Annotated in this window: 54 protein-coding genes and 2 pseudogenes (1 of these 56 cut by a window edge); 32 read left to right on the top strand and 24 right to left on the bottom strand. The window is 73.6% G+C overall.

Annotated elements, in window-relative coordinates:
- The 5 genes from ACH4SL_RS36720 to ACH4SL_RS36700 all read left to right on the top strand — a co-directional run.
- On the top strand, positions 1–741 hold the 3' portion of the coding sequence (locus ACH4SL_RS36720) for a type III pantothenate kinase (RefSeq protein ID WP_398454535.1). 54 nt of this gene lie to the left of the window's left edge; 741 of the gene's 795 nt are visible here — the last part of the coding sequence; its start codon lies off the left edge, out of view; the stop codon is at positions 739–741.
- A 493-nt stretch (positions 742–1234) separates the two neighbouring features.
- Positions 1235–1411, top strand: coding sequence for a hypothetical protein (locus ACH4SL_RS36715; protein WP_398454533.1), 177 nt, complete (start codon positions 1235–1237; stop codon positions 1409–1411).
- A 78-nt stretch (positions 1412–1489) separates the two neighbouring features.
- Positions 1490–1885, top strand: a complete 396-nt coding sequence (locus ACH4SL_RS36710; RefSeq protein ID WP_078862728.1) for a BlaI/MecI/CopY family transcriptional regulator — start codon at positions 1490–1492, stop codon at positions 1883–1885.
- 9 nt (positions 1886–1894) lie between these two features.
- Positions 1895–2413, top strand: coding sequence for an amino-acid N-acetyltransferase (locus ACH4SL_RS36705; RefSeq protein WP_398454529.1), 519 nt, complete (start codon positions 1895–1897; stop codon positions 2411–2413).
- 120 nt (positions 2414–2533) lie between these two features.
- Positions 2534–2872, top strand: a complete 339-nt coding sequence (locus tag ACH4SL_RS36700; protein WP_031524250.1) for an Lsr2 family protein — start codon at positions 2534–2536, stop codon at positions 2870–2872.
- Here ACH4SL_RS36700 and ACH4SL_RS36695 read toward each other — a convergent pair.
- The gene (locus ACH4SL_RS36695) at positions 2803–3438 is read right to left on the bottom strand and encodes an SCO3374 family protein (RefSeq protein ID WP_398454526.1); all 636 of its coding nucleotides are present in this window, start codon (positions 3436–3438) and stop codon (positions 2803–2805) included. The genes ACH4SL_RS36700 and ACH4SL_RS36695 overlap by 70 nt on opposite strands.
- 440 nt (positions 3439–3878) lie before the next feature.
- On the opposite strand from ACH4SL_RS36695, the gene ACH4SL_RS36690 reads away from it, so the two are divergent.
- Positions 3879–6389: an ATP-dependent Clp protease ATP-binding subunit gene (locus ACH4SL_RS36690; RefSeq protein ID WP_398454524.1), complete on the top strand. Its 2511-nt coding sequence runs from the start codon at positions 3879–3881 to the stop codon at positions 6387–6389.
- A gap of 326 nt (positions 6390–6715) precedes the next feature.
- On the top strand, positions 6716–7426 hold the full coding sequence (locus ACH4SL_RS36685; RefSeq protein WP_398454522.1) for a M23 family metallopeptidase: 711 nt from the start codon (positions 6716–6718) through the stop codon (positions 7424–7426).
- 60 nt (positions 7427–7486) lie between these two features.
- Here the strand turns inward: ACH4SL_RS36685 and ACH4SL_RS36680 are convergent, their stop codons facing one another.
- On the bottom strand, positions 7487–8134 hold the full coding sequence (locus tag ACH4SL_RS36680) for a TetR/AcrR family transcriptional regulator (RefSeq protein ID WP_398454520.1): 648 nt from the start codon (positions 8132–8134) through the stop codon (positions 7487–7489).
- Between the two features lie 208 nt (positions 8135–8342).
- On the opposite strand from ACH4SL_RS36680, the gene ACH4SL_RS36675 reads away from it, so the two are divergent.
- Positions 8343–9959 carry an MDR family MFS transporter gene (locus ACH4SL_RS36675; protein WP_398454517.1) on the top strand — a complete coding sequence of 539 codons (1617 nt, stop codon included), beginning with the start codon at positions 8343–8345 and terminating at the stop codon, positions 9957–9959.
- A gap of 71 nt (positions 9960–10030) precedes the next feature.
- On the opposite strand, the gene ACH4SL_RS36670 is transcribed toward ACH4SL_RS36675, so the two are convergent.
- Positions 10031–10747: an SDR family NAD(P)-dependent oxidoreductase gene (locus tag ACH4SL_RS36670; RefSeq protein ID WP_398454514.1), complete on the bottom strand. Its 717-nt coding sequence runs from the start codon at positions 10745–10747 to the stop codon at positions 10031–10033.
- Between the two features lie 64 nt (positions 10748–10811).
- On the opposite strand from ACH4SL_RS36670, the gene ACH4SL_RS36665 reads away from it, so the two are divergent.
- The gene (locus ACH4SL_RS36665) at positions 10812–11429 is read left to right on the top strand and encodes a MarR family winged helix-turn-helix transcriptional regulator (protein ID WP_398454512.1); all 618 of its coding nucleotides are present in this window, start codon (positions 10812–10814) and stop codon (positions 11427–11429) included.
- 8 nt (positions 11430–11437) lie between these two features.
- Here the strand turns inward: ACH4SL_RS36665 and ACH4SL_RS36660 are convergent, their stop codons facing one another.
- Positions 11438–12208: an alpha/beta fold hydrolase gene (locus ACH4SL_RS36660; RefSeq protein WP_398454510.1), complete on the bottom strand. Its 771-nt coding sequence runs from the start codon at positions 12206–12208 to the stop codon at positions 11438–11440.
- A gap of 96 nt (positions 12209–12304) precedes the next feature.
- Between ACH4SL_RS36660 and ACH4SL_RS36655 the strand changes: the two genes are divergently transcribed.
- Together ACH4SL_RS36655 and ACH4SL_RS36650 are read left to right on the top strand one after the other, a co-directional pair.
- A complete protein-coding gene (locus ACH4SL_RS36655; protein WP_398454507.1) occupies positions 12305–12844 on the top strand; it encodes a PadR family transcriptional regulator in 540 nt (179 codons plus the stop codon).
- A gap of 68 nt (positions 12845–12912) precedes the next feature.
- Positions 12913–13251, top strand: coding sequence for a hypothetical protein (locus ACH4SL_RS36650; RefSeq protein WP_398454505.1), 339 nt, complete (start codon positions 12913–12915; stop codon positions 13249–13251).
- Between the two features lie 31 nt (positions 13252–13282).
- On the opposite strand, the gene ACH4SL_RS36645 is transcribed toward ACH4SL_RS36650, so the two are convergent.
- Complete coding sequence (locus tag ACH4SL_RS36645) at positions 13283–13753, bottom strand: winged helix-turn-helix transcriptional regulator (RefSeq protein WP_398454502.1); 471 nt, start codon at positions 13751–13753, stop codon at positions 13283–13285.
- An 85-nt stretch (positions 13754–13838) separates the two neighbouring features.
- Here ACH4SL_RS36645 and ACH4SL_RS36640 point away from each other — a divergent pair, with 85 nt between their 5' ends.
- Entirely contained in the window at positions 13839–15014 is a 1176-nt protein-coding gene (locus ACH4SL_RS36640) for an MFS transporter (RefSeq protein ID WP_398454499.1), read from the top strand.
- 81 nt (positions 15015–15095) lie between these two features.
- Here ACH4SL_RS36640 and ACH4SL_RS36635 read toward each other — a convergent pair whose 3' ends face one another.
- From ACH4SL_RS36635 to ACH4SL_RS36625, 3 genes are read right to left on the bottom strand one after another with little or no spacing between them, the layout of a single operon-like run.
- Positions 15096–15632 carry a GNAT family N-acetyltransferase gene (locus ACH4SL_RS36635; protein ID WP_398454497.1) on the bottom strand — a complete coding sequence of 179 codons (537 nt, stop codon included), beginning with the start codon at positions 15630–15632 and terminating at the stop codon, positions 15096–15098.
- Positions 15629–15988 carry a hypothetical protein gene (locus ACH4SL_RS36630; RefSeq protein WP_398454494.1) on the bottom strand — a complete coding sequence of 120 codons (360 nt, stop codon included), beginning with the start codon at positions 15986–15988 and terminating at the stop codon, positions 15629–15631. Before ACH4SL_RS36630 ends, ACH4SL_RS36635 begins: the two co-directional genes overlap by 4 nt.
- Positions 15989–15990: 2 nt before the next feature.
- Positions 15991–17349: a transcriptional regulator gene (locus tag ACH4SL_RS36625; RefSeq protein ID WP_398454492.1), complete on the bottom strand. Its 1359-nt coding sequence runs from the start codon at positions 17347–17349 to the stop codon at positions 15991–15993.
- Between the two features lie 204 nt (positions 17350–17553).
- Here ACH4SL_RS36625 and ACH4SL_RS36620 point away from each other — a divergent pair, with 204 nt between their 5' ends.
- Genes ACH4SL_RS36620 through ACH4SL_RS36610 form a run of 3 tightly spaced genes read left to right on the top strand, consistent with a single transcriptional unit; the run spans position 17554 to position 19728 of the window.
- A complete protein-coding gene (locus tag ACH4SL_RS36620) occupies positions 17554–18336 on the top strand; it encodes an ATP-binding protein (RefSeq protein ID WP_398454490.1) in 783 nt (260 codons plus the stop codon).
- 9 nt (positions 18337–18345) lie between these two features.
- Complete coding sequence (locus tag ACH4SL_RS36615) at positions 18346–19296, top strand: radical SAM/SPASM domain-containing protein (protein WP_398454487.1); 951 nt, start codon at positions 18346–18348, stop codon at positions 19294–19296.
- A gap of 33 nt (positions 19297–19329) precedes the next feature.
- Positions 19330–19728 carry a hypothetical protein gene (locus ACH4SL_RS36610; protein ID WP_398454485.1) on the top strand — a complete coding sequence of 133 codons (399 nt, stop codon included), beginning with the start codon at positions 19330–19332 and terminating at the stop codon, positions 19726–19728.
- Here ACH4SL_RS36610 and ACH4SL_RS36605 read toward each other — a convergent pair.
- The 4 genes from ACH4SL_RS36605 to ACH4SL_RS36590 all read right to left on the bottom strand — a co-directional run bounded on the left by ACH4SL_RS36605 (position 19680) and on the right by ACH4SL_RS36590 (position 24536).
- Positions 19680–20126, bottom strand: a complete 447-nt coding sequence (locus tag ACH4SL_RS36605) for an NUDIX domain-containing protein (protein WP_398454574.1) — start codon at positions 20124–20126, stop codon at positions 19680–19682. The two genes, ACH4SL_RS36610 and ACH4SL_RS36605, sit on opposite strands and share 49 nt — an antisense overlap.
- A gap of 324 nt (positions 20127–20450) precedes the next feature.
- A complete protein-coding gene (locus ACH4SL_RS36600) occupies positions 20451–20798 on the bottom strand; it encodes a S26 family signal peptidase (RefSeq protein ID WP_398454483.1) in 348 nt (115 codons plus the stop codon).
- Between the two features lie 74 nt (positions 20799–20872).
- Positions 20873–23734, bottom strand: coding sequence for an FtsX-like permease family protein (locus ACH4SL_RS36595; RefSeq protein WP_398454571.1), 2862 nt, complete (start codon positions 23732–23734; stop codon positions 20873–20875).
- Positions 23735–23834: 100 nt separating this feature from the next.
- Positions 23835–24536 (bottom strand): ABC transporter ATP-binding protein, encoded by a 702-nt coding sequence (locus tag ACH4SL_RS36590; protein WP_398454480.1) that lies wholly within the window; start codon positions 24534–24536, stop codon positions 23835–23837.
- A gap of 280 nt (positions 24537–24816) precedes the next feature.
- On the opposite strand from ACH4SL_RS36590, the gene ACH4SL_RS36585 reads away from it, so the two are divergent.
- From ACH4SL_RS36585 to ACH4SL_RS36570, 4 genes are all read left to right on the top strand, one after another.
- Positions 24817–25029: a hypothetical protein gene (locus ACH4SL_RS36585; RefSeq protein WP_398454477.1), complete on the top strand. Its 213-nt coding sequence runs from the start codon at positions 24817–24819 to the stop codon at positions 25027–25029.
- A 115-nt stretch (positions 25030–25144) separates the two neighbouring features.
- Positions 25145–25675, top strand: a complete 531-nt coding sequence (locus ACH4SL_RS36580) for a MauE/DoxX family redox-associated membrane protein (RefSeq protein ID WP_398454475.1) — start codon at positions 25145–25147, stop codon at positions 25673–25675.
- 119 nt (positions 25676–25794) lie between these two features.
- Positions 25795–26448: a TlpA family protein disulfide reductase gene (locus tag ACH4SL_RS36575; protein ID WP_398454473.1), complete on the top strand. Its 654-nt coding sequence runs from the start codon at positions 25795–25797 to the stop codon at positions 26446–26448.
- The gene (locus tag ACH4SL_RS36570; RefSeq protein ID WP_398454470.1) at positions 26441–28315 is read left to right on the top strand and encodes an ABC transporter ATP-binding protein; all 1875 of its coding nucleotides are present in this window, start codon (positions 26441–26443) and stop codon (positions 28313–28315) included. The genes ACH4SL_RS36575 and ACH4SL_RS36570 overlap by 8 nt, the downstream gene beginning before the upstream one ends.
- Positions 28316–28348: 33 nt before the next feature.
- Here the strand turns inward: ACH4SL_RS36570 and ACH4SL_RS36565 are convergent, their stop codons facing one another.
- The 5 genes from ACH4SL_RS36565 to ACH4SL_RS36545 form a co-directional block, all read right to left on the bottom strand.
- Positions 28349–29566, bottom strand: coding sequence for a sensor histidine kinase (locus ACH4SL_RS36565; RefSeq protein WP_398454568.1), 1218 nt, complete (start codon positions 29564–29566; stop codon positions 28349–28351).
- A gap of 96 nt (positions 29567–29662) precedes the next feature.
- On the bottom strand, positions 29663–30358 hold the full coding sequence (gene cseB, locus ACH4SL_RS36560; protein ID WP_398454467.1) for a two-component system response regulator CseB: 696 nt from the start codon (positions 30356–30358) through the stop codon (positions 29663–29665).
- A 4-nt stretch (positions 30359–30362) separates the two neighbouring features.
- A complete protein-coding gene (locus ACH4SL_RS36555; protein ID WP_398454465.1) occupies positions 30363–31292 on the bottom strand; it encodes a hypothetical protein in 930 nt (309 codons plus the stop codon).
- Entirely contained in the window at positions 31289–31900 is a 612-nt protein-coding gene (locus ACH4SL_RS36550) for a SigE family RNA polymerase sigma factor (protein WP_398454463.1), read from the bottom strand. Before ACH4SL_RS36550 ends, ACH4SL_RS36555 begins: the two co-directional genes overlap by 4 nt.
- Positions 31901–32109: 209 nt before the next feature.
- A complete protein-coding gene (locus ACH4SL_RS36545) occupies positions 32110–33084 on the bottom strand; it encodes an A/G-specific adenine glycosylase (protein WP_398454461.1) in 975 nt (324 codons plus the stop codon).
- A 196-nt stretch (positions 33085–33280) separates the two neighbouring features.
- Here ACH4SL_RS36545 and ACH4SL_RS36540 point away from each other — a divergent pair, with 196 nt between their 5' ends.
- On the top strand, positions 33281–34072 hold the full coding sequence (locus tag ACH4SL_RS36540) for a hypothetical protein (protein WP_398454458.1): 792 nt from the start codon (positions 33281–33283) through the stop codon (positions 34070–34072).
- A gap of 86 nt (positions 34073–34158) precedes the next feature.
- Here the strand turns inward: ACH4SL_RS36540 and disA are convergent, their stop codons facing one another.
- Positions 34159–35313: a DNA integrity scanning diadenylate cyclase DisA gene (gene disA, locus ACH4SL_RS36535; RefSeq protein WP_398454456.1), complete on the bottom strand. Its 1155-nt coding sequence runs from the start codon at positions 35311–35313 to the stop codon at positions 34159–34161.
- 173 nt (positions 35314–35486) lie between these two features.
- The gene (gene radA, locus ACH4SL_RS36530; RefSeq protein ID WP_398454453.1) at positions 35487–36890 is read right to left on the bottom strand and encodes a DNA repair protein RadA; all 1404 of its coding nucleotides are present in this window, start codon (positions 36888–36890) and stop codon (positions 35487–35489) included.
- Between the two features lie 369 nt (positions 36891–37259).
- On the opposite strand from radA, the gene ACH4SL_RS36525 reads away from it, so the two are divergent.
- Together ACH4SL_RS36525 and ACH4SL_RS36520 are read left to right on the top strand one after the other, a co-directional pair.
- Complete coding sequence (locus tag ACH4SL_RS36525; RefSeq protein WP_398454451.1) at positions 37260–38759, top strand: hypothetical protein; 1500 nt, start codon at positions 37260–37262, stop codon at positions 38757–38759.
- Positions 38760–38794: 35 nt separating this feature from the next.
- Positions 38795–39445 carry a class I SAM-dependent DNA methyltransferase gene (locus ACH4SL_RS36520; RefSeq protein ID WP_398454448.1) on the top strand — a complete coding sequence of 217 codons (651 nt, stop codon included), beginning with the start codon at positions 38795–38797 and terminating at the stop codon, positions 39443–39445.
- A gap of 2 nt (positions 39446–39447) precedes the next feature.
- Here the strand turns inward: ACH4SL_RS36520 and map are convergent, their stop codons facing one another.
- Positions 39448–40215, bottom strand: a complete 768-nt coding sequence (map, locus tag ACH4SL_RS36515; protein WP_398454445.1) for a type I methionyl aminopeptidase — start codon at positions 40213–40215, stop codon at positions 39448–39450.
- Positions 40216–40273: 58 nt separating this feature from the next.
- On the opposite strand from map, the gene ACH4SL_RS36510 reads away from it, so the two are divergent.
- Positions 40274–40552, top strand: coding sequence for a helix-turn-helix domain-containing protein (locus ACH4SL_RS36510; RefSeq protein ID WP_398454443.1), 279 nt, complete (start codon positions 40274–40276; stop codon positions 40550–40552).
- A gap of 511 nt (positions 40553–41063) precedes the next feature.
- On the opposite strand, the gene ACH4SL_RS36505 is transcribed toward ACH4SL_RS36510, so the two are convergent.
- Entirely contained in the window at positions 41064–41873 is an 810-nt protein-coding gene (locus ACH4SL_RS36505) for a hypothetical protein (protein WP_398454440.1), read from the bottom strand.
- 124 nt (positions 41874–41997) lie between these two features.
- On the opposite strand from ACH4SL_RS36505, the pseudogene ACH4SL_RS36500 reads away from it, so the two are divergent.
- The 3 genes and pseudogenes from ACH4SL_RS36500 to ilvD form a co-directional block, all read left to right on the top strand.
- Positions 41998–42924 (top strand): annotated as a pseudogene (locus ACH4SL_RS36500) (Ppx/GppA family phosphatase); the annotation flags it as partial.
- Between the two features lie 564 nt (positions 42925–43488).
- Positions 43489–44286 (top strand): annotated as a pseudogene (locus tag ACH4SL_RS36495) (sugar phosphate isomerase/epimerase family protein); the annotation flags it as partial.
- A 142-nt stretch (positions 44287–44428) separates the two neighbouring features.
- Positions 44429–46285, top strand: coding sequence for a dihydroxy-acid dehydratase (ilvD, locus tag ACH4SL_RS36490; protein WP_398454438.1), 1857 nt, complete (start codon positions 44429–44431; stop codon positions 46283–46285).
- A gap of 76 nt (positions 46286–46361) precedes the next feature.
- Here ilvD and ACH4SL_RS36485 read toward each other — a convergent pair whose 3' ends face one another.
- Positions 46362–47273 carry an SGNH/GDSL hydrolase family protein gene (locus tag ACH4SL_RS36485; RefSeq protein WP_398454435.1) on the bottom strand — a complete coding sequence of 304 codons (912 nt, stop codon included), beginning with the start codon at positions 47271–47273 and terminating at the stop codon, positions 46362–46364.
- A 245-nt stretch (positions 47274–47518) separates the two neighbouring features.
- On the opposite strand from ACH4SL_RS36485, the gene ACH4SL_RS36480 reads away from it, so the two are divergent.
- The 5 genes from ACH4SL_RS36480 to ACH4SL_RS36460 all read left to right on the top strand — a co-directional run bounded on the left by ACH4SL_RS36480 (position 47519) and on the right by ACH4SL_RS36460 (position 51894).
- Entirely contained in the window at positions 47519–48592 is a 1074-nt protein-coding gene (locus ACH4SL_RS36480; protein WP_398454433.1) for a hypothetical protein, read from the top strand.
- A gap of 315 nt (positions 48593–48907) precedes the next feature.
- Positions 48908–49441: a hypothetical protein gene (locus ACH4SL_RS36475; protein WP_398454431.1), complete on the top strand. Its 534-nt coding sequence runs from the start codon at positions 48908–48910 to the stop codon at positions 49439–49441.
- A 126-nt stretch (positions 49442–49567) separates the two neighbouring features.
- The gene (locus ACH4SL_RS36470) at positions 49568–50524 is read left to right on the top strand and encodes an SDR family NAD(P)-dependent oxidoreductase (protein ID WP_398454429.1); all 957 of its coding nucleotides are present in this window, start codon (positions 49568–49570) and stop codon (positions 50522–50524) included.
- 31 nt (positions 50525–50555) lie between these two features.
- On the top strand, positions 50556–50954 hold the full coding sequence (locus ACH4SL_RS36465) for a PPOX class F420-dependent oxidoreductase (protein ID WP_398454426.1): 399 nt from the start codon (positions 50556–50558) through the stop codon (positions 50952–50954).
- A 37-nt stretch (positions 50955–50991) separates the two neighbouring features.
- A complete protein-coding gene (locus ACH4SL_RS36460) occupies positions 50992–51894 on the top strand; it encodes a helix-turn-helix domain-containing protein (protein WP_398454422.1) in 903 nt (300 codons plus the stop codon).
- 93 nt (positions 51895–51987) lie between these two features.
- Here the strand turns inward: ACH4SL_RS36460 and ACH4SL_RS36455 are convergent, their stop codons facing one another.
- A complete protein-coding gene (locus ACH4SL_RS36455; protein ID WP_398454420.1) occupies positions 51988–52458 on the bottom strand; it encodes a hypothetical protein in 471 nt (156 codons plus the stop codon).
- Between the two features lie 180 nt (positions 52459–52638).
- Here ACH4SL_RS36455 and proC point away from each other — a divergent pair, with 180 nt between their 5' ends.
- A complete protein-coding gene (gene proC / locus ACH4SL_RS36450; RefSeq protein WP_398454418.1) occupies positions 52639–53448 on the top strand; it encodes a pyrroline-5-carboxylate reductase in 810 nt (269 codons plus the stop codon).
- 103 nt (positions 53449–53551) lie between these two features.
- Here the strand turns inward: proC and trpS are convergent, their stop codons facing one another.
- On the bottom strand, positions 53552–54562 hold the full coding sequence (trpS, locus tag ACH4SL_RS36445; RefSeq protein WP_398454415.1) for a tryptophan--tRNA ligase: 1011 nt from the start codon (positions 54560–54562) through the stop codon (positions 53552–53554).
- Between the last annotated feature and the right edge of the window lie 531 nt (positions 54563–55093).

Raw genomic sequence — 55093 nt, 5'->3', positions numbered from 1 at the left:
GGTGAGGAGATCGTCGAGCACTGGCGCATCTCCACCGACGCCCGCCGCACCGCCGACGAGCTGGCGGTGCTGCTCCAGGGCCTCATGGGCATGCACCCGCTGCTCGGCGACCTCGGCGACGGCATCGACGGCATCGCCATCTGCTCCACGGTGCCCTCGGTGCTGCACGAGCTGCGCGAGGTCACCCGCCGCTACTACGGGGACGTCCCCGCCGTCCTCGTCGAGCCCGGCGTCAAGACGGGCGTGCCCATCCTCGTCGACCACCCCAAGGAGGTCGGCTCGGACCGCATCATCAACTCGCTGGCGGCCGTCCACCTCTACGGCGGCCCCTGCATCGTCGTCGACTTCGGCACCGCCACGACCTTCGACGCGGTGTCCTCGCGGGGCGAGTACGTGGGCGGCGCGATCGCCCCCGGCATCGAGATCTCCGTCGACGCCCTCGGCGTGCGCGGCGCCCAGCTCCGCAAGATCGAGCTGGCCCGGCCGCGCAGCGTCATCGGCAAGAACACCATCGAGGCGATGCAGTCCGGCATCCTCTACGGCTTCGCCGGGCAGGCGGACGGCATCGCCGAGCGCATGGCCCGCGAGCTCGCCGCCGACCCCGACGACGTCACGGTCATCGCCACCGGCGGGCTCGCGCCGCTGGTGCTGAACGAGGCGTCGATCATCGACACGCACGAGCCGTGGCTGACCCTGATCGGCCTGCGCCTGGTGTACGAGCGCAACGTTCCGGCGACGTAGCGGGAGGTGCGGGGCGACGCACCCGGCGGCAGGGGATGCGGGCATTTTGTGCGCTTAGCACTTAAAGTCCAGGCAATCGACGACGTACGACAGCGTCTGGAGGCCCCTATGCCCGCGCCGCGCCGCTTGCTCACCCTCCCCGGTCCGTCCGCCGCCGACCAGCCCAAGCCCGCTCCGAGGCCGGCCCCGGGCGCCCCCCGGCCCACCGGGCCGCAGCAGCCCGCCCCCGAGCCCGGCCGCCGCACCCCCACGCCCGCGGAGATCTGGCCGCCGCGGCCGCCCTCCCGCCCCGAGCCCCCGGCGAAGGACGCCGCCGCCCCGCCCTGCCCGCCCTCCGCGCGCTGAACCGTCCGCCCCGCGCCCGCGGCTTTCCCCGGGTATTGGCCCCGCATTCACCGTGCGGGGTGCGGGGCGGCGGGCTTTTCCCGGCCCCTCCGGCGGGTTTTGCGTACCCGTATGCAGGACGCGCGGGAGGCGTGGCTACTCTGGCGGTATGGACTACGTTTCCGCGATCGTGCCCCCGCTGGTGATGGCGATCCTCTTCACGTGCGTGATCGTCACCATCGTCAAGCACCAGGGCGGTGCCCAGGCCAGGGAGGACGCCGCGGTCGACGCGGCCTTCAGCAAGGCCGAGGCCACCCGCCAGGCCGCCGGCGACGGGGACCGCTGACCCGCGCAATCCGCTACCCGGCCCCCGGCAACTCCGCATTCCGGGCATTCGGACGTACCACCGCTTAGTATTCCGAGTGTGCCCCGGCCATTGGGAGACCTCGAAGACGCGGTCATGACCCGGGTGTGGGAGTGGAACCGTCCGGTCACCGTTCGTGAGGTTCTTGAGGACCTCGCGCGTGACCGCACGATCGCCTACACCACGGTGATGACCGTAATGGACAACCTGCGCCAGAAGGGCTGGCTGCGCAGGGAGGCCGATGGCCGCGCTTATCGCTATGAGGCGGTATCGACGAGAGCCGCATACTCGGCCGCACTGATGAACGAGGCGTGGTCCGCGAGCGACAACCCGGCCGAGGCGCTGGTCCACTTCTTCGGCATGATGTCCCCGGAACAGCGCGAAGCGGTGCGGGACGCAATGCGCATCATCCAGTCCGTCGACCCCTCGGGTCCGCCCGATGCGGAAGGGCGATAGCGTCCGTCCATGCCCCTCGTGTCGAATGACGTGACCATCCGCCGTGCCCGCACCTCGGATGTCCCCGCCGTGCGGCGGTTGCTGGACGGCTATGTGCGCGACGGCATCCTGCTGGACAAGGCGACGGTGACCCTATTCGAGGACATCCAGGAGTTCTGGGTCGCCGAACGCGACGAGGACGCCTCCGTGGTGGCGTGCGGCGCACTGCACGTCATGTGGGAGGACCTGGCCGAGGTCAGAACGCTGGCCGTGGATCCGGCGCTGCGCGGCGCGGGGGTCGGCCACCAGCTGCTGGTGAAGTTGCTGCAGACCGCCCGCTGGCTGGGAGTCCGCCGCATTTTCTGCCTCACGTTCGAAGTGGACTTCTTCGCGAAGCACGGCTTCCGGGAGACCGGGGACACCCCGGTCGACCGCGATGTGTTCGGGGAGCTGCTCCGTTCCAATGACGAGGGCGTCGCCGAGTTCCTGGACCTGGAGCGAGTGAAACCGAACACCTTGGGCAACAGCCGCATGCTGCTGCAACTGTGACGTTCCGGTTTGTCCGGATCGCACTGTCTCGGGCGTCCGTCTTCGTGCAAGGGGTTTGTGTTTTCCCGGGAAAGGCGCTTTGCTTTTACCGTTAATCCGTTTTCGATGAAAGGGAAGCCGGTGGCACAGAAGGTTCAGGTCCTTCTCGTTGACGACCTCGACGGTGGTGAGGCGGACGAGACAGTGACGTTCGCACTCGACGGCGTGACGTACGAGATCGACCTCACCACGGCGAATGCCGACAAGCTGCGCGGGCTGCTCAACCCGTACACGGACAGTGGTCGCCGTACCGGTGGCCGTGCCGGGCGCGGGCGTACCAAGGCGGCGCGCGGGGCGGGCGCCTCGGGGCCCGACACCGCGAAGATCCGCGCGTGGGCGAAGGAGAAGGGCTACGAGGTCAACGACCGTGGCCGGGTGCCGGCCACGATCCGCGAGGCGTACGAGAAGGCCCACGGCTGATCCTGCGCACGCGCCCGCAGCGCGATCCGGTGGCAGGCCGTCGCCGCGGCGGCGACGAGGGCCGGAAGGCCGATGGGAACCCCCGATCCATCGGCCCCGCCGGAATCCCCGGCGACATGCAGTGCGGGGAGCGCGGCCTCGATGTCGACGCCCGGCCGGGGGGGCCGCAGCCACACCGGTGCCGACCGGTCGTATGCGGCCTCCCGGCGGCCCCACTCGGGGTGCGCCGGCGCCCGCATCAGCCGGCCCGAGCCGAGCGCGGACAGATCCAGCGGGATACCGCCCCAGTCCAGCCATTCCAGCAGGCCGGGCAGCTCCTCCGCGGAGCCCGCCGCGACGAGCAGCCGCACCCGGCGCCCGTCGAGCGCCACGGGCCCCAGCGCGCCGGGCCGCGGGAAGCGCCCGAGCAGCGCGTACCCGGCCTCCGCGGGCACGTCCAGCGCGTCGAAGCGCACGCCGGTGACCAGCCCCGGCACCCCGCCCGCCGGGCCCGCGCCGGCCGCGGCCCCGGCCGCCCCGGACGTCTCGGCCACCGGCCAGCCCAGCTCATCCTCGTACCAGCCCATGCCCGAGCAACTTCCCGGACGCGCCGGAGTTACGCGCCGTGTACGTACGAACACATGCCGTAGGCGAACGGCGGGCGGTACGGCGGCGTGAAGTGTTCGCCCGGGCGCAAGGCTGTTCGCCCGTAGCGCACACCTGACCGACATCCGGTGTGGAGTGTCGGTCGCGCAGGGTAAGAAGTACCTAGTGGGAAGGGATGGTGCCGCGACCGGCGGGGCAGGCGTTCGCCACGGGCGTATTAGAGAAAGAGGTATTCGCCTGGCCTGCGGGAACATCGTCTCTCACCATCGAGGTTGTGGGAGTGACGTCAGCCGGTAGCGCAGCTTTCCCCGTCGCAGCGGGGGTCGATACGTGAGCGGCGCCGCTGTGCGGGACTAGCATGCGGAAGGACAGGGAGGGGACCGACCCCTCACTGCCCTACCGCTCTGAGGAGCGATTAACGATGTTCGAGAGGTTCACCGACCGCGCGCGGCGGGTTGTCGTCCTGGCTCAGGAAGAAGCCCGGATGCTCAACCACAACTACATCGGCACCGAGCACATCCTCCTGGGCCTGATCCATGAGGGTGAGGGTGTCGCCGCTAAGGCCCTGGAGAGCCTCGGGATTTCTCTTGAGGCGGTCCGCCAGCAGGTGGAGGAGATCATCGGACAGGGGCAGCAGGCCCCGTCCGGCCACATCCCCTTCACTCCTCGGGCCAAGAAGGTCCTGGAGCTGTCGCTCCGCGAGGCTCTTCAGCTGGGTCACAACTACATCGGCACCGAGCACATCCTGCTCGGCCTGATCCGCGAGGGCGAGGGCGTCGCCGCCCAGGTCCTGGTGAAGCTGGGCGCCGATCTGAACCGGGTGCGGCAGCAGGTCATCCAGCTGCTCTCCGGTTACTCCACGGGCAAGGAGTCGGCCACGGCCGGCGGGCCGGCCGAGGGCACTCCCTCGACCTCGCTCGTCCTGGACCAGTTCGGCCGCAACCTGACCCAGGCCGCAAGAGAGACAAAGCTCGACCCGGTCATCGGGCGCGAGAAGGAGATCGAGCGGGTCATGCAGGTGCTGTCCCGCCGCACCAAGAACAACCCGGTGCTCATCGGCGAGCCCGGTGTCGGCAAGACGGCGGTCGTCGAGGGCCTGGCCCAGGCGATCGTCAAGGGCGAGGTCCCGGAGACGCTGAAGGACAAGCAGCTCTACACGCTGGACCTGGGCGCCCTGGTCGCCGGCTCCCGTTACCGCGGTGACTTCGAGGAGCGCCTGAAGAAGGTGCTCAAGGAGATCCGCACCCGCGGCGACATCATCCTGTTCATCGACGAGCTGCACACCCTGGTCGGCGCCGGCGCGGCCGAGGGCGCGATCGACGCGGCCTCGATCCTCAAGCCGATGCTGGCCCGCGGCGAGCTGCAGACGATCGGCGCGACCACGCTGGACGAGTACCGCAAGTACCTGGAGAAGGACGCGGCCCTGGAGCGCCGCTTCCAGCCCATCCAGGTCGCGGAGCCGTCGCTGCCGCACACCATCGAGATCCTCAAGGGCCTGCGGGACCGGTACGAGGCGCACCACCGCGTGTCGATCACCGACGAGGCCCTGGTCGCGGCCGCCACCCTGGCCGACCGCTACATCTCGGACCGCTTCCTGCCGGACAAGGCGATCGACCTGATCGACGAGGCCGGCTCCCGGATGCGCATCCGCCGCATGACCGCGCCGCCGGACCTGCGCGAGTTCGACGAGAAGATCGCCGACGTGCGCCGGGAGAAGGAGTCCGCGATCGACTCGCAGGACTTCGAGAAGGCCGCGTCCCTGCGGGACAACGAGAAGCAGCTGCTCGCCGCGAAGGCCAAGCGGGAGAAGGAGTGGAAGGCCGGCGACATGGACGTCGTCGCCGAGGTCGACGGCGACCTGATCGCCGAGGTCCTCGCCACCGCCACCGGCATCCCGGTCTTCAAGCTGACCGAGGAGGAGTCCTCCCGGCTGCTGCACATGGAGGACGAGCTGCACAAGCGGATCATCGGCCAGAAGGACGCCGTCAAGGCGCTCTCGAAGGCGATCCGCCGCACCCGCGCCGGTCTGAAGGACCCCAAGCGCCCCGGTGGCTCGTTCATCTTCGCCGGCCCGTCCGGTGTCGGTAAGACCGAGCTGTCCAAGGCGCTCGCCGAATTCCTGTTCGGCGACGAGGACGCGCTGATCTCCCTCGACATGTCGGAGTTCAGCGAGAAGCACACCGTCTCCCGGCTGTTCGGCTCCCCGCCCGGATACGTGGGCTACGAGGAGGGCGGCCAGCTCACCGAGAAGGTGCGCCGCAAGCCGTTCTCCGTGGTCCTCTTCGACGAGGTCGAGAAGGCGCACCCGGACATCTTCAACAGCCTGCTGCAGATCCTGGAGGACGGCCGCCTGACCGACTCCCAGGGTCGGGTCGTCGACTTCAAGAACACGGTGATCATCATGACCACCAACCTCGGCACCCGCGACATCTCCAAGGGCTTCAACCTGGGCTTCGCCGCCCAGGGCGACACGAAGTCCGGCTACGAGCGGATGAAGAACAAGGTCAGCGACGAGCTCAAGCAGCACTTCCGCCCCGAGTTCCTCAACCGTGTGGACGACGTCATCGTCTTCCCGCAGCTCAGCCAGGAAGACATCCTGCAGATCGTCGACCTGATGATCGGCGCGGTGGACGAGCGGCTGCGCGACCGCGACATGGGCATCGAGCTGAGCCTGGAGGCCAAGGAGCTGCTCTCCAAGCACGGCTACGACCCGGTGATGGGCGCCCGGCCGCTGCGCCGGACGATCCAGCGGGAGATCGAGGACACGCTGTCGGAGAAGATCCTCTTCGGCGAGCTGCGTCCCGGCCACATCGTGGTCGTCGAGGTCGAGGGCGAGGGTGACGCGGCGACGTTCACCTTCCGCGGCGAGGAGAAGGTGACGGTGGCCGACGCCCCGCCCGTCGAGACGCCGAACCTGTCCAAGGAGGGCTGACCCTCCCGCCCCCTCGGGGGCCGAAAGCCCCGGTCCGGGACCTTGCGCAAAGGTCCCGGACCGGGGCTTTTCCCGTGCCCGGCCGCTCTTTCCCGGCCCTCGAAAAGGGGCTGTGCGGTGAGCTGACCCACGTGACGTGGATTACGTACGAAGCGGATTAGTAGGCGCCGCCGCCAGCCCTGGGGGCAGAATGCTGGCATTTGTCCGTTTTACGACGCTAGGTAGGAGGTGGGGTGTTTGCCCCGCCAGGTCGGCGCGGGTTACCAAGGTGGAGCACGGGCCGACCCCGGCTCGTCGCAACCCCCACCCCGTGAGGATTTCCCTGCATGCGTAAGAACTCGACGATGAAGAACCGCGCTGCCACCGTGACCCGTGGCCGTGTGGCCGTGGTGACCGGCGGGCTGCTCGCGGCGCTCGCGCTGGGCTCGACCGCAGCGTTCGCCGCCGGCGGCGCGCACGAGGCGGCGCCGGCACCGGCCGCCGCGAGCGCCACCTCCGCCGCGGACGTCCTGCAGAAGCAGGCGACGGCGCAGAAGGACGCCGCCGCCCAGGCGACGGCGAAGGCCAAGGCCGACGCCGAGGCCAAGAAGAACGCGGCCGTGAAGGCCGCCGCCGACCGCGCGAAGCGGATCGCCGGCTGGACGACGCCGACCGAGAAGTTCACGATCGGCGCGGGCTTCGCCAAGGCCGGCCCGCACTGGGCGCACAAGCACTCCGGCCAGGACTTCGTCGTGCCGTCCGGCACCTCCGTCCGGGCCGCGCACACCGGCACCGTCGTGACGGCCGGCTGGGGCGGCGCCTACGGCAACAACATCGTGATCAAGCACGGCTCGCACCTGTACACCCAGTACGGCCACCTGTCGAAGATCGGCGTGCACGTGGGCGAGAAGGTCATCACCGGCGAGGAGATCGGCAAGTCCGGCTCCACCGGCAACTCGACCGGCCCGCACCTGCACTTCGAGGTCCGTACGACCCCGATCTACGGCTCCGCCGTCGAGCCGCTGCACTTCCTGCGGACCCACGGCGTGAACGTCTGATCCGGGACGACACCTGCGGCGTAACGAACGCCGAACCGCGTCAACCGGGCGCGGGACGGGTCAACTCGTAAGAGTGCTGCCCGTCTCCGCCTGGGCGACAAGATCGAGGGCGACCTCGAGGATGGCCGCGCGCTTCTCCTCGGGGTCGCCCTCGACGTTCTGCATCACGAACATCCCCGCGTGCATCGAGAACAGCGCCGTCACGCTGCGCACCTGCGCCGGCAGCGGCGCGCCCGGGTCCTTGAGCAGGTTGCCCAGCGCGGAGAGGTTGCCCTTCATCCGCTCGCCGATGTTCAGGTCCCGGACGGTGGCCTGGTTCTCCTGGACGAAGCGGAAGAAGTTCGTGGACTTCCACAGGATGTCGCTGTAGCGGCGCAGCAGCTCCTGCTTGGTCACCAGCGTGCGCGGCTGCCCCTCGGCCCAGGCCACGAGGTCCTCGACCGGTGTCGTCAGGTCCTCGGCGATGCTGGTGATGATGTCTTCTTTGGTCTTGAAGTGGTAGTAGAGCGCCGCCTTCGTGACGTCGAGGCGTTCGGCGATCTCCCGCAGCGAGGTCTTCTCGTAGCCCTGCTCGGCGAAGAGCTCCAGTGCGACCTGCTGGATACGGCCCCGGGTGTCGCCCCGGCGCGGGTGCGCATGGGCGTGCGTGGGCGCGTGGGCGTGCTGCTCCCGCGCGCGGGCGTGCTGCTCCTGCTGCGGTGTGCCCATGGGACCGTCGCTCTCCTGCTGTGTGACCCTCCGCCGGGAGGGGGACGGGCTCGAAAGCCCTCACGGTAGGGCCTGACTACGAGGCTACGCACTTACTTGACGCCCGGCTAGTAAGCACCGTACCGTGCTCATACGACAATGTGCTAGCCGGGCGGCAAGTAAGTACCGCTGAACCACCGCCCTCGTCATGGGGGAGAAACCACCGGTCATGTCCCAGACCGAATCCGCCACACCCTCCGCATCCGGGCCGCTGCCCGAAGGTGCCGGAGCGGACGGCAAGGAGAGCGGGCCCCGCCAGCGCAGCGTGCGCGTGGTGATGGGCGGCCTGCTGATCGCGATGCTGCTGGCGATGCTCGACAACATGATTGTCGGCACCGCGATGCCGACGATCGTCGGCGAGCTCGGCGGCCTCGACCACCTCGCGTGGGTTGTCACTGCCTACACCCTGGCCACGGCCGCCTCCACCCCCATCTGGGGCAAGCTCGGCGACATGTACGGCCGCAAGGGCATCTTCCTGACCTCGATCGTGCTGTTCCTGATCGGCTCGGCCGCCTCCGGCGCCGCCCAGTCGATGGACCAGCTGATCGCCTTCCGGGCCTTCCAGGGCCTGGGCGCGGGCGGTCTGATGGTCGGCGTCATGGCCATCATCGGCGAGCTGATCCCGCCGCGGGAGCGCGGCAAGTACCAGGGCATGATCGCCGGTGTCATGGCCATCGCCATGATCGGCGGCCCGCTCGTCGGCGGCTCCATCACCGACAACTGGGGATGGCGCTGGAGCTTCTACATCAACCTGCCGATCGGCGCGGTCGCCCTCGCCGTCGTCACGACGGTGCTGCACCTGCCGAAGAAGCGCAGCCAGGGCCGGATCGACTACCTCGGCGGCGTGCTGCTGACGGTCTCCATCACCTCGCTGGTGCTGCTGACGACCTGGGGCGGCACCGAGTACGCGTGGGGCTCCGTCCAGATCATCGGCCTGCTGGTGCTCGGCCTGGCCACCCTCGCGGCCTTCGTCTGGTCCGAGACCCGCGCGCCCGAACCGATCATGCCGCTGCGGATCTTCCGCAACCGGAACTTCTCGCTGATCTCCGTCGTCGGCTTCCTCGTCGGCTTCACGATGTTCGGCGCGATGACCTTCCTGCCGCTGTACCAGCAGACCGTGCAGGGCGCGTCCGCGACCAACTCCGGCCTGCTGCTGCTGCCGATGCTGCTCGCGATGATGGCCGTCTCGATGGTCGCGGGCCGCGTCACGACGGCGACCGGCCGCTACAAGGTCTTCCCGATCGTCGGCGGCGCGCTCATCACCGTCGGCCTGGTGCTGCTGTCCACGATGGGCGTCGGCACCACGCGCTTCACCTCCGGCCTGTACATGGCCGTGCTCGGCGCGGGCATGGGCTTCATCATGCAGATCACCATGCTGATCGCGCAGAACAGCGTGGAGATGCGGGACATCGGCGTCGGCTCGTCGTCGGCGACCCTCTTCCGCACGATCGGCGGCTCCTTCGGTGTCTCCCTCTTCGGCGCGCTCTTCTCGCACAAGGTGCAGCACTCCATGGAGTCCGCGCCGGGCGGGGCCGCCGCGATGAAGGGCGGGGCCCAGCTGGACCCGGCGACGATCGCGAAGTTCCCGGCGGGCCTGAAGGACGCGTACTTCCACGCGGTGTCGTCCGGTACGCACACGGTCTTCCTGTGGGGCGCGATCGTCAGCGTCCTCGGCTTCGTGGCCGCCTGGTTCCTGGTCGAGACCCCGCTGCGCGGCGGCCCGGGCGCCAAGCCGAAGGCCGCCTCCGAGCCGGAGGACGAGCCGCTGCTGGCCGACGCGCTCTGATTTCCGCGCGCTGATTCCCGCTGTACGCGAGCCCCTGTCCGCCTTTCCCGGCGGGCGGGGGCTCCGCCGTGTCACCGGGTGGTGTGGGCGCCGCCGTTGACGTGCAGGGTCTGGCCGGTGATGTGCCGGGCGCCGGGGGAGGCGAGGAAGAAGGCGGTCCGCGCGATGTCGTCGACCGTGCCCGCCCGCTTGTCGTGCGTCTCCTCGACGAGGGCGCGGTGCCGCTCGCCGGTCATCCCGCCACGGAAGAAGCCGGTGCCTTCGACGTAGCCGGCCGCGATGACGTTGCAGGTCACGCCGCTGGGCCCGAGCTCGTGGGAGAGTGCCGCGTTCCAGGCCGCGAGGGCCGCCTTGGCCGCCCCGTAGGAGCCGCCGCGCCGCTCGGCGCCGATCGAGCCGATGCTGACGACGGAGCTGTGCGCGGTGAGCAGGGGCCGTACGGCGGTGGTGGTCAGGACGGCGGTGAGCAGGTTCTGCGCGAGGCTGTCCTGCCACTGGACGAGGATGCCGTGCAAGGTGCTCTTGCTGTCGGCGGGGGCCGCGGGCAGGCCGCCGGCCGCGTTGACCAGGACGTCGAGGGGGCCGAGGCCTTCCGCGAGAGCGGCGACCTGGTCCGGGTCGGTGGCATCGCAGACGGCACCGGACACGCCCAGCTCGTGGGCGGCCTGTGTGACGGTGTCCTGGTGCCGCCCGGTGATGATCACGTGTGCCTTGTCGGCGGCGAAGAGCGCGGCGACGGCGCGGCCGATACCGCTGGTGCCGCCGGTGACGAGGACGGTGCGGGGCAAGGGGGCCTCCGGGGTGCGGTGCTATGTTTAGACCTAAACGTAGCGGATGGCGGAGGGCGGCGGCATGGGGATTTCCGGGGTGGAGGGGGCGCCCGGCGGCGAGGTCTCCGGCGGCGACGCTTCCGGTGCTGAGGCGTCCCGCCCCGATGCGGCCGGGTCCGACGCGGCCGGCTCCGCGCGGACGGCCGCCGGGATCGCGGCGGCGTGGCGGCGGGAGCGGCCGAGCGCCCCCACCGACTCGATCGAGATCGTGACGCCCATCTGGTGGCTGGCCAAGCTCTTCTCGGACGACCGGGCCCGCGTCCTGCGCGCCGCGGGCATCGACGCGGCGACCCTCGACCTGCTGTCCGTCATCCGCCGCGCGGGCCCCCCGTACGCCCTCGGCACCCGCGAGATCGCCCGCCGGACGCTCGTCACGGCCGGGGCGGTCTCGCAGCGCGTGGCCCGCGCCGAACGCGAGGGCCTGGTCCGCCGTACGCCCGGCGCCGGGCCCCGCGCGGTGGAGGTCGCGCTCACCCCCGCGGGGCACGACCTCATCGAGCGGTCCGTCGACGCCGTGCTCGGCCGGGAGGCGAGCCTCGTCCAGGGCCTGGAGCCGGAGCAGCGTGCCCAGCTCATCGCCCTGCTGGACACGCTCATGGCCGACGTCCGGCGTCGTACCGCCGTGTCGGGCGAGCGCTGACGAAGGGGTCAGCCGGCGATGGCGCGGGCGTACGCGGCCGGGTTGTCGAACATGACGCAGTGGCCGGCCTCCGGGACGTTCACGACCTCCACGCCCGCGGCCTCCAGCCCCGGGCGGTCCACCCACTCCTCGCCGGAGCGCTCGCCCACCAGGTAGGTGCGGGGGAGGTCCGTGAGCGAGGTGAGCATCGCGCGCATCGTCGGCTCCGTGCCGCGGACCAGCGCGGTGGCGGAGCGGTGCAGCGCGAGCGGGTCCGAGGTGCGCATGGTGGCCGCCCACATCCAGCCGACGCGCTCCAGCGTGGCCGCGAAGCCGCCGCCGTGCACGAACTCCTCCTCCGTCCAGCTCGCGATGGAGCTGCTGCCGACGAATTCCGGCGGGCTCGGGTCGAGGTTCGCCTCCGCGAGGACGAGCCGGGAGACCAGCTCGGGTCGGCGGTAGGCCAGCACGATCGCGACCGCGCCGCCCATGCTGTGCCCGACGACCTCCGCGCCCCGTACGCCCGCGGCGTCCAGCACGCAGGCGAGCGCGTCCGCGTGGTCCTCCAGGGAGTAGCCGAAGTCGGCGGGCCGGTCGCTGAGCCCGAAGCCGGGCAGGTCGACGAAGAGGGTGCGGCGCCCGGCGAGCAGCGGGTCGGCGCTGAGGTGCGCGGTGTAGGCGCCCGAGGCCGCGCCGAGCCCGTGCACATGGACGCGCGCGGGCCCGTCCCACTCCCGCTGCCCGGGGGTCTCCGTCCACCGGATGTGGGCGTGGCCGGTGCCGAAGCGTGTCTGACGCATGTGCCTGCTCCTTCGCTCGCGTGTTCGCGCCTCACCATACATCGGTCCCGAGGTATGTCGCTCTCGAATTACCTCCCGGTGGGGGACAATGGCCCGATGCTGGAACTCGCGATCCTCGGCTTCCTCCACGAGGAGCCGCTGCACGGCTACGACCTGCGGCGCCGGATCGCCGCGCTGAGCGGCCACGTCAAGCCGGTGGCGGAGAGCACGCTCTACCCGGCGATCAAACGCCTGGAGCAGGCGGGCCTGCTGAGCCGCACCCCCCAGCCCGGCGCGGCGGCGGCCCCCCGCCACGTCCTGAGCCTCACCGACGAGGGCCGGGCGGACCTCTTCCGCCGCCTGGCGGAGCCCCCGGAGCAGGACATCACCAACGAGAACCGCTGGTTCACCGTCCTGGCCTTCCTCCGCCACCTCCCCGACCCCGCCGCCCAGGCCACCGTCCTCCGCCGCCGCCTCGCCTTCCTCGAAACCCCGTCGAGCTTCTTCCACGACGCGTCCGGCCCCCAACGAGCCGAGGACATGCCCGACCCCTTCCGCCGCGGCGTCCTCCTCATCGCCCGAGCGACGACCAAGGCGGAGCTGGCCTGGCTCCGCGAGACCCTGACCACCCTGGACGCGGCGGCGTCCGCCGGATAAGCCCTGGCCCGCCCGCGCGCCGACCGGCTACGGTGCGGACGCCCCGGCCCCTCCCGAAAGCACCCCCGATGACCACGACCCTCTGGCGCCCCACCGGCCCGGCCGAGCTGGACCTCGTCCGCGCCCTCGCCTGGCGCGCCTGGCCGCCCCGCCTCCCCGAGCAGCCGATTTTCTACCCCGTGCTGAACGAGGAGTACGCGATCACGATCGCCCGCGACTGGAACGTCCCCCACGACGGCGCGGGTTACGTCACCCGCTTCGAGGTCGAGTCGGCCTTCCTCATCCGCTACCCCGTCCAACAGGCGGGCGGCCGCACGATCCTGGAGCTGTGGGTCCCGGCGGAGGAGCTGGACGACTTCAACGCGCACATCGTGGGCGAGATCCAGGTGGTGCACGAATTCCACTGAGGGGGTGCCCGAGGGGCGGCCCCTGGGGGCTCTAGGACTTCCGGACGCGGGTGGTCTCGGCGTCCAGCGGGGTGCCGTCCGGAGCGGTCGGGGTGAAGGTCGGGACGGGGGTTCCGTCGGTGTCGACCAGGGTGGAGTGGGGTTCGCCGGGGGCGAAGGCGTGGTGTTCGCCCCACTGGCGCAGGGTGAGGACGACCGGGAAGAGGGCCTGGCCCGCGTCGGTGAGGACGTACTCCTGGCGGCGGCCGGTCGGCGCGGTGCGCTGGGTCAGGAGTCCGTGGGCGGTGAGCTTGCGGAGGCGGTCCGCGAGGATGTTGCGGGCGATACCGGTGCGGCGCTGGAATTCGGTGAACGCCCGCGCCCCGTCCATCGCGTCGCGGATGACGAGCATGCTCCACCGGTCACCGACCAGGTCCAGCGTGCGGGCGACGGGGCATTCCGGGTCGGTCCAATCGATGTCCGGCCGGTCGGGGGCCGGCGTGCGTGCGTCGCCGCCTGGCATGGCGCCTCCTCTTCGGGTTGCGAATCGAAACCATTGTGCCGTACGGTCGCAATCGGTTTCAATTTGCTACCGATGGGGGGCTGTGATGACCACATGGCGGCGCCTGCTGCTCGCGACCGTGTGCGGCGTGGCCGTGGCCGGGGTCTATGCCGCGCAGCCGGTCCTGGGGCCGATGGGGCGGGACCTCGGTGTGCCGGCCGGGCTCACCGGGTGGATCGTCGCGGCCGGTCAGTTCGGCTACCTGGCCGGGCTCGTCCTGCTCGTGCCGCTCGGCGACGTCGTGGCCGACCGGCGGCGGCTCATAGCCGTGCACCTGCTGGCGACCGCCGCGGGCGCGGTCCTCACCGCCGCGGCACCCGCCGCCTGGTTGGCGTTCGCCGGGCTCGCGGCGGCCGGGATGTTCGCGGTCGTCGTCCAGACGACCGTCGCGTACGCCGCATCCGTCTCGCCCCCGGGCGAACGCGGCCGCACCATCGGCGTGGTGACCTCGGGTGTCGTCGTCGGCATCCTGGGCGCCCGCGTCGTCACCGGCGTGCTCGCCCAACTGTGGGGCTGGCGCAGCGTCTACGCCGTGCTCGCGGCGCTGTCACTGGGCCTCGCGGGCCTGGTCCGCGCCTACCTGCCCGCGGAGGACCGCCCCCGTCCGCCCGCGGGCCACGCCCGGGCCGTCGCCGCGCTCGGCGGGCTGTTCACGCAGCGCCTCTTCCTCACCCGCGGGCTCATCGCCCTCTTCCTCTTCGCCTCCTTCGGCACCCTGTGGAGCGGCCTGTCACTCCCGCTGGCGGACGCCTCCCGGCACCTGAGCGAGAGCCGGATCGGGCTCTTCGGCGTCCTCGGCCTGGCGGGCGCGCTCGGCGCCGCCCGCGCGGGACGATGGGCCGACGCCGGGCGCGCCACGCCGGTCACCGGGCTCGCGCTCGCCCTGCTCGTCGCGTCATGGGCGGCGATCGAGCGGCTGCCGTCGTCGCTGTGGCTGCTCGCGGCCGGGATCGTGCTGCTCGACTTCGCCGTGCAGGCCGTGCACGTCAGCAACCAGCACCTGCTCACCGCCGCGCACCCGGACCGCCTCAGCGGCGTCATCGGCGGCTACATGGTCTTCTACTCGCTCGGCTCCGCCCTCGGCGCCGCCGCGACGACCGCCGTCTACGGCGCCCACGGCTGGGCGGGTTCCAGCCTCCTCGGGGCTGGGTTCGCGGCCTGCGCGCTGGCCGTCTGGGCGGCCGACCGGCTCGCCGACAGGCTGCGTCCGGCGGAGGGGTAGGACGGCAGGCATCCGTCCTTCGCGCCCGCCGACGCCGGCGAATCCGGCGTGCGGGAGGCGGCCGTGGACCTGCCGCAGCAATCACGCCGTCGAACTCCTCTCGTGAGCACGGGCAATGAGCAGGTCGTAGGTCTCGCCCCCGTTCCGGTACGGGCCCGCGTAGCGGTAGCCGAGTCGGTCGTAGAGGGCGCGGCCCCGGGCGTTGGCGGGGTCGACGAGCAGCGACGCCCACCGCGGGGCGACCGCCGCGACGAGAGCTTCGTGGAGGCGGGTGCCGATGCCTCGGGATTGCCACCCGGGGCGTACGGCGAGTTCGCACACACCCATGAGCCCTTCCCGGGCGTCGGCGGGTATCTGCGGCAACAGCTCCTCGTCGTACCAGTATTCGGCGGAGCACGGGAAGCCGTAGCCGAAGCCGACGAGCGTGCCGCTGCCGTACGCGGCGGCGAGGGCGAACCCGGCGTGCCGGAAGTGCCCGCGGATCTGCGCCCGGAATTCCCCGGCGCGCTGGTCCCCGTCCGCGGCGAACTCCGGGTGCGCGTCCGTCCAGACGCGGGCCAGCTCCTCGGTCAACGCCCGCGCCTCGTCGGCCCCGTGCAGCCGGACGGCGATCGTCACCCCCGCGCTTCGAGCGCCTCGAAGATGTCCGCGTCCGTCTCCCGCTGCCAGTCGGGGAGTTCGGCCCAGTCGGCGACGTACCCCGGCTTCGGATCCGCGATGAGCCGGTGGATCTGCGCGATCCAGCACGTGGCGACGAACCGCCCCTTCTGCTCCCGGCTCAGCTTCCCCGCATGCCCCTCGCTGACGTCGAGAAACGCCTCGACCTGCCCCTCGACAGCCGCCGCGGCGGCCCGCTCCCACGCGGGCGTGTCCTCCCAGGGCGTGACGTACCCGGGCTTCGGCTCCCCGGGGTGGTGCTTGCGGACTCCGGCGATCCAGGCGTCACGGAAACGGCGGCCGGGTTCGTTCGTCACGATCAGGCTCCCAAGGCGATGAGGCGATCGCGGAGTTCGGTGACCCGCGAGTCGGAAAGGAACGGTACGAGGTGGGGTTGCAGGCCGTGCAGTCTACGGACGATGTAGCCCGAACCTGTGCGTTGCGCGAGGTCCGCAGCGTCCGAGCCGTATCCGACCAGCCGGTCGATGTCCCTGCGGCGTGCACCGATGACGGCGAGGTCGGAGAGCACGGCGCCGCGGCGGCGGGGAGAGAGCGAGTCCTGAAGGGCTTCGCTCAAGGCGCGCTCGGCCAGGTCGAGTCGGCCGAGGGACATGTACGCGGCGCCGCGCTCCTCGGCGAGCCGGTCGCCGGTGAAACGCAGCCAGCCGCCCGGCGCAGCCGTGGCAGTTTCCTGTACGGCAGTCGCTTCGTCCAGGGCCCGGCCGCAGCCGGCTGCGTCGCCCAGCCCCGCGAGCACTTGTGCCCGTACGGATGCGACCCAGTGCCGGGTCGGGAGTTGGCTGTCCCCGTTGCGAGCAAGGATCTCCGCGGCGTCCAGAAGCGGCAGGGCGTCGCCATATCGGCGTGAGTAGATACTCACGAAGGAGTGGCGGACCAGTCCACACGCCCAGAGATCCCGATTCCGCGCCTCTTTGCTCGCGTCGGCAGCAAGCGTGTAGCAGTGGGCTGCCTCGGTGTAGCGGTTGGCGTCGAACCACACCTCACCCGCCAACTGTGCGACATTGCCGATCATGTCGCACAGCGTGCGGCGTTCCTCCTCCGAGCGTGTGTCCCGCAATGCCGAAGTGAGGCTGGAGACGTGGTCGCGTACGACGGGGTAGACCGATTGCTTGGCAGGCGCCAGGCTGTAGACGCTCCAAAGGTGTGCGTTGAGGGCGCCGTACTCTCGGAAGTCGTCGGTATCGACCGTGTCCGGGACAGGCGATTCCCCGGCAGGAGCGCCCGGGGCGGACACGCTCGCGACGCTGACGAGGCGTAGGAACTCACGGCGGATCATGTCATCCAGGGTGCCTGAAACAGGCTCCTTTACGAACATGGGTGCGGTGTGAGTTCCAGGACGGTAGCCCTCGTCGACAGGGCGTTGCGGTCGGGAAGCGGTTGGCTCTCCAACGGCGCCGGCCGAGCCTCGGCAAACGGCGAAGCCGAGTTCGGCCAGCGACCGGCCGGTCATCTCGTGGAGGACGCGGGCGTAGACCGGGCGCGGGGTGGCTACCTCGCCGCGTTCCCAGGCGGCGATGAGGCGCCCCGTGCAGCCCGTGTTCTCGCTCAGGGCGGTCGCCGTCGTGTTGACCAGGCGGGCGAACTCGTCGCGGCTCATGCGGAATTCGCGTTCCCGCACTTCGCGGATGACGGTATTGGGCTTGGCGTCTGCGGCCATCGCGACTCCGGCGCTACAGCGGGTGGACGTTCCGAACGTAGCTCGTGAAGCGGCACGTCGGGTGCTGGATTCCCGGACGGGGTGAATCCGAAGCGCGAATTACATGCTTCTTACATGCCGGTGGCCGCGCGCTCGCCGGGGCGCCTCCGGTTCTCTCGACGGGAGAACCCGGGACCCGGGTTCACGCCGGAAGGGAGAACGCCCATGGCCACCGTCAGGACCCCCACCGCCCCCGCCCCGCGCGGGCGCCCGGACGTACCCGCCGTACGCCATCGGATGACGCTCGGCGTCGGGCCCGGCCTCGGGGATGTCGGGCGGGCCCGGCGGGAGGTGCGGGAGTGGCTGGGCGGGCTGGGGCTCGGGGGGAGTGCGGACGGGGTGGGGCTCGTGCTCGGCGAGCTGGCCGGCAACGCGCTCCGGCACGCGCCGGGCGCGGGAGCCGAGGTCGTCCTCGGGGCGGGCGGCGGGCGGGTCGTGGTCGAGGTGCGGGACGGCTCGCCCGCACCGCCGGTGCTCCGCGCGGACGCCGACCCGTACGCCGAGACGGGTCGTGGCCTCCCGCTGGTGGCCGCCTTCGCGGCGGACTGGGGCTGGACGCCGGGGCCTGACGGCAAGACCACCTGGGCCGTCCTCGCCGCCCCGAGCGGCTACGCACCCGTCCCGCTCCCCGTCTGCCGCGAGCGGCGCGTGCTCACCGGCGAACCCCGCGCCGCAGCAGCCGCGTTCGGACCGCACGTCGAGCACGACCTGCGCTGCGTGCTCCAGACGCACACGGCGGGCGCCCACCACGCGTATGTCCTGGACCTCGACGCCCCGGACACCGGTGCGGTGTGGGCCCGTTGGGAGTCGCCCGACGACACGCCCGGCCTCGAAGCGCTTCCCGACTGCCCCGCCGTCGACTCCGCCATGCCGGACGAGGCGTGCTGCGCGTACGACGGCCACCCCGGCGCGCACAGCTACCAACTCACCGACCCCTGGCGCCCGTAGGAGCCACGCATGAGAGCACTTCCGCTGCGGCCGGTCTTCGCCTGGCTGGAGATCACCGGCTTCTGCAATCTCGCCTGCCGCCACTGCTACGCCAATTCCTCCCCGCAGGGCACGCACGGCGTCATGACCGCCGCCGACTGGCTGCGCGTGATCGACGAGTTGGCCGCGACGGGCGTCCGCGACGTCCAGTTCATCGGCGGGGAGCCGACACTCCATCCGGAGCTGCCGCGCTTCGTGCGCCACGCCCTCGGGAAGGCGATGCGCGTCGAGGTCTTCAGCAACCTCACCCACATCCGGCCCGAGGTGTGGGACGTACTGCGCCTGCCCGGCGTGCGGGTCGCGTTCAGCTACTACAGCGATCAGGACGCCGACCACGACGACGTCACGGAGGCGCGAGGCGCTCACGCCAGGACGCGGGCCAACGTCGAGAAGGCACGCGAACTCGGTGTCGCCCTGCGCGGCAGCGTCATCGACGTGCTGCGGGGCCAGCGAGCCGGGGACGCCGAGCGGGATCTGCTTCAGCTCGGTATCCGTGACGTGCGTACGGACCGGGTCCGGCCCTTCGGGCGGGGCGCGGACGGCGCCTACCCGGACTTGCGGCGGCTGTGCGGCATGTGCGGGCGGGCGAAGTTCGCGGTGTCGCCGGACGGGGACGTGTGGCCCTGCGTCTTCGCACGCTGGATGAACCTCGGGAACGTCCGTGAGCAGAGCCTTCAGGAGATCTACGACGGTATCGCCATGCGCGCGGCCCGGGCGGAACTCGAAGCCGCTTTCCCCGGCAGCGCGGTGCGCATGAGCCCGACGTGCCTGCCCGAGTGCAACCCGGCATTCGACACGTGCAGCCCGCAGACCGTCTGCGCGCCGGATGCGGCATGCGAACCGACCGGCGAGGGCGCGCGGTTGTCGCCGAGCCGGTCGGTGCGCTACCACAACCCGGGTGTCTCGGGCACGGGGTGCTGACGGGGCCGGTCGCGGGGCCCTAGCGTGGGGTGCATGCTCGACGACTCCCCTGCCCTGTATCTGGCGCGGCGCGACGCCTACGCCGCCTTTCTGGCCGCCGCCGATGCCGAGGCCCATGTCGCGTGGTTCCGCGGGGACGGGCGGTACGCCGACGAGGTGGCCGCCGTCGCGGCCGTGGATCAGGCGTACGCGGCGACGCGTCGCGCCTTCGCGCTGATCGAGATCGAGGGGGTCGGGCCCGCCGCGGAGGCCCGCGTGTTGCTGGACGGGGTGGCTGGGCTGCACCGGGACGGCGGGGCGCGGCCGGACTGGAAGGCGTTCAAGGCTGCCCGGGAGGGCTTCGTGGCGGCGGCCCGGGGGGCGCTTCAGGGGCACCGGGACGGTCAGTCCCAGCCGCGGATCGTGAGGGACGGGGGAGCGGACGCCAGGTAGGACGTGAGGGCGGTTGAGGTGGAGGGGACGAAGGGGGTGGGGAGGGCGGTCGTGGGGGTCCAGGCCACCGTGGAGTGTTTGGTGGGCTCGCGGTTGGACGCGGTGCCGGACCACGTGGTGGTGGACAGGACGACGCTCACGAAGCCGTTGGGGGCTTCGACGCCCCACGCGGCGTGGATGACGTGGGCGAGGCGCAGGGATTCGGGGGCGACCACCAGGCCGGTCTCCTCGTGGAGTTCGCGGACGGCAGTGGTCGTGACGGGCTCGCCGGGGTCGGACTTGCCGGACGGGAGGTCCCAGTGGTCCGGTGCGAACTTCGCGTGGGGGCCGCGGCGCAGGAGGAGGACGCGGTCCGTCGCCGGGTCGTGGACGATGACGGCCGCCGCGAGCAGGGTCATCGCGGACAGGGCGGGCGGCAGCGGGGCGGGGCGGGGGGCGGTCACGGGGCCTCCGGGAGGTGCGGGTCACCAGGCGGGTGCGGGCTTCTCCGTTCATAGCTCATGGCTGTGACACCCGGCACCGAACCGCCGTGAGGGGCCACGTGCGGATGACGGCGAGGGCCGGGACGCGCGGGGCGGTCACGGGGGCAGGGGGAGAGCTGCGCGGTGGGGTCCGACGGCGGGAGCATCACGCCGGGGACGGCCCCGGCGCCGACGTACGGGCAGGCGCTCGGCGACGTTGTCGACCTCGCCCCACCCCGCCCCCCGGAGCATAGGCCGCGCTCAGCCGCCCAGCGCCCTGGTCACCACGCCGATCACCGCCGACGTAGGGACGTAGCCCCAGCTGCGGGAGTCCGTGCTCCGGGACGGGGAGTCGCCCAGCAGTACGAGGCTGCCGCGGGGGACGCGGGCGCCCTGCGTCGTACGGGTCGCCCAGTGGGCGGCGGCCGGGACCGGGTCGCCGGGGCGGGCGGCCACGCGCTTGACCACCGGCGAGTCGCCCGGGGCGGCGTCCGGGGCGCGGAAGACGACAACGGCGCCGGTACGTATCCGGGCCGCCGGCGTACGCAGCACCAGCAGGCGGCTGCCGTCGTGGTAGGTCGGCTCCATGCTCGGGCCCGTCACCGTCACCAGCAGCAGGCCCCTGCGCAGGGCCCCCCAGCAGACGGCAAGAGCGGCGCCCGCGCAAGCCAGGCGGCGGCCTCTCACTCGCCCGCCAGGAGCCGGGCCGGCGGGGTGCGGCGCAGGGAGAGGGCGGGGAGCGCGGCGGACACGAGTGTCACGGCGACGGCCGCCGCGGCGATCCCGGCGGCCAGCAGGGCCAGGCCGCCCGAGAGCTCGCCGGTGAAGACCCGCAGCGCGGTCAGCGCGCCGCCCGCGCCGAGGAGGGCGCCCAGCGTCGCCATCGCGGCCGCCTCGGTCAGGACCAGGCGGCCGATCGCGCCGTCCGGCCACCCGGTGGCGTGCAGCAGGGCGTACTCGTCGGCGCGTTCGCGGATGTTGAGGTAGAGCACGTCGGCGATGGTGGCCGCGCCGAGCAGGGCGGCGATGGCGGCCGCCGCGTAGTCGCTGCCGCGCACCTGGAGCGAGACCGCGTCGCCGAGCAGCGTGCCGGTGACCGCGCCGTGGAAGGCCGCGCTGATCCCGGCGAGCGCGACGAGTGCGCTGACGCCGATGGCCAGCGCTGCGGTGCCGAGCAGCGCCCGGCCCGGGACCCGGCGCAGGTTGGCCAGGCCCAGCCGGGTGATGCCGGTGACCCGGCCGCCGTGCCGCGGCGCGCTGACCGCGGGCGCCACCGCCGCGCCCGGGTGCGCCCGTGCCGCCTGCCACGCCGGGCGCACTGCGGCGACCGCGGCCAGCAGCAGCGCGGCGGGGATCGCGGCGGCGGCCCGCGCGTAGCCGACGTGCACGTCCAGCAGGTGCCCCAGCGGCAGCGCGAGCGCCGCCCCGGCCACCCCCGCCGCCGCGCCGAGCGCCAGCACCTCGTACAGCACCAGGGCGAAGAGGCTGCGCGCCGGCCAGCCGACGCACGCCAGCACCGCCAGCTCGGTGCGCCGGGCGCGGACCGCCGCGCTGGTGGCCCCGGCGACGAACAGCGCGCACACCGCGAGCACCAGTACGAAGAGGATCAGCGACTTGCGGTCCACCGCCGCGACGACGGCGGCCGCGACGCCCTTCTTCGACCACATCTCGTCCAGCCGCAGCGCCGGGCGGCCGTACTTCCCGGCCGGGTCGGCCACGGTGACCGGCGACGGCGAGGAGCCCATGGTGATGTCCACCTCAAGGCCGGTCGCGTCGTGGATGCGCTGCGCGGCCAGCCGCGCCTTCTCCCGGGACAGCGCGTCCACCCCCAGCGACCCGCTGAGCCGGACCCGGATCACGCTGATCGGCGCCGCCCTGTTGACGCCCTGCGCCGGAGTGGCGTTGTCGAAGCGCTCGGGGTCGTTGAGGTAAGGCAGCGCGTCCAGCGTGGTGATGATCGACGGCGGTACGGAGAGCAGGTTGCCGATGTTGCCGTTGGGCAGCAGCGGCTTGCCGCCGAGGGCCTGCTCGGACGCCGGGTCGGCGCCGGTGGCCTGGGGCGCGAAGTACGTCTCCATCGGTACGGCGCCGAGCCCGCTGGTCAGGCTGCGCAGCTTCTCGGGGTCGAACTCGCCGACGAGCTTCATCCGCACGTTGTTCTGCGACTTGAAGTTCGGGGCCTGGTGGGTGCTCAGCGGGCGTACCGCGGTGTCCCGCAGGTCGGTAGGGTCGGCGAACAGATCCTCCAGGTCGCCGAGTCCGGGCACGGGCCGGGCGGCGAGCTGCGAACCACCTCCGGCGGCCGTGTAGTTGACCGGCAGCGCGGAGAAGTAGTCCTCCAGCAGCGGCGACACCTCCGAGCGCCAGGCCGGGGCGGCGCGGACCTTCCCCGCGGCGACGTCCCGCAGGCCGTTGAGCAGGATGGTGTACGCGTCACCCGTGTGCAGCGTCACGCTGCCCGCCGGGGTGCCCTTCTGGGCGGGCAGCTCCTTCTCAAGTTGGGCGAGATCGTCGCCTGCGGCCACCTTGTCCACCGCGGCCGCCGGCAGCCGGCTGAGGTCCAGCCGTATGGACTCGTCCATCGCCGGGCGGTCGGCCATCAGGACGGGTATGTCCTCCCAGCTGTCCGTCCCGCTCGGCATGTCGAGCACGCCGTACTCCTGGGCGTAACTGCCGCTCACCCGCTGGGGTTTGTGGCCGGTGAGGTAGGTGCCGCTGGTCATCGCGGTGTCCAGGCCGGCGAGCCGGGCCTCGGAGGCCGGGTCCACCGCTTCGACCAGGTAGGGAAAGGACCAGGTGAGCAGGGTCGTCCCGGCCGGAGGGTTGGCGTGGGTGCCGTTCGGGTCGGTGCCGGACGCGTAGCTGCCGAGGTCGTCGATGCTCGCCAGGTTGAAGGTGTTGTCGTCGTTGCTGGTGCCGCAGTGGACGTCCGCCATCTGTGGCACCTGCCGCCCGGTGTCAGGGTCCTGGTAGGTGGCGACCGGTGCGCACAGCTCGCGGACGCTGCCGTCGGGCTGCACCTCGTCGGGGTTGGTCGGGTGGTCGTCGTTGCCGTGCATCGGCAGGTCCGACACGTAGACGTACGACTGTTCGCCGGGGACGGCCGTCAGCCCGTTCTCCGAGGTGTGCACCGGGGTGACGCGGAGCAACTGCCGCTGTTTACCGGGCTTGAGGCCCTTGGAGACGTCCGCGGTGAGCAACAGCATCGGCAGCGAGTAGCCGACCACCGCGACCGGCGCGGCCACGTCCACGCCTGGCAGGCCGGCGATCTTCTGCCACTGGGCGGTGGTGATGCCGCCGTTCAGGCCGCTCAGCGCGGTGGACGACACCAGCCCGCCGGCGGTCTCCAGCCGGCTGCGTGCACCGGTCGGCCGTACCAGCAGGTCGTACGCGCCGCGGGCGTTGGCCCGTACGGTCCCGGTGAGGTTCACCCGCTGGGTGTCGGCGGTTCCGGTCAGTACGGCGAACGAGGTCACCGCCACGAGCAGCGCGCACACCAGCGCTACCGCCCGGCCGCCGCGGAACCGCAGTTGAGCGAGCACCATGCCGAACACGGGGGGTCCGTCCTGTCGTTGGAGGTGAGGCGACGGCGCCGCCGGCCGGGAGCGCCCACGGCCGTTGGGCGCCCTTGTGCAGTGGACGCGCCTATTCGACCCGGGTGATGACGCCGTCGCGCAGCAGCACGGTGCGGTCGCAGCGGGCGGCGATGCCGGGGTCGTGGGTGGCGATCACCATCGTGGTCCCGAAGTCGGCGTTCAGCGTCAGCAGCAGCTCGATGATCTCGGTGCCGGTGGCCGAGTCCAGGTTCCCGGTGGGCTCGTCGGCGAGCAGCAGGCCGGGTTCGCCGACGAGCGCGCGGGCGATGGCCACCCGCTGCTGCTGGCCGCCGGACAGCTGCGAGGGCAGCGCGTCCTCCCGCCCGGCCAGCCCCACCGCCGCGAGCAGCTCGGTCGCCCGTTCCAGGCCCGCGCCCCGTTTGCCGTACGGCAGCAGCGGGGCGATGACGTTGTCCCGCGCGGTGAGGGCGGACAGCAGGTGGAAGCGCTGGAAGACGAATCCGACGGTCCGCCGGTAGCGGGCCAGCGCCCGTCGCCCGGACGCGGTGATCTCGGTGCCGGCGACCGTGATCGCCCCCGCGTCGGGTACGTCGATGGCGCCGATCAGGTGCAGCAGCGTGGACTTCCCGGAGCCCGACGGCCCGGTGAGGGCGACCACGCCGCCGGGCGCGATGTCCAGGTCCGCGTGGTCGACGGCGGTGATCGTGCCGCCGTCGCCGCTGGGGAACGCCTTGCTGAGACCGCTGACCGCGACGGCGGCGCCGCGCGATGTGGTGGCGGAACTCTGCACGACACCCTCCGGCTTTTGCTCATGCGCGCATTCTGTTTGCATGATGCACGCCGAAACTTGCGATAGTGGCTGCATGCTGACATGTGCGCCGGAAGGTGTCAAGGGCGTCAACACGGGGCCATAAGTGGAGTATTGACTTCTAGTTAGAGATATTCGGGGAGCATGCTTGAAATTTGCTCTGATGCAGTGAAGTCTTACGGCGCTCGTAGCAACAATTGCGGGCTAGCGAGCATCGATTTACGCCCGCCCTGTGTCACTGCTCAGTGAAAGGTGTCAGGACATGATCGCAACGATGGAGAAGCTCGGTGAGCGCGTACTGCGGCTCGTCGTCCCCGAGACCGAGGCGGCAGCCTGCGCGGTGGACCTCAAGCCCGCCCCCAACATGCCCGGCTCGCAGTGGGCCAACGCCACCGACTGCCACGGCCGCCACGGCTGCGCCTGGAGCTGCGGCTGCAGCCTGGGCTGGCAGATCACGTGGGGCAGCTACTGCTGACAGCCGGCCCGAGCGCGGGACCACGGGTGCGTGGGGGCGATTGGAGCTCGCCCCCACGCACCACCAGTGTCCCGTATCCGGACGGCGGGGCAGGCACCGAGCGGGGAGAGCGCACATGATCTGGCTGGACGTGGAGGCCCGGCTCGTCCTGGCCCTCGTCTTCACCGTGTCGGCGGCCTCGAAGCTGCGCTCGCGCGCGGCGTTCGCCGCCTTCACGACGGCGGTGGGCCGCCTCGCCGGCGTGCCCGCCGCCTACCGGCGCCCGGCCGCCGCCCTGCTTGCGGCGGGCGAGGTCCTGCTCGCCGCCGGCCTGCTGGTGCCGGCGACCGCACACCTCGCGCTCGCGCTGGCCGCGGCCCTGCTGCTGGCCTTCACCGCGGCGCTGGCCCGCGCGCTGCGGGCGCCGGAACCGGTGGCCTGCAACTGCTTCGGGCCGTCCGACCGGCCGGTGAGCGCGGCCCAGCTCGTACGCAACGGGCTGCTGGTTGCTCTGGCGGCGAGCGCGCTCGCGGGCGGGCCCGGACAGGCCGCGGGGCCCGCCGACGTGGGGGCCGGGCCGCTGCTGGTGTCCCTCCTGGGGGCGGTCGCGGCGGCGGGGGCGGTGGCGCTGTGGGACGACCTGGCCGAGCTGTTCGCCGCCGCGTGAGGCCGGGGCGGCTCGGTCTCGCGTGAGGCCGGGGCCGCTCGGTCTCGCGGCCCGGCGTGCGGGCGGGCCCGGAACGCATGTAGGACCCGAGCACACGACGTAAGAACGGAGCGCATCCGATGGCCGTACTGTCCGCCGCGGTGGTCGTACTCGCCGTGATCGTCCTGCTGAACCTCGCTGTCACCGCGGCCGTGATCCGGCGGTTGCGCCGGCAGCCGGCTGCCACGGCAGCCGGCGGCGCCGTGACGCTGCCCGACCCCGGCGGCCCGGCGCGTGGCGAGCCGATACCCGACTTCGCCGCCGCCACCGTGGACGGGCGGGAGGTGACACGCGCCGGGCTCGCCGGCCGTACGGTCATCGGCTTCTTCTCCACCTCCTGCTCGTCCTGCGCGCGGGAGGCGCCCGTCTTCGCCGACGCGGCCGCCACGCTCGCCGCCGACGGCGTCGGGGCGCTCGCTGTCGTCCAGCGCAAACGCGGCGACGACGCGACCGAGCTGGCCCAGGTGCTCGCGCCGACGGGCGCGGTCGTGCTCGAGGGGGCGCCGGGGCCGCTGCTGCGGGCCTTCCGCGTCAACGTCACACCCTTCTACGTCCTGTCCGGCGCGACCGGCGCGACCGAGGGCAGCGGCGAGGACCTCGCCGCTGCCCTGGCCAGCACCCACGACCACCCGCACCAGCTCCGCCACCCCCTCGCGCACGGCCACGACCACGACCACGGGCACGGGCACGGACACGCGACTGACGGCGCCCCCGCCCGCGCGGGCCGTGGCTGAGCGCCGGCCGGGGGAGCCGTCCGGCGCGCGGGTACTGGCCCAGGCACTCGGCGTCTACTTCCGGGCCGCGCCCCTCCAGGCCACCGTACGGCTCGCCCTCACCGTCGTCGCCGGCGTCACCCCGGTCGCGGTGGCCTGGCTCACCAAGCTCCTCATCGACGACCTCACCGCCCGCCACGCCGGCCGGGTCGGCGCCCTCGCCGTCGCGGTCGCCGCGGCGGGCGCGGTCGCCGCGCTCTTCCAGCACCTCGGCAGATACCTCGGCGCCGAGATCGACCGCCGGGTGGTCCTGCACACCCAGGACCGGCTGTTCCGCGCGGTCACCGCTCAGCCCGGCCTGACCCGGCTGGAGGACCCTGACTACCACGACCGCCTCCGGCTCGCCCAGCAGGCCAGCCAGAACGGCCCGCAGGCGCTCACCGGCGCCGGCCTCGGCGTCCTCCAGTCGCTGCTGACCATCGGCGGCTTCCTGACCAGCCTGCTCGCGCTCACCCCGCTCGTCACCGCGCTCGTCGTGCTGGCCGTGCTGCCGAACGCGGTGGCGCAGACCTGGCTCGCCCGGCAGAGCGGCCGGATGCTGCTCAGCGCCTCGCCGCGCTTCCGCCGCCAAGTCTTCTACGGCTCGCTGCTGACGGACCTGCGGGCGGCCAAGGAGATCCGGCTGTTCGGCCTGGGCGACCACTTTCGCCGCCGCATGCTCGGCGAACTCCGCGCGGGCCAGCGCCGCGAACGGGCCCTGGACCGTGCGACGCTGGGCATCGACGGCGGGCTGTCGCTGCTGACCGCGGGGGTGTCGGCGGTGGCGCTCTACGCGGGGGCGGCGCGGATCGCCGCCGGGCACGGGGAGGTCGGCGACCTCGCGGTGCTGATCGCGGCGCTGGCCGGGGTGCAGGGGACGCTCGCGGAGATCATCGGCCAACTGGCCGGCTCCGGGCAGGTGCTGGTGCTCTTCCGCTTCTACTCGTCCCTCGTGTCGGAGAGTTCGGGGCCGCGTGGGGGGCCGGGCGCGTCGAAGGCCCTGGGCGCGGTGGAGCCCCTCCGCGAGGGCATCCGCTTCGAGGGCGTGTGGTTCCGCTACGCCGACACCGCCCCCTGGGTGCTGGCCGGCCTCGACCTGACGGTGCCGGCGGGCCGTTCAGTGGCCCTGGTCGGCCTCAACGGCGCGGGCAAATCGACGCTCGTCAAGCTGATGTGCCGGCTGTACGAGCCGGTGCGCGGCCGTATCACCTGGGACGGCACAGACATCCGCGACCTCGACCCGGCCCTGCTGCGGCGCCGGATGGGCGCGGTCTTCCAGGACTTCATGTGCTACGACCTCACCGCCCGGGAGAACATCGCCCTCGGCAACCTCGACGCCGCCGACAAGCCCGGCGCCGTCGCCGAGGCCGCGCGCGGGTCCGGCGTCCACGACCAGCTCGCGTCGCTGCCGCGCGGCTACGACACGATGCTCAGCCGTGTCTTCGCCGCCCCGCAGGAGACCCCGGCGGACGCCGCCGACACCGCTGCCGAGCGCCCGCTCGCGGACCCCGACGCCGGCGTCGTGCTGTCCGGCGGCCAGTGGCAACGCATCGCGCTCGCCCGCGCGTTGCTCCGCCCCGAGGCCGACGTCCTGGTCCTGGACGAGCCGTCGTCCGGCCTCGACGCCGAAGCCGAGGCCGAACTCCACTCCCGCCTGCGCCACTTGCGCGACGGGCGGGCCACGCTGCTGATCAGCCACCGCCTCGGCACCGTCCGGGACGCGGACCGTATCGTCGTCCTCGAAGCCGGCCGCATCGCCGAATCCGGCACCCACCGGCAGCTGCTCGCGGCGGACGGCACGTACGCCCGCCTCTTCCGCCTCCAGGCGGCGGGCTACCAACTCACCTGACGGGCCGACGGGGTTGAGCGGTGCGCCCACCCCTCAGCGCGGCAGCAGCAGTTGCGCCACCGCCCCGCCGCCCGCCGACTGCGGGGCGTTGCGGAAGGTGAGGCGGGCGCCGAGGACGCGGGCCTGGCCGGTGGCTATCGTCAGGCCGAGGCCGTGGCCGCCGGAGCGGTCGGTGGAGCCGGTGCGGAAGCGGCTGGGGCCGTCGCGGAGGAGGTCGGGGGGGAAGCCGGGGCCGTGGTCGCGGACGCGTACGAAGGGGCCGTCGACCAGGACGTCGACGGGCCCCGAGCCGTGCCGCGCGGCATTCGCGAGCAGGTTGCCGAGGACGCGCTCCAGCCGCCGGGGGTCGGTCTGGACGACCGCGTCCGCCACGACCGTGACGCCCGCCCCGGGCGCGAGCACCGGCACCCTGCGGCGGACGAACTCGCCGAGCGCGACCTCCTGGAGGTCCGCCCGCTCGGCCGCGCCGTCCAGCCGGGCGACCTCCAGCACGTCCTCGACGAGCGTGCGCAGCGCGTGCACCCGGTCCCGTACCAGCTCCGACGGCCGCCCCGCCGGGAGGAGTTCGGCGGCGGTGACCAACCCCGTGAGGGGCGTGCGCAGTTCGTGCGCGATGTCGGCGGTCACCCGCCGCTCGGCCTCCAGCCGCCGCTGCAACGCGTCGGCCATCGCGTCGACCGCGCGGGCGAGTTCGTCGGTCTCGTCCCGCCCGCCGCCGCCGATGGCCTCCCGCACCCGCACGTTGGTGTCGCCGTCCGCGGCCTTGCGGGCCGCGAGCGCGGCCCGCCGCAGCCGCCGCGACATGCGGCCGCCGATGAGGACGCCGAGCGCCGTACCGCACAGCACGACCGCCACCGAGCCGATGACGAGCGTGCGGTCGAGGTCGGTGAGCACCGAGTAGCGGTCGGTGATACCGGTCCTGAGCGACAGCACCCGGCCGTTCCCCGCGGGCGTCGCCGCCCACACCCGCAGGCCCCGCCGGGTCCGCTGGACGTACGTGGCGCGCTGGCCGTCGTCCGCGTACGTGCGCAGCTCCGGCGGGAGGCCGGGGTCGTCGATCGTGGCGTAGAAGACGAGCCGGCCCGTCGTCTCGTAGATCCGCAGCGCGGACTGCACGCGCTCGTCCTGCACGTCCCGGGCGCTGTTGATCATGCTGGCCCGCGCCGCGTTGTGCACGACCAGGCTCAGCGCGACCACGACCAGCGCCGACACCAGCGCGATGGCCGCGCTCAGCTTCCACCGCAGCGTCATGCCGGGCAGCCGGCGGCGCACCCGCCGGGCCAGCACCCGGCAGCGGCGCGGCAGACGGGCGACGAGGGGGCGGCGCGGCGGCACGGCGGGGCCGCCTCAGGCCCGCAGCTTGTAGCCGAAGCCGCGCACGGTCTCGATCCGGTCCTGCCCGACCTTCGCCCGCAGCCGCTGCACATGCACGTCGACCACGCGCGTGTCGCCGCCCCACTCGTAATCCCACACCCGCGCCAGCAGCCGGTCGCGCGACAGGACGGTGCCGGGCGCGGCCGCGAATTCCAGCAGCAGCCGCAGCTCGGTCGGGGTCAGGGCGATGCGCTCGCCCTCGCGCGTGACCTCCAGGCCCTCCGGGTCGATCGCGATGTCCCCGAAGGACAGCAGCGCGCCCGGGTCGGGCGGCGGGTCGTCGGAGGCGGCGGCGCGGAAGCGGCGCAGCACCGCGCGGATCCGGGCGACGAGCACGGCCCCGTCGAAGGGCTTGGTCACGTAGTCGTCGGCGCCCGCCTCCAGGCCGAGCACGACGTCGATCGCCTCGGCCCGCGCGGACACCATGATGATCGGCACCGTCGACTCGTCCCGGATCTGCCGGCACAGGCTGACCCCGTCCAGGCCCGGCAGCATGACGTCGAGCAGCGCGAGGTCCGGCCGCCGGGCGCGGAACGCGTCCAGCCCCGCGAGGCCGTCGGGCGCGGCGGTGACCTGGAAGCCGTCGCGCTCCAGGGCGAGCGTGGTGGCCTCGCGGATCACGTCGTCGTCCTCGACGAAGAGGACGTGCGGGCCGTTGGGGTGGGGCATCGGGCTAGCCGCCCGCCGGGGTCTGCGGCGGCACCGCGGTGAGCGCCGGAAGACCGCTGTCGGTGGGCTGCGCGGAGGGCGCGGCCTGTGTCGCGGTCGCGCTGGGCAGCCCCGGGTCGAGCGGGTCGGAGTCGGGGCGCGGCGCGGGGTCGGTGGAGGTCGGCTCGGGCACGACGGTCGGCATCTTCGACCCGAAGTCCGCGTATTCGCGCGCGACCTGGACGAAGCGGCCGCCGCGCCACGCGTACGTCACCGACTCCTGCCCGACCGGCGACGACGTGGGGTCGTTCATCTCGTACACCTCGTGCGTGATCTCCAGCTGCCCGCCCTCGACGCTGCCGTAGACCGGCGGCCGCTCGTCGGCGAAGACGTTCTGGTATTTCCCCTTCACCATACGGTAGACGTACGCGGCCACTCCCAGACCGTTCCCGCAGGTCGTGACGTTGACCACGAGGTCGGGGCCGTCCCCGGCGGTGAGATTGCCGGAGTCGATGCTGACGGGGTAGTCGTCCGGGTCGCCGCGGCGCGGCTCGGAAGGGGGCGTGGTGGGGGGCGTGCGGTCGCGGGCGGGGCCCGCGGTGGTGTCCTTGCCGGCGCGGGAGGCGGCGCGGGAGGCGGCGCGGGAGCCGGCACCGGCGTCGGCGCCGGACGCCGCGTCCGAGGCGGACCTGCGGGCCGGGAGCGAGGTGCCGCACGGCACCAGGTCCTCCCGCACGTCCCGGCTCACGCTGCTGTCCCGGCGGACCATCGTGGCCAGCGCGCGCTTGTCCCGCGCGAGGGCCGGCGCGCTCTGCGTGGACACCGCGCGGGTGCTCGGCGAAGGCGCGGGGCCCTCGTTACGGGCCCCCGTCTCCGCCGCACCGCAGCCGGCCACCACGAAGCACGCGCTGGTCAGCGCGCCCATCGCGGCGGTCGCGGCACTCGCGTGCCTCACGCGACGCACATCGCCTCCGTCAACTCCTCCGCCTCCGACCCCGTTCCCGTAGCCGCCGCGGCCGCGGGGCGCGGCCGGTAGCCGTAGCCGCTGTCCTCCAGGTGGTCCCGCAGCCGGGCCAGCGCCCGGTGCAGCGTGCTCTTGACCGTGCCGATCGACAGGCCGAGCGTGCGGGCCGTCTCCTCGGTCGTGAGCTGTCCGTAATGCCGCAGCATGACGACCTGGCGCTGCTTGGGCGCGAGCCCGGCGATGGCGTCGAGCAGCATCTCACGGTCCGCGCGCTGCTCGGCCCCGTCGTCGACGACGGACTCCGGCAGCTCCCCGGTGGGCACCTCGTCCAGCCTGCGGCTGCGCCACCACTCCGTACGGGTGTTGATCATGACCCGGCGCATGTACGCGTCGGCGAGCGTCTTGTCGGCGATGGTGTCCCAGCGGGGGAAGGTGCGGACCAGGGCGGTCTGGACGAGGTCCTGCGCGTCTATCGGATCCGGGACGAGGCGGCGGGCGCTGCGCAGGAGGGCTTCCTGCCGGGTCCTGACGTACTCCTCGAAGTCCAGTACCGCGCCTGGGCTTGAGCCTGCGCTCGTGCGCGCGCCGATGGCCGCCATGGTGTTTCTCCCGCCCCTTGCTTGTCCTTGCGGACGAACGTAGGGAGCGGATGTCAGGCTTCCGCGACCGTGGGCGCACGGTGGGCGCACGGCGACCCATCGGTTGTGTAACAGGAGGAGGAAAACGGGGCGTTACGGGTGCGAGGCCCCCGCGCCGTGCGGCCCCCCCGCGCCCTGGAGCGCGGGGACCACCACGTACGGCGGCGCCGTCAGGAGGGCAGGCGGTAGACGCCTCCCGCGAGAGGCTCGACGAGGCCGTCCGCGACGAGGCCGTCGAGCGCGCGGGCCCGCTGGACGGGCTCGTGCCAGACCGCGTCGAGGACCGCCTGCGGGACGGCTCCCGGCGAGGCCCGCAGGACGGCGAGGAGGCGGCCGCGGACCTGGCGGTCGGTGCCCGCGTAGGTCTGGCCGCGGCGTGGCGGCCCGTCGTGGGGCGGGCTCCCGGCGAGCCGCCAGGAGCAGAGGGCGGCGACGGGGCAGCCCCCGCACTGCGGGGAGCGGGCGGTGCACACGAGGGCACCGAGTTCCATCGTGGCGGCAGCCCACCGCGCGGCGGTGGGCTCGTCGGTGGGGAGCAGGGCCGCGGCGGTGCGCCGCTCGGCGGCGGTCGTGGCGTTGGGCGGGTGCTCGACGCCGGTGACGACGCGGGCGAAGACCCGCCGGACGTTGGTGTCGAGCACGATGTGCCGCTGCCCGTACGCGAAGGAGGCGACCGCGGCCGCGGTGTATTCGCCGACGCCGGGGAGGGCGAGCAGCTCCGCGTGCCGGCGCGGGACCTCGCCGCCGTGCCGGTGCGCTATCGCGGCGGCGGCGCCGTGCAGGCGCAGGGCCCGGCGGGGGTAGCCGAGGCGGCCCCAGGCGCGGACGGCCTCGCCGGGGGATTCCGCGGCGAGGTCGGCGGGGCGCGGCCAGCGGGCGAGCCATTCGGCGTGGACCGGGAGGACGCGGGCCACCGGGGTCTGCTGGAGCATGAACTCGCTGACCATGACCGACCAGGCGCCCGCGTCGGGACGGCGCCAGGGCAGGTCGCGGGCGTGGTCGTCGAACCAGTCGACGATCAGCTCGTGCAGCGACGCCACGGTGGCGGGCGCGAGGCCGGGGATCTCCGGTCTCGGAGGCTGCGGCGGGGCCGGGGATGGGGGGGTTGCGGCGGACTCGGGGGTCTCGTGCAGGTCTGTGCTCATGGCATGGCGATCCTCGCACATGCCACTGACAGCGACCGCCCGGGAACGTAAACGTGATCATCCGCAAAGAGCGGCCACCGAGCGGCGGGTGTTGCGACGGCACACGGGTGATCTCCCCTAGAGTTCGGGTGTGGGCTCGTTGCGCAATCCCGTGGGACCTCTTCCGTCGTCCATCTACTGGCGGCGGCGAGTCGCCATGTCCGCCGCGGTGGTGGTGATCGCGGCGCTCGTGCTCTGGGCCGTGACGCGCGGCGGTGGCGGCGGTGACGGCAAGGGCACGTCCGCGCCCGCCGGTTCGCACACCCCGGTCGGCACGATCACCGCGGGCCCCACCCCGTCCGGCACCCACATCAGCGGCCGCCCCGGCGGCCGGGACACCGCCCCGTCCGACACCGACGGCGGCAACTCCGGCGGTGACACGGCCGGTTCGGGCGCCACGCCCGGTGACACCGCGGGCTCCGGCGACGACGGTACGGACGCGGGCGCGTCGTCCGCCGGTACGGACCCGGGCAGCGGCACCACCGGCGGCAACGGCGGCGGCAGCTCGGGCGGTACGGCCGTACCCGTCCCTGCCGGGTCCTCGCTGCCCAACTGCACGTCCGGCACAGTGGCGTTGTCCCTCACCACCGACCAGAACCAGTATCCGGTGGGCCAGTACCCGGTGTTCACCCTGCGGGCGACCAACAGCGGCGCCGCCGACTGCAAACTGGACGTCAGCGCGGTCTCCGCCGTCCTCGACGTCACGAAGGACCCCGACAACACCCACGTCTGGTCCTCCGACGACTGCCCGCCGAGCAAGTCCCCGTCCCTGGTCAAGATCCCCGCCCACAGCTCCGCCGCCATCACCGTGCGCTGGAACGGCAAGACCAGCTCCCCCGCGTGCAAGTCCCCCAAGGGCACCCCGGCCACCCCGGGCAACTACCTCGCCCAGATCACCGTCCCGGGCTTCGGCGTCAAGCAGCGCTCCTTCTCGCTGTCCGCCAACTAGGCCCGCCCGGCGGCGCCTTCGGGCGGCGAGCCGTATCCGCCGCCTACCGGCCGCGCGGGTAGACCACCCGGCGCCGGGCGGGAGCGTCAGACGTACCGCTCCAGGATCGAGGACTCCGCGAGGCGGGAGAGGCCCTCGCGGACCGAGCGGGCGCGGGCCTCGCCGACGCCCTCGACGGCCTGGAGGTCGTCGACGCTGGCGGCCAGGAGTTTCTGGAGGCCGCCGAAGTGGTCGACCAGGCGCTCTATCACGGCGTTGGGGAGGCGGGGGACCTTCGCCAGGAGGCGGTAACCGCGGGGGGAGACCGCGGAGTCGAGGGATTCGGGGGAGCCGGTGTAGCCCAACGCGCGGGCCACGGAGGTGAGTTCGATCAGCTCGTTCTGGGGGAGGCCGTCGAGTTCGGCGAGGGCCTCGGCGACGGTGCGGCTGCGCTTGGCGGTCGGCTCGGGGACGTAGTCGCGGGCGACCAGCTCGCGTTCGGGCTCCACGCCCGCGATCAGCTCGTCGAGCTGGAGGGCCAGCAGGCGGCCGTCCGTGCCCAACTCCACGACGTATTCGGCGATCTCGGTGGCGATCCGGCGGACCATCTCCAGCCGCTGCGCCACCGACGTGACGTCCCGGACCGTGACCAGGTCCTCGATCTCCAGGGCCGACAGCGTGCCCGCGACCTCGTCCAGCCGCAGCTTGTAGCGCTCCAGCGTCGCCAGCGCCTGGTTCGCGCGGGACAGGATCGCCGCGGACTCCTCCAGCACCCGGCGCTGGCCCTCGACGTACAGCGCGATCAGCCGCATGGACTGGCTCACCGACACCACGGGGAAGTTGACCTGCCTGCTGACCCGGTCGGCGGTGCGGTGCCGGGTGCCGGTCTCCTCGGTCGGGATCGTCGGGTCCGGCACCAGCTGCACACCCGCGCGCAGGATCTTGGTGATGTCCTTGTCGAGGATCAGCGCGCCGTCCAGCTTGCACAGTTCGCGCAGCCGCGTCGCGGTGAATTCCACGTCCAGCACGAAGCCGCCCGTGCACAGCGACTCCACCGTCTTGTCCATGCCCAGCACGATCAGACCGCCGGTGTTGCCGCGGACGATGCGCTCCAGGCCGTCGCGCAGCGCGTTGCCCGGGGCGACGGCGCTCAGCGCGGCGCGCATGAGCGCGACGCCGTCCGCTCCACCACCGGACCTGCCGGCGGATTCCGCCGCTGCCTTGCGGGCCGGGGCGGAGCCTGCCCGGTCGTTGGCTGCCACTGCGTTCCTCCGGTCGGTGCGGTTTCGACTGAGTTTACGTCGTCCGCACCGGGCACCGCCGATCACCGGCCCATGCCCCGGGGGGCGCCGCGGCCCGCCCAGCACCGCCTCCGGGCCCGCCGCGTACGCCCCGACTGCCGCTGGGCTGCCGGTTTCCGCTCCCGGGAGGCCTGTCAGGACTCCTTGCGGCCGCCGCCGCGGGATCCGCGGGCGGGCAGCGCGCGCAGGGCCTCGCCTATGTCCGACACCTCGATGACCCGCATCCCCGCGGGCACCTTCCCCGGGTCGGACGGCACCAGCGCGTGCGTGAAGCCCAGCCGCGCCGCCTCCGCGAGCCGCCGCTGCACCCCGGTCACCCGGCGCACCTCCCCGGCCAGGCCCACCTCGCCGATCGCCACCACGTTCTTGGGCAGCGGGGTGTCGATCGCCGCGCTCGCCAGCGCGAGCGCCACCGCCAGGTCGGCGGCCGGCTCGGTGAGCTTCACCCCGCCCACCGTCGCGGTGTAGATGTCCTGCTTGCCGATCGCCTTGATCCTGCCGCGCTGTTCGAGCACCGCGAGCATCATCGACACCCGCGAATTCTCCAGCCCCGACGTCGTACGGCGCGGCGACGGGATCTGCGTGTCCACGGTGAGCGCCTGCACCTCCGCGACCAGCGGGCGCTTGCCCTCCAGCGTCACCGTCAGGCACGTGCCCGGCACCGGCTCGTCACGCCGGGTCAGGAACAGCCCCGACGGGTCGGCGAGCCCGGTGATCCCCTCGTCGTGCAGCTCGAAGCAGCCCACCTCGTCCGTCGCCCCGTAGCGGTTCTTCACCCCGCGCACCAGGCGCAGCCGGGCGTGCCGGTCGCCCTCGAAGCTCAGCACCACGTCCACGAGGTGCTCCAGCAGGCGGGGGCCGGCGATCGTGCCGTCCTTCGTGACATGGCCGACCAGCAGCGTCGCCATGCCCCGCTCCTTCGACGCCCTGATCAGCGCGCCCGCCACCTCGCGGATCTGCGCGACCCCGCCGGGGGCGCCGTCGATCTCCGGCGACGCGACGGTCTGGACGGAGTCCAGCACCAGCAGCGACGGCTTCACGTCGTCCAGATGCCCCAGCACGGCGGACAGGTCCGTCTCCGCCGCGAGGTAGAGGTGGTCGGCGAGCGCCCCGATCCGGTCCGCCCGCAGCCGCACCTGCGACGCGGACTCCTCGCCCGTCACGTACAGCACCGGGCTGCGCTCGCCGGACGCCTTCGCCGCGACGTCCAGCAGCAGCGTCGACTTCCCCACGCCGGGCTCGCCCGCCAGCAGCACCACCGCGCCGGGCACCAGCCCGCCGCCCAGCACCCGGTCCAGCTCCGGCACACCGGTCGAGCGTGCGGTGGCCTGCCGGCCGTCGACCTGGCCGATCGGGCGGGCGGGGGCGGACACCCGGCCGGGCGCGGTCGTACGCACGGCGGGCGCGCCGCCGTACTCCTCGACCGTGCCCCACGCCTGGCACTCGCCGCAGCGGCCGAGCCACTTGACGGTCGTCCAGCCGCATTCGGTGCAGCGGTAGGAGGGGCGGTCCTTGGGAGCGGTCTTGCGGGTGGCCATGCGGCCCACGGTAGCGGGCGGGTGTGACAGGAGGTTCCCGTGCCTGCGCGGGCGGGGGCGCATACGTCACGCTCCGGGCGCGGGATTCACTCGGACGGGTGGCGCCGCGGGGCCCTAACGGGCGGACGCCGCACCCGTAAGGGTTAACGGCCGCGAGGACGGCTGAACGGGACGTCCCCGTGGGCCTACCGTCAGCCGGTGATGAGCAGGCAGGAGACCCCCACCCCCACGCCCTCCGCGCAGAGTCATCCGACCGGGGCGCACCGCAGGCCGCGGCCTGCGGCGTTCGCGCGGGGCGATGCCGCCCGGCACCGGGAACGGCACGGGGGGCGGGCTGAGACGGTGCGGCCGCAGGGGACGTTGCCGATAGTGCCGCCCGGACACTACGAGCCGTACCTCGACGGACTGTTCACGTACTGCCTGTCGGTGCTGTGCGACCACGACGCCGCCGCGGGCGCGCTCGGGGAGGTGCTGGCACTCGCCGAGCGGCAGCGCGCGCGGCTGCGCGACCCGGCGCTGCGCAGACCGTGGCTGTACGCGCTCGCGCGCTGGTCGTGCCTGCGGCGGCTCGCCGCGGGCAAGCCGGTGGCGCCCGTGCGGGCGGCGGCCGACGTCGCGGCGCAGCGCGGTGCGCAGCTCGCGGCGCTGGCGTGGCCGGAGGCGGCGGGGACGACGCCCGAGCAGCGCGAGGCGCTGGAGCTGGCCGTACGGCACCAGCTCGCGCCGCACGAGGTGGCGGCCGTGCTGGGGCTGGAGACGGACGCGGCGCGCGGGCTGCTGGCGCGGGCGGCGTGCGAGGTGGAGCGGACGCGGGCGGCGCTCGCGGTCATCGACACCGGGCGGTGCGCCGCGCTCGCGCAACTGGCCGGGGACAACCGGGTGCTGCTCGGGCCCGCGCTGCGCGACGAGCTGGTGCGGCACGTCGACGAGTGCACGCTGTGCCGCCGTACGGCCGAGCGCGCGGTCGCCGCGGAGCCCTGGCCCGGGGCCGGTGACGCGACCGCGGTGCTCGCCCTCATCGAGGCGCCGCGGGCGGCGTCCTGCGCGGCGCTGCTGCTCGCCATGGAGACCGGCACCGGCCGCAGCCGCGAGGCCACACCGCGCTTCGACCGGCGCGGCTTCCCGCGCGACCTCCGGGACCAGGCCGCGCGGCGCGCGCAGCTGCGGCACCGGGCGATGACGACGACGGTCGTCGCGGCAGTCGTGGCCGCGCCCGTCCTGGCGGTGTGGGCGGCGTACCGCGCGACCCCGCTCGGCGACGACGCGCACGGCGGCCGTACGGCGGCGGGCGCGCCCGACACGGGCCTGCCGTACGAGAAGGCGGGCTCCTCGCGCCCCGGGCCCACCGCGCCGCCCCCCGGCCCGAGCGCGCCCGGGGACGCGTCGCCCGCGGCCGACGTCACGGCCGTGACCGTCACCCCGTCCGCGACGCAGTCCGCCCCGGCGGGCGCGGGCCGCATCACCGTCACCGCGGCCCCCACCCGGGGCGGCACCCTCGTGACGCTCACCGCGAGCGGCGGGAGCGACGTGCGGTGGTCGGCCTCGACGACGGCGCGGTGGCTGCGGCTCTCGGCGGTGTCCGGGGTGCTGCACCCGGGCGAGTCGACGACCGTGTCCGTCACCGTCGTCCACTCCCTGGCCCCGCGCGGCCGCTGGACGGCGAGCGTGGCCTTCGCCCCGGCGAACGCCACCGTCATCCTGCACGGCACCACCCGCCGCTCGGCCCCGCCCCCGACGTCCGCACCCCCCACGACCGCCCCGCCGACGTCCGGCACCCCCACCCCGACCCCGTCCGAGACCACCCCGCCCCCCACCTCCGCCCCGCCGACGGAGTCCCCGACGCCCTCCGAGCCGCCCCCGACCGACTGACCCGGTTGTCAGTGGCGGGCGCTAGCCTCCCGAGGATGACGAGCGAACCGAACTGGCTGGAGGACACCCGGGTGTCCTACGACACCGTCGCCGAGAGCTACGCGGAGTACGTACGGGACCTGCTCGACGACCTCCCCCAGGAGCGGGCGGCCCTCGGGGAGTTCGCGGACCTCGTACGCGCCAACGGCGAGGGCCCCGTCGCCGACGTCGGGTGCGGACCCGGCCGTGTCACCGCCTTCCTGCGCCACCTCGGGCTGGATGCCTTCGGCATCGACCTGTCCCCCCGCATGATCGGGATCGCCCGCCGCGACAACCCCGGCGTGCGCTTCGCGGTCGGCTCCATGACGGACCTCCCGCTCCCGGACGCCTCCGTCGCGGGCCTCCTCGCGTACTACTCCCTCATCCACATCCCCGACGACGCCGTCCCCCAGGTCCTCGCCCACTTCCACCGCGCGCTGCGCCCAGGGGCGCCCCTGCTCCTGGGCTTCCACGTCGGCGACGAGTCCCGCCTCAAGACGGAGGGATACGGCGGCCACCCCATGCACGTCCACGTCCACCGCCGCACCCACGCCCGCCTCACGTCATGGCTCACGGCCGCGGGCTTCTCCGTCGCCTCCCACACGACCGTGACCTCGGCGGAAAGCCCCGCGGGCGGCCTCCTCCTGGCCCGCCGCCCGGCCGCGTGACGCTACGGCAGGGTCAGGATCCGCGGCCCCTCCGCCGTGATCGCCACCGTGTGCTCGAAGTGCGCCGCCCGGCTGCCGTCGTCCGTCCGCAGCGTCCACCCGTCCTGATCGGCGTGGTAGGCGTCGGAGCCGCCCGCCATGAGCATGGGCTCGATCGCGAGGGCCAGCCCCGGCCGCAGGGGAAAGCCCCGCCCCGCGCGGCCGCGGTTCGGGACGTGCGGGTCCTCGTGCATGCGGCGCCCGATCCCGTGCCCGCCGAAGTCCGCGGGCATCCCGCACCGCGCCTGCTCCGCCACGCGCCCGATCGCGGACGAGATGTCGCCCATCCGCTTCCCCGCGACGGCCGCGGCGATGCCCGCCTCCAGCGCGCGCACGGTCGCGGCGACCAGCTCCTCGTCGCCGGGCCGCGGCGTGCCCACCGAGAAGGTGATCGCCGCGTCACCCGTCCAGCCGTCCAGCTCGGCGCCGCAGTCGACACTCAGCAGGTCGCCGTCGCGCAGCCGGTAGCCCGTCGGGATGCCGTGCACGATCGCGTCGTTGACGGACGCGCAGATCACCCCGGGAAAGGGCGTCGGGGCGAAGGACGGGCGGTAACCGAGGAAGGGCGAGGTCGCCCCCGCCTCCTCGATGACGCTCCGGGCGGCCTCGTCGAGCTCCAGCAGCGACACTCCGACCCCCGCGGCCTCCCGCGTCGCGGCCAGCGCGCGGGCGACGACGCGGCCCGCCTCGCGCATCGCGTCGATGGCCGACGCGGTCTTGATCTCCACCATGGCCGGTTGCCTCCCATTCTCATACCGGTATTTGTTTACCGGTATTAGTATCACAGGCATGGTGAGAACCCCCCTGACCCCCCGCGAACGCCGCCGGGGCGAGCACTTCGGCGCACTGCTGCGCGCCGCCCGCGGCGACCGCAGCATGGTGGAGATCGCCGCGGCCGCAGGCGTCTCCGCGGAAACCCTCCGCAAGATCGAGACGGGCCGCGCCCCGACCCCCGCCTTCTTCACGGTGGCAGCCCTCGCCACCGCCCTCGGCATCTCCCTCGACGCCCTGGCATCCGCCTGCGCGCATGACGCTGCCGCGTCCGAATCGGAGGAGCTCACGGCGTAAGAGCTCCGCCCTTACGCCGGTGCCTATCTCGGGGCGCCCTGCGCCGCTTTGCGCTTCGGGGTGCCCCCGGGGGTGCTTCGCGCGACCGTCCGCGCATTGTGGCTGGTCGCGCAGTTCCCCGCGCCCCTGGGTGGTTGCCACTTGCGGTGGCAGCCCGCCTTTCCCCCGGTGGGGGCTGGTCGCGCAGTTCCCCGCGCCCCTAAAAACGCTCACCCTCGCTCGCAGCGCCCGCCACGGGAGGATCGCACCCCCACCGGCAGGCAGCCGCCAACGCTCCTGGGAGGGGGTCGGTGCGGGGTGCCCCCGCAGGAATGCGCACGCAGGACCCGCCACCTACGGCATGAGGTTGGACGCGCATTCCGAGGAGGTGCCCCGTGGCGGCACCCGACCCACCCGCCGAAGCAGACGCGCGATGCCCCGCCGGGCACACCGGGGGCGCGAGGAACTGCGCGAGCAACCCCCCACCGGAGAGAAGGTCGCGGGCCCCACCGCAAGAGGCACCCCGGAGCGCTCAGCCCCGGCGCTCAGCCGGATCCGCCGGGTGCGGAGCCACCAGCGGAAGCCCCGCCGCAAGGCGGGCCTCGCACGCGGCCGCAAGCTGCGCGTACGCCTCCGCCCCCATCAGCTCCGTGAGCTCGGCTCGGTACGAGGCGTAAACAGGCTCGCCCCCACCATGCGCCGACGTCGCCGACGTGCACCACCAGTGCAGGTCATGACCGCCGGGGCCCCAGCCCCTGCGGTCGTACTCCCCGATCGACACCACGAGCACCCGCGTGTCGTCCGGCCTGTCGACCCACTCGAAGGTCCGGCGGATCGGCAGCTGCCAGCACACATCGGGCTTGGTCTCCAGCGGCTCGCGGTTCTCGCGCAGGGCGAGGGCGTGCAGCGCGCAGCCCTGGCCGCCGGAGAAGCCGGCGCGGTTGGAGAAGATGCAGGCCCCGTCCACGACGCGGGTCTGCCGCTCACCGTCCTCGTTCTCCTCGGCCCAGAAGCCGTCCCGCCCGGTGCCGAGGCCGTGGAATTGCCAGTCGTCCGCGGTGAGCCGGGCCACATGCCCGGCGACCCGCTTCTCGTCGTCGTCGTCGGAGAAGTGCGCGCCCAGCGAGCAGCAGCCGTCGTCAGCGCGCCCGGCGACGATGCCGTGGCAGCCCTGCCCGAAGACGCACGTCCAGCGCGATGTCAGCCATGTCAGGTCGCACCGGAAGACCTGCTCCTCGTCGGCCGGGTCGGCGAATTCCAGCCATGCCCGCGCGAAGTCGAGCCCCGCCTCGTCGCCTGCCGCGACCTGCTCCCCGCCCCTGCGGGTCGTCACCTTTGCCACGAGCCCAGCGTAAGACCGTATTGCCCGGTTTCCCCTCACCGCCCCGCAAGAGGGCCCCCGCGGCCCGCCCGGACGGGGCGAACCGGCCCGCTCCCGCCCGGCCCCCGGCCGTAAAGTGCTGCCCATGCGACTGGGAGTGCTCGACGTGGGGTCCAACACCGTCCACCTGCTGGTGGTGGACGCGCACCCGGGCGCGCGCCCGCTGCCCGCGTATTCGCACAAGGCGGAGCTGCGCCTCGCCCAGCTCCTCGACGCGGACGGCGCGATCAGCGCCGAGGGCGTCGAGCTGCTGGCGGGCACGGTCGCGGACGCGATGCGCGTCGCGGAGGACAAGGGCGCCGAGGACGTCCTGCCCTTCGCGACCTCCGCGGTGCGCGAGGCGGCGAACGGCGAGGCCGTGCTCGCGCACGTCGAGCAGGAGACCGGCGTACGGCTGACGGTGCTGTCCGGCGAGGACGAGTCGCGGCTGACCTTCCTCGCCGTACGCCGCTGGTTCGGCTGGTCCGCGGGCAAGCTGCTGGTGCTGGACATCGGCGGCGGCTCGCTGGAGGTCGGCTACGGCATGGACGAGTACCCGGACGCCGCCGTGTCGCTGCCGCTCGGCGCGGGGCGGTTGACCAGCGGGTGGCTGCCGGGCGACCCGCCGTCCGCGCAGGACGTACGGGCCCTGCGCCGGCACGTCCGCACCGAGATCGCCCGCACCGTCGCGGAGTTCGCCCGCCTCGGGCCCGCCGACCACGCGGTGGGCACGTCCAAGACCTTCCGCCAGCTGGCCCGTATCGCGGGGGCGGCGCGCAGCGCGGACGGGCTGTACGTGCAGCGGGTGCTGCGGCGTGGGGCGCTGGAGGAGTGGGTGCCGCGGCTCGCCGAGATGGCGACGCGGCAGCGCGCGAACCTGCCGGGCGTGTCCGAGGGCCGCGCCGGCCAGCTGCTCGCGGGCGCGCTGGTGGCGGAGGCGGCGATGGATCTGTACGGCGTCGGCGAGCTGGAGATCTGCCCGTGGGCGCTGCGCGAGGGCGTGATCCTGCGCAAGCTCGACGTGATGGCGGCGGGGCTCGCGAGCGCGAGCACGGGTGCGACGGCCGAATCCCCGGCGGCCGGACCCGGGACCGGAGCCCCCGCCGGCGGGGCGACCACCGCCCCAGCGGGCCCTGTGGCCAATTCCACACCAGCCGCCCCACCCACCCCCGCACCGGCGCAGAACGGTGTTTCGGGCGCCACCGTCGCCCGCCGCAGCGGCTGAGACCGGGCTTCCGGCACAGACCCCGGCCGTACGCTGGCCTGCATGGCCGACGCACCCGACGCAGCCCCCGGCACGCCGCCCCGCGGCACCGTGCCGCCGGCAGGCATGCCCGGCGCGGCGCCCGCCCGCGTGACGGACCACGCGCCCAGCCCCGTGTCCGCCGGAGCGCCCGGCCGCGTGACGGACCACGCGCCCGATCCCATGCCCGGCGGAGCACCCCGCGGTCCCGTGCCCCCGGGCCGCGTGCCCGGCGCGGCCCGCGATCGCGCCCCCGGCGCGGCGCCCGCCCGCGTGACGGACCACGCCTCCGCCGCGGCAACGGGCCTCGCCCCCAGCGCAGGCCCCGCCCCCCGCGGAGCGCTCCGCGGCGTACCGGTCGCCCTCTCCACCGCATCCGTCTATCCCGAGTCGACGGCGACGGCCTTCGAGATCGCCGCGCGCCTGGGCTACGACGGCGTCGAGGTCATGGTGTGGACGGATCCGGTCAGCCAGGACGTCGACGCCCTGCGCCGGCTGTCCGACTACCACGGCGTGCCGATCCTCGCGGTGCACGCGCCCTGCCTGCTGATCACCCAGCGGGTGTGGTCCACCGACCCGTGGGTCAAGCTCCAGCGCGCGAGGGCCGCCGCCGAGCGGCTCGGCGCGTCGACCGTCGTCGTCCACCCGCCCTTCCGCTGGCAGCGCTCGTACGCGCGCGACTTCGTCCGCGGGGTGTGGCGGATGGCGGACGAGACGGACATCCGCTTCGCCGTCGAGAACATGTACCCCTGGCGCTACCGCGACCGCGAGATGGCCGCGTACGCCCCGGACTGGGACGTCACCCGCGAGGACTACCGGCATTTCACGGTGGACCTCTCGCACGCGGCGACTTCGCGCACCGGCGTGCTGGAGATGGCCGCGCGGATGGGCGACCGGCTCGCGCACGTCCACCTCGGCGACGGCAACGGCTCGGCGAAGGACGAGCACCTCGTGCCGGGCCGCGGCACCCAGCCCTGCGCCGAGCTGCTGCGCTCCCTCGCGGGGCGCGGCTACACCGGCCATGTGGTCGTGGAGGTCAACACGCGTCGGGCCATGTCGTCCGCGGAGCGCGAGGCCGACCTCGCCGAGGCGCTGGCCTTCGCCCGCCGCCACCTGGTCCGCCCGCCGGTCCCGAGCCGTCCGGCGCGCTGAGCCGCCCCGCCGAGGGGAATAGCACAGGCCTTCCGTCATCCGGACGGGTTGTCCGGATCCTGGGCGACGGGCGTACCCTCGACGGCACGGCCGCGAGCCGCGGCCGTCGTACGAACGCGAGTGAAACCAAGGGAGTGGAACCGTGCCCGAGCTGAGGTCACGTACGGTCACCCACGGCCGCAACATGGCGGGTGCGCGCGCCCTCATGCGCGCATCCGGTGTGGACAACGCCGACATCGGCAAGCCGATCGTCGCGGTCGCCAACAGCTTCACCGAGTTCGTACCGGGGCACACCCACCTCCAGCCGGTCGGCCGGATCGTCTCGGAGGCGATCAAGGCGGCCGGTGCGGTGCCGCGTGAGTTCAACACGATCGCGGTGGACGACGGCATCGCGATGGGCCATGGCGGCATGCTCTACTCGCTGCCGTCGCGCGACCTGATCGCCGACTCGGTCGAGTACATGGTGCAGGCGCACTGCGCGGACGCGCTGATCTGCATCTCCAACTGCGACAAGATCACCCCGGGCATGCTGATGGCCGCGCTGCGGCTGAACATCCCGACGGTCTTCGTCTCCGGCGGTCCGATGGAGGCCGGCCGGGCGACGCTGGTCGACGGCACGGTCCGCAAACTGGACCTGATCAACGCGATCTCCGACGCCGTCGACGAGAACGTGTCGGACGCCGACATCCTCCGCATCGAGGAGAACGCCTGCCCGACCTGCGGGTCCTGTTCCGGCATGTTCACCGCCAACTCGATGAACTGCCTGACCGAGGCGATCGGCCTGGCCCTGCCCGGCAACGGCTCGGTGCTCGCCACCCACACCGCCCGCAAGGCGCTGTACGAGGACGCGGGCCGCACCGTCGTCGAGCTGACCCGGCGCTACTACGAGCAGGACGACGCCACCGTGCTGCCGCGCGCCATCGCCACCGGCGCCGCGTTCGAGAACGCGATGGCCCTGGACATCGCGATGGGCGGCTCCACCAACACGATCCTGCACCTGCTGGCCGCCGCCCAGGAGGCCGAGCTGGACTACGGCCTGACCGACATCGACGCCGTCTCGCGCCGGGTGCCGTGCCTGGCCAAGGTCGCCCCGAACGTCGCGCCGACGGGCACGTACTACATGGAGGACGTGCACCGCGCGGGCGGCATCCCGGCGATCCTCGGCGAGCTGTACCGCGGCGGGCTGCTCAACGAGGACGTGCACACCGTGCACTCCCGCTCGGTCAAGGACTGGCTCAGCACGTGGGACGTGCGCGGCGGCTCCCCGTCGCCGGAGGCCGTCGAGCTCTTCCACGCCGCCCCGGGCTGCGTGCGCTCCGCCTCGGCCTTCTCGCAGTCCGAGCGCTGGGAGTCGCTGGACACCGACGCGGCCGGCGGCTGCATCCGGGACGTCGAGCACGCCTACTCCCAGGACGGCGGCCTCGCGGTGCTGCGCGGCAACCTCGCCGTGGACGGCGCCGTGGTCAAGACCGCGGGCGTGGACGAGTCGATCTGGACGTTCGAGGGTCCGGCGGTCGTGTGCGAGTCGCAGGAGGAGGCCGTCGAGAAGATCCTCCGCAAGGAGATCACGCCCGGCGACGTCGTCGTGATCCGCTACGAGGGCCCGCGCGGCGGCCCGGGTATGCAGGAGATGCTCTACCCGACCTCGTACCTGAAGGGCCGCGGGCTCGGAAAGTCCTGCGCGCTGATCACCGACGGCCGCTTCTCCGGCGGCACTTCGGGCCTGTCCATCGGCCACGCCTCCCCGGAGGCGGCCTCGGGCGGCACGATCGCGCTGGTCGAGGACGGCGACCGGATCCGTATCGACATCCCCGGCCGGACGATGGAACTCCTCGTCTCCGACGAGGAGTTGGCCGCCCGCCGGGAGGCCCTGGGCGGTGTGTACAAGCCGCGCGCCCCGCGCGACCGGCAGGTCTCGGCGGCGCTGCGCGCGTACGCGGCGATGGCGACGAGCGCGGACCGCGGCGCGGTGCGCGACGTGAGCCGCCTGGAGGGCTGAGCCCCCGTACCGGCTGCCGCCGTCCCCCGCGGGCAACTGCCCGCGGGGGACGGCGTTTTCGCGCCCGTGGGGGGGTCTAGAGGCCGAGGGCCGCGGCGGCGCGGTCGGCCATCTTGGATTCGCCGAGGGCGTTGGGGTGGACGGGCACGAAGTTGGTGCCGAAGAGCACCGGTTCGATCCACCGGGTGCCGATCGGTCGGCAGGCGTCGTGGCCGTCGGAGGCCGCGGACATGTCGACGTACGTCGCACCGGTCGCCGCGGCGGCGCGCTGCACGGCCGAGTTGAGGTGCGTCTGGAGGTCGCGCAGATAGGGGATGTCGCCGGAGGCGATGGGCAGTTGCGCGAAGCAGCCGGGCACCGCGGCGGCCGGCACGATCCACGGGTAGCCGAGGATCGCGACCTGGGCGTGGGGCGCCTTCGCGCGGACGGCGGCGAGCGCGCTCTTGAGCGCCTGGAAGGTGCCGTTGTCGACCTGGTCGGTGAACGTGCTCCCGTACAGGCTCTGGCAGGGGTGGCCGAAGCCGAGGGTGGCGATGCCCGCGGAGCCGCAGGCGAGGATCGCGTCGATGAAGGTGTTGTTGTCGTTGCCGCCGATCGTCATCGTCACGACGTCGGTGCTCGCGCTCAGCGCGTCCAACTGCGGTGCCACGCCCGGGTACTGGGCCCCGGCGAAGTCCTTCGTCTCCGCGGCGCCGCACGTGACGTCGTGCAGCGCGAGCCCCGCGCGGGCGGCCAGCACGTGGGGGTAGTTGGCGGAGGACCGGACGCACAGCAGCGAGGCGTCCGGGTCGAGCGGCAGGACGCCCGAGGCCGCGCTGTAGCTGTCGCCCATCGCCACGTACGAGCGCTGGGCCTGCGACTGGGCGCCGCCGGACTGCTGGGCGTGCGCGGCGGGGGCGGTGAGGCCGAGGACGGCCAGTGCCGCGGCGGCCAGGACGGCGGCGAGTCCGCGGGCCCGGCCCCGGGCCCGGTGGGGGAGAACGCGCATCGACATCTCTCCTCGTTTCGTGGGGGTATGTGACGAGATCAGGTGAAGTCGGCGCTGCTCCGCAGAAGTTACTGACTGGTCAGTCTGTGGTCAATGGTCTGCGCACGCACCGGTAGCGAGGGCGTTCACTTCTTCACGGTTTCGCCGCACCCCCGTCGCGTTCACGCACCCTTCGCCGTACGGGACTTCCCTCCCGGGAGCCCGCCGCCATCCTGGAGACCAGGGGCCACAAGGGGGGAGCGGCAATGGAGTTCACGATCGCCCGGCGGGTCCGGCGGCGCGGCGCGGGCATGCTGTGCGCGGCGGCCGTCATCGCCGCGGGCACAGCCGCGTGGCTGATCTCCGGCAAGGGGCACAGCGCCGCGGGACCGCTCGTCGCCGCGGGCGCCGCCGCGCTGTGCGCCGGGCGCGGGCTGTGGGAGGTGCGCCGGGCCCGGCGGCCCTTCCGGCTGTGCGTCGACGCCTTCGGCCTCACCCTGCACGACGCCGAACTGAGCTGGGAGCAGATCGAGTCGGTCGCGCTGCGCTACACCTCGGCCGGCGACAGCGAGAGCGCGCCGCCCAAACCCCACCTCACGGTGTGGCTCGCGCCCGGCGCGAAGCTCCCGCGCGAGCCCGACCGCACGTGGGACGGGCGCGTCCGCCACACCCTCCTCGACACCGACGACCTCGACCAGAGCCTCGGCCAACTCACCGCCGCCCTCGCCGAGCACGGCGGAGCCCGCTTCGAGACCGCGCCGCGCGCCGTACGCCTGCCCACCCCCGTCACCGTCGCGGGACCCGAGCACCGCGTCCCCGGCGGCGACCACGTCTTCCGCACGCCCGGCCCGCCGCTCGCCCTCCTCCTGACCTCCCTCGTCCTCGCCCTCGGCGCCACCGCCCCCTATGCGGCGGCCGCCGCCGGCCACACCGACGTCGTCCCGCTGGTGCTGCTCGGCCCCCTCGTCCCGGTCGCCGCGCTCGGCTGGGTCGGCACGTTCCACTGCCTCTCCCGGCGCCGCCGCCCGCCCCGCCTCACCGTCGGGCCCGGCGGTATCGCCTTCCGCGACTACGGCAAGGCCGAGGTCCACTTCTCCTGGCCGGAGGTGGCGGCCCTCACGATCGGCCCCCGCGCGGGCTCCACCGACCCCCGCCCCTGGCTCATCGTCTGGCCCCTCCCCGGCGCGGCCCTCCCCGCCCAGACCCTCCACCTCACGGACGGCCACCTCGCCTGCCCCCTCGCCCCTCTCCCCACCCTCCCCGGCGGCCCGGCAGCCCTCCCCACGATCCGCACCTTCGCGGGCGAACGCTTCACCCCTGCGGGGCGCGAGCGTTTTTAGGGGCGCGTGGAGCACGCGCCTGCGGCGCCGGGCGAGCGTTTTCAGGGGCGCGGGGAACTGCGCGCTCAGCCCCCTCCGGGGCGCGGGTAGTCACCGGCCCAAGGGGGCAGTCGCTGTCGTTTCCGGACCACCGGCCGGTGGGGGCTGAGCGCTCCGTTCTCCCCCAGAGCTTCGCCTGGGAGGTACCCCCACGCGCCCCTGATGGTGCCCGGCGCCGCAGCGCAAGACGCGCCCCGCGCAGAAGGCGGCCCCCACAGCCCCCGGCGGGGGGAGCGGAACGGACCGCCGCCGGTCCACTTGCCCGGCGTGCCCATAATGGAAAGCGTGAGTGAGGACCAGCAGACAGCCCCCGCCCCCGCGCCCGCGGAAAGCGCCCCCCTCGACAAGGGCCCGGCGCCCGAGCCGATCCGCTTCTTCGGGACGACCTGGGTCGACCACGAACGCGGCTACGGCCTGCGCCGCCTCGGCGTCAGCGTGGGCTCGCTGGCCGCCGCCGCAGCCGGCGCCTTCGTGCTCAAGATCGGCTTCCAGGGCCTCGGCGACGCCGCGATCGGCAGCTTCGTCACCGCCCTCGCCTTCATCGGCCTGGCCGTGTGCAGCGTCCTCGCCTACCGGCACACCTGGCGCGGCTTCGTCGCCCGCCGCCCCGCGGGCGACGCGGACGGCACGGCGAGCCTCTACGCGATCGGCTTCGTCGGCGGCCTCCTCGCGTATTTCGTGCGCTCCCTGTCCGAGGCCCCCGGCGAGGACCTGCGCCGTACCGAATACGCGGAGGCCCGCGCCCGGCACGAGGCCCGCCAGTCCCGCCCGAAGGCGAAGGCGAAGCCCAAGGGCAAGCGCAAGCGCTGAGGCCCCGCGCCCCGGGGCCCGCCGCCCCGGGTCCCGCCCCCGCGGCCCCCGCGGCAAGGTGTCCCTGCCACTACCAGGGCCGGCAGGGTCTTCCTCGCGCGGAGCGCGCACCGCACGCTGGGCCTCATGAGCACTTCCACCGCACCCGGACCCCGCCTCACCACCCCCTTCGGCTTCGCCGCCACCACCGGGGACGTCCTCGACGGCGTCGACCTCGGCGGGCGGCGGGCGCTGGTCACCGGGGGGACGTCCGGGCTCGGACGGGAGACCGCGCGGGCGCTCGCCGCCGCCGGCGCCGAGGTCGTCCTCGGTGTGCGGAACGCCGACGCGGGGCGCCGCACCGCCGCCGAGATCACCGCCGAGACAGGAAACCCGCAGGTCAGCGTGTTGACGCTGGATCTCGCGGACCTCACCTCGGTCCGCGCCGCCGCGGAGGCGTACGGCGACCGTCCGCTGCACATGCTGATCGCCAACGCCGGGATCATGGCCCTCCCCGAACTGACCCGCACCCCGCAGGGCCGTGAGATGCAGTTCGCCGTCAACTTCCTCGGCCATTACGCCCTGACCACCGCCCTCCACGGAGCCCTCGCCCGCGCGGGCGACACCGCGGACGGCGGAGCGCGCGTGGCCGTCCTCAGCTCCAACGCGCACCTCTTCGCGCCCCCCGTCTTCGACGACCTCGACTTCCGCTTCCGCCCCTACCACCCGCTCGGCGCGTACGGGGAGTCCAAGACCGCCGACGTCCTGCTCGCCGTCGAGGCCGCCCGCCGTTGGGCCGATGACGGCATCACGGCCAACGCCGTCAACCCCGGCGCCATCGCCACCAACCTCCAGCAGCACACCGGCGGCCTGCGCACCCCGCAGGAGCGCCGCAAGACGCCCGCGCAGGGCGCTGCCACCCCCGTCCTGCTGGCCGCCTCCCCGCTGCTCACCGGTGTGACCGGCCGCTACTTCGAGGACGGCGCCGAGGCCGAGCCGCGGGACGCCGCCCCGCCGCTGTTCGGCGGCGGCGTCGCCCCCTTCGCCCTCGACCCCGGCAACGCCGCCCGCATGTGGGAGGCCGCCCGTGCGTTCACCGGCTGACCTCCCCCGCCGACGCACTAGCATCGCGACGGTGACCACGACGGCATCAGAAGCGGCCGCCGCGCTGCGGCGCGGCAAATACGTGAGCGTCACCACCTTCCGGCGCGACGGCACCCCCGTGCCCACCCCGGTCTGGTACGCGCTCGGCGAGGGCGAGCTGGTCTTCTGGACCGGCGCGGCCAGCGGCAAGGTCAAGCGGCTGCGCAACAACCCCCGGGTGGTGATCGCCCCCTGCAACGCCCGCGGCCGCGTCACCCCCGGCGCCCCCGCCCTGGAGACCACCGCCCGCGTCCTGGACGACACGGGCAAGGCCGCCGCCCGCCGCCTCCTGGCCCGCAGATACGCCCTGGTCCGGCTGGGCGACCTGGCCCGTACGGCGCTGCGCCGCACCGCCCGCCCCGACCAGGTCGGCGTCAGCGTCGCCCTGTGACGGCCCCGCCCAGGAGCGCCGGGCTTACGGTGGAGGGGTGACGACCGGCAGCAGGCTCGGGGATTACTTGCGGGCCCGGCGGGAAAGGCTGCGGCCCGCGGACGTCGGCCTGCCCGAGGGCGGCCGCCGCCGGGTGCCGGGGCTGCGCCGCGAGGAGGTCGCCCTGCTCGCGGGCATCAGCGTCGAGTACTACCTCCGCCTGGAGCAGGGCCGCGACCAGCACCCCTCGCACCAGGTCCTCACCGGTCTCGCCCGCGCGCTGCGCCTCGGCCCGGACGCCGAGCGCTACCTCTACGCGCTCGCCGCCGTGGACCACGCCGCCGCCGAGGGCGTTCCCGACCGGCCCGAGAGCGTCAGCCCGGCCGTCGTCACCCTCATCGACAACTGGACCACCACCCCGGCCCTGGTCCAGGGCCGCGCCATGACCACGCTCGCCGCCAACGCCATGGCCACCGCCCTCAACCCGCTCTTCGCCCCCGGCGTGAACACGCTGCGCGCGGCCTTCCTCGACCCGTCGATGCGCGACTTCTACCGCGACTGGGACGCGATGACGGCCAAGACCGTCGCCTACCTGCGCTCATTCGCGGGCGCCGCCGACGACCCCCGCCTCGCCGAGGTCATCGGCGAGCTGAGCCTGCACAGCGACCGCTTCCGCGAGCTGTGGGCCCGGCAGGACGTCCACCGCCGCACCAGCGGCCTGACCCTGATCCGCCACCCGCGCGTCGGCCCGCTCGACCTGCACTACGAGAAGCTCGCCCTGCCCTCGGCCCCGGGCCAGATGCTTGTCACCTACCACGCCGAGCCCGGCACCCCCTCGTACGACCGCCTGCGCCGCCTCGCCCGGCTCACCTTCCCGCAGCTCACCTTCCCTGAAGCGGCCCCCGAGCCCGCCCCGGCCCGTACGCCGTACGACGCCACGCCCGCGCGGGCCACCCGGTAACTGCCACGGGCCGGTACATTGCCGCGCCCCGGCACACTGCCACCGCCCGGCACATTGCCGTAGGGCCGGCAGCACGCACCGGCCCCCGCCGACTTACTTGCGCGCCGCGCTCACCGCGCCGATCCCGCCCACCACGGCCGCGACGACCGCGCCGTGCCACAGGCCCGTCCACACGCTGCCGAAGAAGCCCTCGCTGGTCAGCACCTGCCGCAGCACCATGTCGGTGACGAACATCGCCGCCGCCGGCACCGCCGCCACCCGCCACGGATGCCTGCGCGCCCACCGCCTGATGCGGCGGTCCTTCCCCGCCTTGCCGTGCGCGGAATACCCCAGCACCGCGCCGGCGCCCCCCACGCAGAAGAAGAGCAGCGCGGCGATCGACAGGGACCCGCTGAGAATGCCGAGTCCGAAGTGGCCCTGCACCAGGTGCAGGGCCAGCGACACACCACCGCCGAGCGCGCCCACGACGGCCGCGGGCCGCCACGGACCGAGACTCGCGGAGGCGACGGCCAACTGCCGCTTCTCCGCGCCGGTGGTCACGATTTCGCGGGATGAAGGGTTCATACCGCTACGGTCGCCCCGTCCCGGCCCTATGCGCCATAGGGGATGACCCTGACCCGCCCCCCACGCCCCACCCGGCCCGCGGGACGACAACCCGCCGCACGGGAAGGGCCCGCCTGTGGACAACTTCCGCCCTGTGGACAACCCCGACCCGGTGTCCGCCGCACCCGGCATCATGGGGCCATGACCCAGCGACACGTGGCCGTCCTCGGCACAGGAAAGATCGGCGAGGCCCTGCTCTCCGGCATGATCAGGGCCGGGTGGGCGCCCGGCGACCTGCTCGTCACCGCCCGCCGTCCGGAGCGCGCCGAAGAGCTGCGCGCCCGCTACGGCGTCGAGCCCGTCGACACCGCGGAAGCCGCCAAGACCGCCGACACCCTCATCCTGGCCGTCAAGCCGCAGGACATGTCGGCCCTGCTCGACGAGCTGGCCCCGCACCTGCCCGCCGACCGCCTGGTCATCAGCGCCGCCGCCGGCATCCCCACCACGTTCTTCGAGGAGCGCCTCGCCGAGGGCACCCCGGTCGTGCGGGTCATGCCCAACACCCCGGTGCTCGTCGACGAGGGCATGTCCGTGATCTCCGCCGGGCGGCACGCCGACGAGAGCCACCTCGCCCGCACCGAAGCGATCTTCCAGCCGGTCGGCAAGACCCTGCGCGTCCCGGAGAAGCAGCAGGACGCCGCGACCGCCCTGTCCGGCTCCGGGCCCGCGTATTTCTACTACCTCGTCGAGGCCATGACCGACGCGGGCATCCTCCTCGGCCTGCCCCGCGCCCAGGCGCACGACCTGATCGTGCAGTCCGCCATCGGTGCCGCCGTGATGCTCCGCGACAGCGGCGAACACCCGGTCAAGCTCCGCGAAGCCGTCACCTCCCCGGCCGGGACGACGATCAACGCCATCCGCGAGCTGGAGAACCACGGGGTACGCGCCGCCCTCCTCGCCGCCCTCGAAGCCGCCCGCGACCGCAGCCGTGAACTGGCCTCCGGCGCCTGACCGGCCCCTGACCGGCACCAGCGCACTCGCCGGGTCGTACGCCACCGGCCCGGCCCCTTCCGCCCACGGGAGGAGCCGGACCCGGCGGCGCACCCGCGGCCCTTCAGGACGCCGGCAGGAGCCCGACCGCCCGGTAGGCCGCGTCCACCGTCGGCCGCGCGACCTCCCGCGCCCGGGCCGCACCCTCGCGCAGGATGCGGTCGAGATACCCCTGGTCGGCGCTCAGCTCGGCGTGCCGCGCCCGGAGCGGCCGCAGCAGCTCCACCACCGCCTCCGCCGTGTCCCGCTTGATCGCCCCGAAGCCGGCACCGTCCGCGTCGTACGCCGCCGCGAGGGCCTCCGGGTCCTTGCCCGTGCAGGCCGCCAGGATCTCCAGCAGGTTCGCCGCCCCCGGCCGCGCCGCCCGGTCGAACGTCACCCCCGGCTCGCTGTCGGTCACCGCCCGCATGACCTTCTTCGCGATCACGTCCGGCTCGTCCAGCAGGTAGACGATCCCCGCGGTCGCGGCGTGCGACTTGCCCATCTTCGACGCCGGGTCCTGGAGATCCATGACCCGCGCCGCAGCCGCCGGCCGCGTCGCGCGCGGCACGACGAACGTCGCCCCGTAGCGCTGGTTGAAACGCTCCGCCAGATCCCGGGTCAGCTCCACGTGCTGCGTCTGGTCCTCACCCACCGGCACCTCGTCGGCCCCGTACGCGAGGATGTCGGCGGCCATCAGCACCGGGTAGGTCAGCAGCGACAGCCGCACCCCCTGCCCCGCGGCCTGCGCCCGCGCGGACTTCTCCTTGTACTGGATCATCCGCCGCATCTCGCCGTCCGTGGCGACGCACTCGAGCAGGTATGACAGCCGGGCGTGCTCGTCGACGTGGCTCTGCACGAAGAGCGTGCACACCTGCGGGTCCAGCCCCGCCGCCAGCAGCAGGCTCGCCGCCTGCCGGCTCAGCCGCCGCACCCGCGCCGGATCGTGCTCGACGGTCAGCGCGTGCAGGTCCGCCACGAAGAACAGCGAATCGGCCCGGTGCTGATCCTCCTCCGCCCACCGCCGCAGGGCACCGAGGTAGTTGCCGAGGGTCAGATGCCCCGTGGGTTTCACACCGCTGAGAGTCCGAGTCATGGTCGCCGTCTCCTGTCGTCCGTGGTTCGCCGGTCGGTCTACTGGGGAGACCGCCGCTCACCACGGCCGCAGACAACGAAAACGGCCGCCGGAGCGGCGGCCGTGGATGCGTACGTGAGTCCTGGGCCGCCTCTAGGCGGCCCACCACTGGGTGGTGCTGTGACACGTACGCGACGTCATGGGGCCAGGGTAGCGCCCACCCCCCGGTTGTGAAGGTCCCCGCACGAAGTTGACACCCAACGGTCAGCTGCGTAACGTACTCCGGGCTGTCCGACGTGAGCGCCGATCTTGGTCGGTTCCCGGACAGCCATTCCGCAGCAATCACTCGAACGACCACGGTCTGACGACCGGGGGCGTCCGTGTGTGCGTTTTCGGAATGCGCGGATTCTGCGGAAGCAGAAGCCAAAGCCCTCCGATTTGGAACGGCCGAGGAACATCCGCTAAAGTCTCACTCGTCGGAACGGCCCAACAGCCGGAAAGACAAACCCCGCTGACTGGGGGTCAGGCACTGGAAAGCGTCTGATAGAGTCG

It is taken from the genome of Streptomyces sp. NPDC021020 (assembly GCF_044333285.1).
Classification (GTDB): domain Bacteria; phylum Actinomycetota; class Actinomycetes; order Streptomycetales; family Streptomycetaceae; genus Actinacidiphila.
The sequence above is the reverse complement of the archived record's forward strand: the minus strand, read 5'-3'. Positions and strand labels throughout refer to the sequence as shown.

What these genes read in the sequence shown, in the direction of transcription:
- ACH4SL_RS36640 (WP_398454499.1), top strand. Translation starts at nt 13,839, where the DNA reads ATGACCACATGGCGGCGCCTGCTGCTCGCGACCGTGTGCGGCGTGGCC.
- ACH4SL_RS36595 (WP_398454571.1), bottom strand. Translation starts at nt 23,734, where the DNA reads ATGGTGCTCGCTCAACTGCGGTTCCGCGGCGGCCGGGCGGTAGCGCTG.
- cseB (WP_398454467.1), bottom strand. Translation starts at nt 30,358, where the DNA reads ATGCCCCACCCCAACGGCCCGCACGTCCTCTTCGTCGAGGACGACGAC.
- ACH4SL_RS36480 (WP_398454433.1), top strand. Translation starts at nt 47,519, where the DNA reads ATGGAGTTCACGATCGCCCGGCGGGTCCGGCGGCGCGGCGCGGGCATG.
- ACH4SL_RS36485 (WP_398454435.1), bottom strand. Translation starts at nt 47,273, where the DNA reads ATGCGCGTTCTCCCCCACCGGGCCCGGGGCCGGGCCCGCGGACTCGCC.
- proC (WP_398454418.1), top strand. Translation starts at nt 52,639, where the DNA reads ATGACCCAGCGACACGTGGCCGTCCTCGGCACAGGAAAGATCGGCGAG.
- ACH4SL_RS36605 (WP_398454574.1), bottom strand. Translation starts at nt 20,126, where the DNA reads ATGACCCTGCTCGCGGCGGCCGTCATCGTCCACGACCCGGCGACGGAC.
- ACH4SL_RS36715 (WP_398454533.1), top strand. Translation starts at nt 1,235, where the DNA reads ATGGACTACGTTTCCGCGATCGTGCCCCCGCTGGTGATGGCGATCCTC.
- ACH4SL_RS36510 (WP_398454443.1), top strand. Translation starts at nt 40,274, where the DNA reads ATGGTGAGAACCCCCCTGACCCCCCGCGAACGCCGCCGGGGCGAGCAC.
- ACH4SL_RS36615 (WP_398454487.1), top strand. Translation starts at nt 18,346, where the DNA reads ATGAGAGCACTTCCGCTGCGGCCGGTCTTCGCCTGGCTGGAGATCACC.
- ACH4SL_RS36695 (WP_398454526.1), bottom strand. Translation starts at nt 3,438, where the DNA reads ATGGGCTGGTACGAGGATGAGCTGGGCTGGCCGGTGGCCGAGACGTCC.
- ACH4SL_RS36540 (WP_398454458.1), top strand. Translation starts at nt 33,281, where the DNA reads ATGTCCGCCGCGGTGGTGGTGATCGCGGCGCTCGTGCTCTGGGCCGTG.
- ACH4SL_RS36455 (WP_398454420.1), bottom strand. Translation starts at nt 52,458, where the DNA reads ATGAACCCTTCATCCCGCGAAATCGTGACCACCGGCGCGGAGAAGCGG.
- ACH4SL_RS36475 (WP_398454431.1), top strand. Translation starts at nt 48,908, where the DNA reads ATGGAAAGCGTGAGTGAGGACCAGCAGACAGCCCCCGCCCCCGCGCCC.
- trpS (WP_398454415.1), bottom strand. Translation starts at nt 54,562, where the DNA reads ATGACTCGGACTCTCAGCGGTGTGAAACCCACGGGGCATCTGACCCTC.
- ACH4SL_RS36705 (WP_398454529.1), top strand. Translation starts at nt 1,895, where the DNA reads ATGCCCCTCGTGTCGAATGACGTGACCATCCGCCGTGCCCGCACCTCG.
- ACH4SL_RS36660 (WP_398454510.1), bottom strand. Translation starts at nt 12,208, where the DNA reads ATGCGTCAGACACGCTTCGGCACCGGCCACGCCCACATCCGGTGGACG.
- ACH4SL_RS36520 (WP_398454448.1), top strand. Translation starts at nt 38,795, where the DNA reads ATGACGAGCGAACCGAACTGGCTGGAGGACACCCGGGTGTCCTACGAC.
- ACH4SL_RS36650 (WP_398454505.1), top strand. Translation starts at nt 12,913, where the DNA reads ATGACCACGACCCTCTGGCGCCCCACCGGCCCGGCCGAGCTGGACCTC.
- ACH4SL_RS36625 (WP_398454492.1), bottom strand. Translation starts at nt 17,349, where the DNA reads ATGGCCGCAGACGCCAAGCCCAATACCGTCATCCGCGAAGTGCGGGAA.
- ACH4SL_RS36580 (WP_398454475.1), top strand. Translation starts at nt 25,145, where the DNA reads ATGATCTGGCTGGACGTGGAGGCCCGGCTCGTCCTGGCCCTCGTCTTC.
- ACH4SL_RS36690 (WP_398454524.1), top strand. Translation starts at nt 3,879, where the DNA reads ATGTTCGAGAGGTTCACCGACCGCGCGCGGCGGGTTGTCGTCCTGGCT.
- ACH4SL_RS36610 (WP_398454485.1), top strand. Translation starts at nt 19,330, where the DNA reads ATGCTCGACGACTCCCCTGCCCTGTATCTGGCGCGGCGCGACGCCTAC.
- ACH4SL_RS36565 (WP_398454568.1), bottom strand. Translation starts at nt 29,566, where the DNA reads ATGACGCTGCGGTGGAAGCTGAGCGCGGCCATCGCGCTGGTGTCGGCG.
- ACH4SL_RS36550 (WP_398454463.1), bottom strand. Translation starts at nt 31,900, where the DNA reads ATGGCGGCCATCGGCGCGCGCACGAGCGCAGGCTCAAGCCCAGGCGCG.
- ACH4SL_RS36620 (WP_398454490.1), top strand. Translation starts at nt 17,554, where the DNA reads ATGGCCACCGTCAGGACCCCCACCGCCCCCGCCCCGCGCGGGCGCCCG.
- ACH4SL_RS36545 (WP_398454461.1), bottom strand. Translation starts at nt 33,084, where the DNA reads ATGAGCACAGACCTGCACGAGACCCCCGAGTCCGCCGCAACCCCCCCA.
- ACH4SL_RS36680 (WP_398454520.1), bottom strand. Translation starts at nt 8,134, where the DNA reads ATGGGCACACCGCAGCAGGAGCAGCACGCCCGCGCGCGGGAGCAGCAC.
- ACH4SL_RS36575 (WP_398454473.1), top strand. Translation starts at nt 25,795, where the DNA reads ATGGCCGTACTGTCCGCCGCGGTGGTCGTACTCGCCGTGATCGTCCTG.
- ACH4SL_RS36645 (WP_398454502.1), bottom strand. Translation starts at nt 13,753, where the DNA reads ATGCCAGGCGGCGACGCACGCACGCCGGCCCCCGACCGGCCGGACATC.
- map (WP_398454445.1), bottom strand. Translation starts at nt 40,215, where the DNA reads ATGGTGGAGATCAAGACCGCGTCGGCCATCGACGCGATGCGCGAGGCG.
- ACH4SL_RS36470 (WP_398454429.1), top strand. Translation starts at nt 49,568, where the DNA reads ATGAGCACTTCCACCGCACCCGGACCCCGCCTCACCACCCCCTTCGGC.
- ACH4SL_RS36655 (WP_398454507.1), top strand. Translation starts at nt 12,305, where the DNA reads ATGCTGGAACTCGCGATCCTCGGCTTCCTCCACGAGGAGCCGCTGCAC.
- ACH4SL_RS36685 (WP_398454522.1), top strand. Translation starts at nt 6,716, where the DNA reads ATGCGTAAGAACTCGACGATGAAGAACCGCGCTGCCACCGTGACCCGT.
- ACH4SL_RS36585 (WP_398454477.1), top strand. Translation starts at nt 24,817, where the DNA reads ATGATCGCAACGATGGAGAAGCTCGGTGAGCGCGTACTGCGGCTCGTC.
- ACH4SL_RS36675 (WP_398454517.1), top strand. Translation starts at nt 8,343, where the DNA reads ATGTCCCAGACCGAATCCGCCACACCCTCCGCATCCGGGCCGCTGCCC.
- radA (WP_398454453.1), bottom strand. Translation starts at nt 36,890, where the DNA reads ATGGCCACCCGCAAGACCGCTCCCAAGGACCGCCCCTCCTACCGCTGC.
- ACH4SL_RS36665 (WP_398454512.1), top strand. Translation starts at nt 10,812, where the DNA reads ATGGGGATTTCCGGGGTGGAGGGGGCGCCCGGCGGCGAGGTCTCCGGC.